The 57,270-nt window shown below is 66.0% G+C and carries 49 protein-coding genes and 1 tRNA gene (1 of these 50 only partly in view); 37 read left to right on the top strand and 13 right to left on the bottom strand.

Annotated elements, in window-relative coordinates:
• The 3 genes from G3574_RS26255 to G3574_RS26265 all read left to right on the top strand — a co-directional run.
• On the top strand, nt 1–336 hold a 336-nt coding region (locus G3574_RS26255), incomplete at its 5' end, for a PLP-dependent aminotransferase family protein (RefSeq protein WP_205609938.1).
• Complete coding sequence (selB, locus tag G3574_RS26260; protein ID WP_163968527.1) at nt 333–2,273, top strand: selenocysteine-specific translation elongation factor; 1,941 nt, start codon at nt 333–335, stop codon at nt 2,271–2,273. The genes G3574_RS26255 and selB, both read left to right, overlap by 4 nt.
• Nucleotides 2,262–2,355 (top strand) — tRNA-Sec (locus G3574_RS26265). The genes selB and G3574_RS26265 overlap by 12 nt, the downstream gene beginning before the upstream one ends.
• Nucleotides 2,356–2,407: 52 nt before the next feature.
• On the opposite strand, the gene G3574_RS26270 is transcribed toward G3574_RS26265, so the two are convergent.
• On the bottom strand, nt 2,408–2,905 hold the full coding sequence (locus tag G3574_RS26270; RefSeq protein WP_163968528.1) for a hypothetical protein: 498 nt from the start codon (nt 2,903–2,905) through the stop codon (nt 2,408–2,410).
• A 270-nt stretch (nt 2,906–3,175) separates the two neighbouring features.
• Here G3574_RS26270 and petA point away from each other — a divergent pair, with 270 nt between their 5' ends.
• From petA to G3574_RS26340, 14 genes are all read left to right on the top strand, one after another.
• Nucleotides 3,176–3,760: a ubiquinol-cytochrome c reductase iron-sulfur subunit gene (gene petA / locus G3574_RS26275; protein ID WP_163968529.1), complete on the top strand. Its 585-nt coding sequence runs from the start codon at nt 3,176–3,178 to the stop codon at nt 3,758–3,760.
• 112 nt (nt 3,761–3,872) lie between these two features.
• Nucleotides 3,873–4,907, top strand: a complete 1,035-nt coding sequence (locus G3574_RS26280) for an SDR family oxidoreductase (RefSeq protein ID WP_205609939.1) — start codon at nt 3,873–3,875, stop codon at nt 4,905–4,907.
• 22 nt (nt 4,908–4,929) lie between these two features.
• Nucleotides 4,930–6,717 (top strand): thiamine pyrophosphate-requiring protein, encoded by a 1,788-nt coding sequence (locus G3574_RS26285; RefSeq protein WP_163968531.1) that lies wholly within the window; start codon nt 4,930–4,932, stop codon nt 6,715–6,717.
• Nucleotides 6,717–7,733, top strand: a complete 1,017-nt coding sequence (locus G3574_RS26290) for a hypothetical protein (protein WP_163968532.1) — start codon at nt 6,717–6,719, stop codon at nt 7,731–7,733. The genes G3574_RS26285 and G3574_RS26290 overlap by 1 nt, the downstream gene beginning before the upstream one ends.
• The gene (locus tag G3574_RS26295; RefSeq protein WP_163968533.1) at nt 7,730–8,326 is read left to right on the top strand and encodes a gluconate 2-dehydrogenase subunit 3 family protein; all 597 of its coding nucleotides are present in this window, start codon (nt 7,730–7,732) and stop codon (nt 8,324–8,326) included. Before G3574_RS26290 ends, G3574_RS26295 begins: the two co-directional genes overlap by 4 nt.
• Nucleotides 8,323–9,957, top strand: a complete 1,635-nt coding sequence (locus G3574_RS26300; RefSeq protein WP_163968534.1) for a GMC family oxidoreductase — start codon at nt 8,323–8,325, stop codon at nt 9,955–9,957. Before G3574_RS26295 ends, G3574_RS26300 begins: the two co-directional genes overlap by 4 nt.
• Nucleotides 9,958–9,974: 17 nt before the next feature.
• Nucleotides 9,975–11,123, top strand: a complete 1,149-nt coding sequence (locus G3574_RS26305; protein WP_163968535.1) for an alpha-hydroxy acid oxidase — start codon at nt 9,975–9,977, stop codon at nt 11,121–11,123.
• A 122-nt stretch (nt 11,124–11,245) separates the two neighbouring features.
• The gene (locus tag G3574_RS26310) at nt 11,246–12,955 is read left to right on the top strand and encodes a DUF4214 domain-containing protein (RefSeq protein WP_163968536.1); all 1,710 of its coding nucleotides are present in this window, start codon (nt 11,246–11,248) and stop codon (nt 12,953–12,955) included.
• 253 nt (nt 12,956–13,208) lie between these two features.
• Nucleotides 13,209–13,607 (top strand): hypothetical protein, encoded by a 399-nt coding sequence (locus tag G3574_RS26315; protein WP_163968537.1) that lies wholly within the window; start codon nt 13,209–13,211, stop codon nt 13,605–13,607.
• Nucleotides 13,608–13,619: 12 nt separating this feature from the next.
• Nucleotides 13,620–14,945: a TolC family protein gene (locus G3574_RS26320; RefSeq protein ID WP_163968538.1), complete on the top strand. Its 1,326-nt coding sequence runs from the start codon at nt 13,620–13,622 to the stop codon at nt 14,943–14,945.
• Nucleotides 14,942–16,111, top strand: coding sequence for an efflux RND transporter periplasmic adaptor subunit (locus G3574_RS26325; protein WP_163968539.1), 1,170 nt, complete (start codon nt 14,942–14,944; stop codon nt 16,109–16,111). Before G3574_RS26320 ends, G3574_RS26325 begins: the two co-directional genes overlap by 4 nt.
• On the top strand, nt 16,101–19,190 hold the full coding sequence (locus G3574_RS26330) for an efflux RND transporter permease subunit (protein WP_163968540.1): 3,090 nt from the start codon (nt 16,101–16,103) through the stop codon (nt 19,188–19,190). Before G3574_RS26325 ends, G3574_RS26330 begins: the two co-directional genes overlap by 11 nt.
• A gap of 85 nt (nt 19,191–19,275) precedes the next feature.
• Nucleotides 19,276–19,944 (top strand): response regulator transcription factor, encoded by a 669-nt coding sequence (locus G3574_RS26335; protein ID WP_163968541.1) that lies wholly within the window; start codon nt 19,276–19,278, stop codon nt 19,942–19,944.
• Complete coding sequence (locus G3574_RS26340) at nt 19,941–21,335, top strand: sensor histidine kinase (RefSeq protein WP_163968542.1); 1,395 nt, start codon at nt 19,941–19,943, stop codon at nt 21,333–21,335. The genes G3574_RS26335 and G3574_RS26340 overlap by 4 nt, the downstream gene beginning before the upstream one ends.
• Nucleotides 21,336–21,337: 2 nt before the next feature.
• Here G3574_RS26340 and G3574_RS26345 read toward each other — a convergent pair whose 3' ends face one another.
• A complete protein-coding gene (locus tag G3574_RS26345; RefSeq protein WP_163968543.1) occupies nt 21,338–22,675 on the bottom strand; it encodes a carbohydrate porin in 1,338 nt (445 codons plus the stop codon).
• Between the two features lie 108 nt (nt 22,676–22,783).
• Here G3574_RS26345 and lhpH point away from each other — a divergent pair, with 108 nt between their 5' ends.
• The 3 genes from lhpH to G3574_RS26360 all read left to right on the top strand — a co-directional run bounded on the left by lhpH (nt 22,784) and on the right by G3574_RS26360 (nt 25,333).
• Nucleotides 22,784–23,794, top strand: a complete 1,011-nt coding sequence (gene lhpH, locus G3574_RS26350) for a trans-3-hydroxy-L-proline dehydratase (RefSeq protein WP_163968544.1) — start codon at nt 22,784–22,786, stop codon at nt 23,792–23,794.
• A 6-nt stretch (nt 23,795–23,800) separates the two neighbouring features.
• Nucleotides 23,801–24,727, top strand: coding sequence for a delta(1)-pyrroline-2-carboxylate reductase family protein (locus tag G3574_RS26355; RefSeq protein WP_163968545.1), 927 nt, complete (start codon nt 23,801–23,803; stop codon nt 24,725–24,727).
• Between the two features lie 120 nt (nt 24,728–24,847).
• A complete protein-coding gene (locus tag G3574_RS26360) occupies nt 24,848–25,333 on the top strand; it encodes a cupin domain-containing protein (protein ID WP_235953636.1) in 486 nt (161 codons plus the stop codon).
• Between the two features lie 235 nt (nt 25,334–25,568).
• Here the strand turns inward: G3574_RS26360 and G3574_RS26365 are convergent, their stop codons facing one another.
• Nucleotides 25,569–26,375: a TetR family transcriptional regulator gene (locus G3574_RS26365; RefSeq protein ID WP_163968547.1), complete on the bottom strand. Its 807-nt coding sequence runs from the start codon at nt 26,373–26,375 to the stop codon at nt 25,569–25,571.
• 317 nt (nt 26,376–26,692) lie between these two features.
• Between G3574_RS26365 and G3574_RS26370 the strand changes: the two genes are divergently transcribed.
• The 3 genes from G3574_RS26370 (at nt 26,693) to G3574_RS26380 (ending at nt 27,619) form a co-directional block, all read left to right on the top strand.
• Nucleotides 26,693–26,959, top strand: a complete 267-nt coding sequence (locus G3574_RS26370) for a hypothetical protein (RefSeq protein WP_163968548.1) — start codon at nt 26,693–26,695, stop codon at nt 26,957–26,959.
• Between the two features lie 61 nt (nt 26,960–27,020).
• Nucleotides 27,021–27,314: a hypothetical protein gene (locus G3574_RS26375; RefSeq protein ID WP_235953637.1), complete on the top strand. Its 294-nt coding sequence runs from the start codon at nt 27,021–27,023 to the stop codon at nt 27,312–27,314.
• Between the two features lie 29 nt (nt 27,315–27,343).
• Complete coding sequence (locus tag G3574_RS26380) at nt 27,344–27,619, top strand: hypothetical protein (RefSeq protein WP_163968550.1); 276 nt, start codon at nt 27,344–27,346, stop codon at nt 27,617–27,619.
• A gap of 61 nt (nt 27,620–27,680) precedes the next feature.
• On the opposite strand, the gene G3574_RS26385 is transcribed toward G3574_RS26380, so the two are convergent.
• Nucleotides 27,681–30,428 carry a bifunctional diguanylate cyclase/phosphodiesterase gene (locus G3574_RS26385; RefSeq protein WP_163968551.1) on the bottom strand — a complete coding sequence of 916 codons (2,748 nt, stop codon included), beginning with the start codon at nt 30,426–30,428 and terminating at the stop codon, nt 27,681–27,683.
• Nucleotides 30,429–30,624: 196 nt separating this feature from the next.
• Here G3574_RS26385 and G3574_RS26390 point away from each other — a divergent pair, with 196 nt between their 5' ends.
• The 3 genes from G3574_RS26390 (at nt 30,625) to G3574_RS26400 (ending at nt 34,515) form a co-directional block, all read left to right on the top strand.
• On the top strand, nt 30,625–32,271 hold the full coding sequence (locus G3574_RS26390) for a methyl-accepting chemotaxis protein (protein ID WP_163968552.1): 1,647 nt from the start codon (nt 30,625–30,627) through the stop codon (nt 32,269–32,271).
• Nucleotides 32,272–32,388: 117 nt separating this feature from the next.
• Entirely contained in the window at nt 32,389–33,000 is a 612-nt protein-coding gene (locus G3574_RS26395; protein WP_163968553.1) for a TetR/AcrR family transcriptional regulator, read from the top strand.
• Between the two features lie 15 nt (nt 33,001–33,015).
• Nucleotides 33,016–34,515 (top strand): sensor domain-containing diguanylate cyclase, encoded by a 1,500-nt coding sequence (locus tag G3574_RS26400; RefSeq protein WP_163968554.1) that lies wholly within the window; start codon nt 33,016–33,018, stop codon nt 34,513–34,515.
• Nucleotides 34,516–34,536: 21 nt separating this feature from the next.
• Here G3574_RS26400 and G3574_RS26405 read toward each other — a convergent pair whose 3' ends face one another.
• A complete protein-coding gene (locus tag G3574_RS26405; protein ID WP_163968555.1) occupies nt 34,537–36,081 on the bottom strand; it encodes a class I adenylate-forming enzyme family protein in 1,545 nt (514 codons plus the stop codon).
• Nucleotides 36,082–36,301: 220 nt separating this feature from the next.
• On the bottom strand, nt 36,302–36,679 hold the full coding sequence (locus G3574_RS26410) for a hypothetical protein (protein ID WP_163968556.1): 378 nt from the start codon (nt 36,677–36,679) through the stop codon (nt 36,302–36,304).
• Between the two features lie 173 nt (nt 36,680–36,852).
• Here G3574_RS26410 and G3574_RS26415 point away from each other — a divergent pair, with 173 nt between their 5' ends.
• On the top strand, nt 36,853–38,406 hold the full coding sequence (locus tag G3574_RS26415) for an aminotransferase-like domain-containing protein (protein WP_163968557.1): 1,554 nt from the start codon (nt 36,853–36,855) through the stop codon (nt 38,404–38,406).
• A 60-nt stretch (nt 38,407–38,466) separates the two neighbouring features.
• Here the strand turns inward: G3574_RS26415 and G3574_RS26420 are convergent, their stop codons facing one another.
• Entirely contained in the window at nt 38,467–38,832 is a 366-nt protein-coding gene (locus G3574_RS26420) for a VOC family protein (protein WP_163968558.1), read from the bottom strand.
• Between the two features lie 341 nt (nt 38,833–39,173).
• On the opposite strand from G3574_RS26420, the gene G3574_RS26425 reads away from it, so the two are divergent.
• On the top strand, nt 39,174–40,955 hold the full coding sequence (locus G3574_RS26425; protein WP_163968559.1) for a carboxylesterase/lipase family protein: 1,782 nt from the start codon (nt 39,174–39,176) through the stop codon (nt 40,953–40,955).
• Nucleotides 40,956–41,049: 94 nt separating this feature from the next.
• On the opposite strand, the gene G3574_RS26430 is transcribed toward G3574_RS26425, so the two are convergent.
• Complete coding sequence (locus G3574_RS26430; protein WP_163968560.1) at nt 41,050–42,537, bottom strand: leucyl aminopeptidase; 1,488 nt, start codon at nt 42,535–42,537, stop codon at nt 41,050–41,052.
• A 7-nt stretch (nt 42,538–42,544) separates the two neighbouring features.
• Nucleotides 42,545–44,017 carry a RimK family protein gene (locus G3574_RS26435; RefSeq protein ID WP_163968561.1) on the bottom strand — a complete coding sequence of 491 codons (1,473 nt, stop codon included), beginning with the start codon at nt 44,015–44,017 and terminating at the stop codon, nt 42,545–42,547.
• A 405-nt stretch (nt 44,018–44,422) separates the two neighbouring features.
• Here G3574_RS26435 and G3574_RS26440 point away from each other — a divergent pair, with 405 nt between their 5' ends.
• Genes G3574_RS26440 through G3574_RS26455 form a run of 4 tightly spaced genes read left to right on the top strand, consistent with a single transcriptional unit; the run spans nt 44,423 to nt 48,353 of the window.
• Nucleotides 44,423–45,313, top strand: a complete 891-nt coding sequence (locus G3574_RS26440) for a 4-hydroxyphenylpyruvate dioxygenase (protein ID WP_163968562.1) — start codon at nt 44,423–44,425, stop codon at nt 45,311–45,313.
• Nucleotides 45,310–46,215 (top strand): sugar phosphate isomerase/epimerase family protein, encoded by a 906-nt coding sequence (locus G3574_RS26445; RefSeq protein ID WP_163968563.1) that lies wholly within the window; start codon nt 45,310–45,312, stop codon nt 46,213–46,215. The genes G3574_RS26440 and G3574_RS26445 overlap by 4 nt, the downstream gene beginning before the upstream one ends.
• Before the next feature lie 45 nt (nt 46,216–46,260).
• Nucleotides 46,261–47,121 (top strand): shikimate dehydrogenase, encoded by an 861-nt coding sequence (locus tag G3574_RS26450; RefSeq protein WP_328804862.1) that lies wholly within the window; start codon nt 46,261–46,263, stop codon nt 47,119–47,121.
• Entirely contained in the window at nt 47,118–48,353 is a 1,236-nt protein-coding gene (locus G3574_RS26455) for an MFS transporter (protein ID WP_163968564.1), read from the top strand. The genes G3574_RS26450 and G3574_RS26455 overlap by 4 nt, the downstream gene beginning before the upstream one ends.
• A gap of 78 nt (nt 48,354–48,431) precedes the next feature.
• Here the strand turns inward: G3574_RS26455 and G3574_RS26460 are convergent, their stop codons facing one another.
• From G3574_RS26460 to G3574_RS26475, 4 genes are all read right to left on the bottom strand, one after another.
• Nucleotides 48,432–50,090 carry a hypothetical protein gene (locus G3574_RS26460; RefSeq protein ID WP_163968565.1) on the bottom strand — a complete coding sequence of 553 codons (1,659 nt, stop codon included), beginning with the start codon at nt 50,088–50,090 and terminating at the stop codon, nt 48,432–48,434.
• A 316-nt stretch (nt 50,091–50,406) separates the two neighbouring features.
• On the bottom strand, nt 50,407–50,748 hold the full coding sequence (locus G3574_RS26465) for a YnfA family protein (protein ID WP_163968566.1): 342 nt from the start codon (nt 50,746–50,748) through the stop codon (nt 50,407–50,409).
• A gap of 2 nt (nt 50,749–50,750) precedes the next feature.
• The gene (locus G3574_RS26470) at nt 50,751–51,275 is read right to left on the bottom strand and encodes a MerR family transcriptional regulator (RefSeq protein ID WP_205609940.1); all 525 of its coding nucleotides are present in this window, start codon (nt 51,273–51,275) and stop codon (nt 50,751–50,753) included.
• A gap of 580 nt (nt 51,276–51,855) precedes the next feature.
• Nucleotides 51,856–52,635, bottom strand: coding sequence for an IclR family transcriptional regulator domain-containing protein (locus G3574_RS26475; protein ID WP_163968568.1), 780 nt, complete (start codon nt 52,633–52,635; stop codon nt 51,856–51,858).
• Nucleotides 52,636–52,852: 217 nt separating this feature from the next.
• Here G3574_RS26475 and G3574_RS26480 point away from each other — a divergent pair, with 217 nt between their 5' ends.
• The 5 genes from G3574_RS26480 to G3574_RS26500 all read left to right on the top strand — a co-directional run.
• A complete protein-coding gene (locus G3574_RS26480) occupies nt 52,853–53,977 on the top strand; it encodes a porin (RefSeq protein ID WP_163968569.1) in 1,125 nt (374 codons plus the stop codon).
• Nucleotides 53,978–54,052: 75 nt separating this feature from the next.
• Entirely contained in the window at nt 54,053–54,892 is an 840-nt protein-coding gene (locus G3574_RS26485; protein ID WP_163968570.1) for a BKACE family enzyme, read from the top strand.
• 61 nt (nt 54,893–54,953) lie between these two features.
• Nucleotides 54,954–55,403 (top strand): type II 3-dehydroquinate dehydratase, encoded by a 450-nt coding sequence (aroQ, locus tag G3574_RS26490; protein ID WP_163968571.1) that lies wholly within the window; start codon nt 54,954–54,956, stop codon nt 55,401–55,403.
• Nucleotides 55,404–55,473: 70 nt separating this feature from the next.
• On the top strand, nt 55,474–56,883 hold the full coding sequence (locus tag G3574_RS26495) for an MFS transporter (RefSeq protein WP_163968572.1): 1,410 nt from the start codon (nt 55,474–55,476) through the stop codon (nt 56,881–56,883).
• Between the two features lie 190 nt (nt 56,884–57,073).
• Nucleotides 57,074–57,270: the beginning of a LysE family translocator gene (locus tag G3574_RS26500; RefSeq protein WP_163968573.1), read on the top strand. Its footprint extends 442 nt past the window's final position; the window shows 197 of its 639 coding nt (coding positions 1–197); its start codon is at nt 57,074–57,076; its stop codon lies beyond the right edge, outside the window.

Here is a 57,270-nt window from a genome sequence, read left to right on the forward strand (position 1 = left end):
GTGCTGGACATGCTGGGCGCGCCGCCGGAAGCGCTGGCCGCGCGGGCGCGCCGGCTTGCCCGGCGCCTGCGCGCCATTCCCGGCCTGCAGGTTCGCATCCGGCGCGGCGAGTCGCTCGCCGGCGGCGGATGCCTGCCGGAGGCGCGCCTGCCGACCAGCATCGTGCTGCTTGAGCATGCCGCCCTGTCCGCGGAGGACATCAGCCGGCGGCTGCGCACCCAAGACCCGGCGGTGGTCGGGAGGATGGTCGATCGCTGCGTGGCGCTCGACGTGCGCACCATCGCGGACGGCGAGGTCGGCATGGCGGCTGATACGATAGGCAGGGCGCTGGCATGAACGCACCCGCGCGCACCTTGCATGCGCACCGTCATCTCTCCCTCGGCGTGCTGGGGCACGTGGACCATGGCAAGACCAGCCTCGTGAAAGCCCTGACGGGCACGGACACCGACCGGCTTGAGGAAGAGAAGCGGCGCGGCATGTCGATCGTGCTCGGCTTCGCCTACCTGTCGCTGGCGAGCGCAATCATCGACATCATCGACGTGCCGGGCCACGAACAATTCGTGCGCACCATGGTTGCCGGCGCGACCGGCATCGACGCCGCGCTGCTCGTCGTGGACGCGCGGGAAGGCATCAAGCCCCAGACGATGGAACACCTGGCGATCGCCGGCCTGGTCGGCGTGCGGCGCGGCGTCGTTGCCGTCACCAAGGCCGATCTTGCCGATGACGCGCAGCGCCGGACCCTGCCGCAGCGGCTGCGCCCGTTCCTGGCGGGCGGACCGCTGGCTTCCGCGCCGGTCGTGTTCACCTCGACGGTCACCGGCGAAGGGCTGGACGCCTTGCGCGCGGCGCTCGAGGGCCTGGCCGGCGAACAGCCGCGTCCCGCGCCGGGGCCGAACTTCACCCTGCCGGTCGACCGGGTGTTCGCGCTGCCTGGCCATGGCACCGTCGTCACCGGCACGCTGCGCGGCGGATGCGTCCGCAGCGGCGACCATGTCGCGGTTTCGCCCGGCGGCGCCAGGGCGGTGATCCGGCAATTGCAGGTGCACAACCAGGTGGTCGAGGAAGCATGGCCGGGGCAGCGGGTCGGGATCAACCTGAGGCAGCTCGGCGCCGGCGACCTGCACAGGGGAGATCTGCTCGCGCCGCCCGGCCTGGTTCGCGTCACTTCCCTGATCGACGCGGAACTGCGCTTGCTGCCGGAACACCTGGAGCAGGCCGGGCGCCTGGCGGACGGACAGCGGCTGCGGCTATTGTTCGGCACGACGGACGTGTCCGCCCGCGTGCGCCTGCTCGATACCCGGCCGGAAACGACCGGCTTGCTGGTGCAGCTGCGCACCGAGCGCCCGGTCGCCGCAATGCCCGGCGATGCCTTCATCCTGCGCCGCGATTCGCCGCCGCAGACCTTGGGCGGCGGACGTTTCCTGGACACCGCCGCGCCGCGCCACCGTGCCGGCGACGACGCCGTCCTCGGCCGGCTGCGCATCCTTGCTTCGGGAGACTGGCGCCAGGTGATGGCCGAGCGGCTGCGCGCGGCGGGACCGGCCGGCCTGCCGCTGCAGGAACTGGCGCGCAGTCTCGGCTGCCACGCGGAGGATGTCCGGCGCGCGGCGGACGGATTCGCGCTGTGCGACGGCAAGGTGCTGCTGCTGCACGACCATGCGACGGCGATCCAGGAATCGCTGCTCGGTGCGCTCGGGCGTTTTCATCGCGAGCAGCCCTTGCGCAGCGGCGCGCCCTTGTCTTATTGCCGCTCAAGCCTGCCCGCCGCGCTAGCGGATACCATGTTCCGCAAGATCCTGAGCCTGATGCATGCCTCCGGCCGCGTCGTCTGCCAGCAGGGCACCGTCCGGCTAGCCGGGCACGATCCCCTTGCCGGCATGGAAGCGCGCGAGCGGGCGGAAGCCGAGGCGCTGGAAAGGCGCGTCCTGGAAGGCGGCATGACGCCGCCCGACCTTCCCTGCGCCGGGCAACGCGGCGAGGCGCTGCTGAGGTTGCTTGCCGAGCATGGCCGGCTGGTACTGCTGCCCGGCCAGCTTGCCGGCCAGCGCATCGTTTTCCACCGCGAGGCGATTGCGGAGGCGGAGCGCAAGCTGCGCGAAGCGTTTCCGGCGCCGGCGCGCTTCACCGTCTCGCAGGCGCGCGAGGTCCTCGGCTCAAGCCGGAAGTTCGTGGTGCCCCTGCTGGAACATTTCGATGCGCGGGGACGCACCCGCCGCCACGGCGACAACCGCGTCATGGCGGCATCGGAAGATCGTCAAAATGGAGGTGCATGAAGTCTGGTGGCTTCCCTGGTCTTCAAAACCAGCGGCCTGCTTCACGGCGGGCAGTGGGTTCGATTCCCATTCACCTCCGCCAGCACGTGCGGGACCGCCTTCGGGCCATCGGGGGCGGTCCCGTTTTTTACCGCTTATTTCGCTTGGCCGCTGTCGCTGCCGTGCTTCGCGTCGACGGAATGAGCGCTGCCCGGCGCATGGGAATTGCCGGGAACATGAGAGTCGGCACCAGAGTTGCCCGACGTGCCGGAACTACCCGAACTACCCGAGCTTCCGCTGCTCTGGCCGTGGCGCAAGGTCTGCTCATAGGCAAGCTGCTCGCGCTTCAACCTGGCGTTGAAATCGGCATTGGCTTGCTTGCGGCAAGCGGCCTGCGCACCGCCGGGATGCTTGTCGCATTGCACCAGCGCGGCATCACGTTCGTTCTCCAGCCGCTTCTTCTTCAGCTGAAGGTCTTCCTTGGCCTGCTTGGCGTAACTCTCGTGCATGTCCGCTCCGGGTGCGAGCCAGTCCGCCCCCTTGGCGCCGGCCGCTGATTTATCGGTTTGCGCTTGCGTACCGGCCGCATGCGCGGAGAGGCAAAGCGGCGCGGCACAGATTCCCGCCAGCAGCAGGCGATACAGCTTGTTCATGTCTTGCTCCTTTCATCGATGATGGAGACGAGGCATGGACCGCACGTCTCCGAACAAATCCAAAACATATTTGCCCGAATCATTCGACAGCGGCTTTGTCGCCGCGTTCTGTGCCACTGCGCGCGCATGATAAAAATTACGCATAGCAGGGTAAGACTTTCCAATCTCCTTCATCCTGCAAGACCGATAAGGCCGTATATGTTTAGCCAAATGTATTGGCACGCCTGATGCTTTTTTTACCGGGTAACCGTACCTTCAGCGAGGAGCGACATGGACATCCCTCTCGAAAGCCCTGAACGCAGAAAAATGCTGCAGGCCGCGCTCGGCGCGGCCGGAGGCATCGCCGCCGCCGGCATCGCGGTGCCTTTCGTGGAAAGCATGGAACCGAGCGAAGCGGCGCGCGCGGCCGGCGCGCCGGTCGAGGTGGACATCGGCGGCCTCGAACCGGGAAAGCTGATCACCGTGGAATGGCGCGGCAAGCCGGTATGGATCCTTCACCGCACCGATGCGATGCTGGCCTCTCTGAAGGATCACGATGCCCTGCTCGCCGATCCATCGTCCAGGCAATCGGAACAACCGCGCCAGGCCGCCAACCCGGCACGCTCGCTGAAGCCGCCTTTCCTGGTCCTGATCGGCATCTGCACCCACCTGGGCTGCGTGCCGACCTTCCGCCCCGAACCCGGATCGCCCGACCTCGGCGCCGCATGGCCGGGCGGGTTCTATTGCCCCTGCCACGGCTCGCGCTTCGATCTTGCCGGGCGGGTATTCAAGAACGTGCCCGCGCCGGCAAACCTGGTCGTGCCGGATTACCGCTACATCGGCGAGTCACGCCTGCTCATCGGCACGTCGGCCTGACCCCGGGCGGCGCTTGCCGCCGATACATTGGGCCAAATGCAGGTGAACTCGGCACCGGCACGGGCATCCAAGGGGATGCAGCAGGCCGATCGCCTTTCAGCATGGAGAAATGATGAAACGCAGGCAACGCGAGATCGTCGTCATCACCGGCGCCAGCGCCGGCATCGGCCGGGCCGCGGCCCGCGAATTCGCCAGCCATGGCGCAACGGTGGCCTTGCTGGCAAGGGACCAGGAAAGACTGGACGCCGCGCGCGCCGAGGTCGAACTTCTCGGCGGCAAGGCGCTCGCGATCCCGCTCGACATGGCCGATGCCGCGCAGGTGGAAGCCGCAGCGGCACGCATCGAGCATGAAATCGGCCCCATCGACATCTGGGTCAACAATGCGATGTCGACCATCCTCGCTCCGGTCGACAAGATCGACCCCGCCGACTTCCGCCGCGTCACCGATGTCACCTACCACGGCGTCGTGTGGGGCACCATGGCGGCGCTGAAGCGGATGCGCCCCCGGAACCGCGGCACTATCGTGCAGGTGGGTTCCGCCCTCGCCTACCGCTCGATTCCGCTGCAATCGCCGTACTGCGGCGCCAAGCACGCCATCAAGGGCTTCACCCAGTCCGTCCGCACGGAACTGCTCCACGAAAAGAGCAGGATCCACCTTGCGATCGTCGACATGCCGGGCGTGAATACGCCGCAGTTCGACTGGTGCAGGACCACGCTGGACCGCCATCCCAAGCCGATGGGCGCCTATTACCAGCCCGAGGTCGCCGCCCGGGCGGTCTATTGGGCGGCGCATTCGAGGCGCCCGGAAATCTATGTCGGCATGCCGGCCGCGGCCGCCATCATCGCCGAGAAGTTCGCGCCGCGCCTGCTCGACTGGTATCTCGCGCGCACCGGCTTTCGCGGCCAGGAGACGGGCGAAGCCATCGATGCGCCGCGGCCGGGCAACCTGTGGGCACCCGTGCCCGGCCCGTATGCGGCGCACGGCGCCTTCGACGGCGGCGCGCGCCGGCACAGCGCCCAGCTCTGGGCAAGCATGCATCGCGACTGGCTGCTCGCCGGCGGCCTTGCCCTCGGCATGGCACTGGGCCTGCGTTCCTGGCGCGGCCAGCGCGCCGCAGGAAACGGACGTTCCCACGCAACGAGATGATTCATAGGAAAGGAAGGCCATCATGAGCAAGACCGTCGGCGACTTCTTCGTCGAACGCCTGTATGACTGGGGCGTGCGCACCATCTTCGGCTATCCCGGCGATGGCATCAACGGCGTGCTCGGCGCATTGAACCGGACGGAGGGCAAGATCGGCTTCATCCAGGCCAGGCACGAGGAAATGGCCGCCTTCATGGCGTCCGCGCATGCCAAGTTCACCGGCGAGCTCGGCGTCTGCCTCTCGACCGGCGGCCCCGGCGCATCGCATCTCATCACCGGCCTCTACGATGCCAAAATGGACCACGTGCCGGTGCTTGCCATCGCCGGCCAGGCGCCGCGCACCGCGCGCGGTGCGCACTACCAGCAGGAACTCAACCTGGCGCAGATGTTCGCCGACGTCGCCGACTACGTGCAGGAAGCGGAAGCCCCGGCGCAGATCCGGCACATGGTCGATCGCGGCATACGCACCGCGATCGCGCGCAATGGCATCTCGGTGCTCATCCTGCCCGGCGACCTGCAGGAGATGCCATATGAAGACCCACCGCGCAAGCATGGCGCGGTATTCTCCGGCGTCGGCTACAGCCGGCCGCGGGTGCTGCCCTACCAGCAGGACCTGCAGCGCGCCGCCGATGTGCTGAATGCCGGCGAGAAGGTGGCGATCCTGGTCGGCGCCGGCGCGCTTGGCGCGACCGACGAGGTGATCGCCGTGGCCGACCGGCTGGGCGCGGGTGCCGCCAAGGCCTTGCTGGGCAAGGCCGCGCTGCCGGACGACCTGCCCTGGGTCACCGGGTCCATCGGCCTGCTCGGCACCAAGCCGAGCTACGACATGATGATGGAGTGCGACACGCTGCTCATGATCGGCACCGGCTTCCCCTATTCGGAATTCCTGCCCAAGGAAGGTAAGGCACGGGCAGTGCAGATCGACATCGATGCCAGCATGCTGAGCATCCGCTACCCCGCCGAAGTCAACCTGCATGGCGACGCCGGCCTGACCCTCGATGCGCTCCTGCCCTTGCTGCAGCAAAAGCCCTCAACCACTTGGCGCGAACGCATCGCGGGCAACATGAGCGACTGGTGGCATACCCTCGAGCATCGCGCCATGCAGCCGGCGAATCCGCTCAACCCGCAGCGCGTGGTCTGGGAATTGTCGCCGCGCCTGCCCGACCGGGCCATCGTGACCAGCGACTCGGGTTCCTGCGCCAACTGGTTCGCGCGCGACCTCAGGATCCGGCGCGGCCAGATGTGCTCGCTGTCAGGCGGGCTGGCCTCGATGGGCGCGGCCGTGCCGTATGCCATCGCCGCGAAGTTCGCGCATGCGGACCGGCCGGTGATCGCCCTCGTCGGCGACGGGGCGATGCAGATGAACAACATGTCGGAACTCATCACCGTGGCGAAATACTGGCAGCGATGGCCGAACCCGTCCTGGATCACCTGCGTGTTCAACAACGAAGACCTGAATCAGGTGACCTGGGAGCAGCGGGTGATGGAGGGCGACCCTCGCTTCGTAGCTACCCAGCAGATTCCGAACGTGCCCTATTACCGCTTCGCCGAGCTCATCGGCCTCAAGGGAATCTACTGCGACCATCCCGACAAGGTCGGCGCCGCCTGGGAAGAAGCGCTGCGCGCCGACCGGCCGGTCGTGCTCGAGTTCAAGACAGACCCGGAGGTGCCGCCCTTGCCCTCGCACATCAGCCTGCAGCAGGCCAGGAAGTTCGCCTCCACGATCATCGAAGGCGATCCGGACGAAGCGGGCATGCTCGCCGGCGCGGCGCGCCAGGTGCTTAGCAGCCTGCTTCCGGGAGACAAGAGCTGATGGACAGGTTTGCCGCCATGCCGGTACGCGAGCGAAAGACCGGAACCGCAAGCCTTGCCGCATCGGGACGCGGCGGAGCCGGCAGTTCCGTCGGCGCGCGGCTGCTGGGCATGGCGGTCGCCGCAATGGCCGGTGCCGCGGCCGTGCAGCGACCGGAACGCGCGGCGGCAGATCGGAACCTCGACCCGGACCGCACGGCGCCTCGCCTCCACGCCTGCGCCGCCCTGCTCTCGGCGTCGGTGCTGCTGGACAGCGCGCTGGAACATTACCGTGGGCAATTCGAAAACCCGGGCATGCTCGCGCCCCTGTTCACCGCATCCGCCGCCATGCTGGCGGGCTTGTCCGGAGCATCGTCCCCGGCCCGGCGCGCCGGCGGACGGCATGCCTATGCGGCCGCCCTCGCGGCGGGCGCCGCCGGCACCGCCTTCCATGCGTATAACATTCTTCGCCGCCCGGGCGGCCTGCGCTGGGGAAACCTGTTTTATGCCGCGCCCGTCGGCGCGCCCGCGGCGCTTTCGCTGGCCGGGCTGTTCGGACTGGCCGCGCGCCGCCTGCATGATGGCGCGCCAGGCCGGCGCCGCCTGCTCGGCATGCCAACGGGGCGGGCCTTGTCCGCGCTGACCTGCCTCGGGCTCGCGGGAACCAGCGGCGAGGCGGCGCTGCTGCATTTTCGCGGCGCCTTCCATCATCCCTGCATGTGGCTGCCCGTCACGGTGCCGCCGTCGGCGGCGGTCTTGCTGGGCGTGGCGGCAATGTCGCCCGCGGCGGAACAACCGGCCCGGCTCACGCGGCCAACCCGCGCGGCGCTTTGGCTGACCGCCTTGCTCGGCGTCGGCGGCGTCGGCTTCCACGCCCGCGGCGTCGGCCGGCAGATGGGCGGCTGGCGCAACTGGACCCAGAACGTCCTCGCCGGCCCGCCGCTCTCCGCGCCGCCCAGCCTGGCGGCGCTGGCCCTTGCCGGTTTCGTATCGCTTGCCCTGCTCCGTCCGCGCGGCGACCGGGAGGCGCGCCCATGACAGCTTCCTATCCCGGCTACGACGTCCTCGCGAAGTGGGACAGCCCTTCTTTCGACGACAAGACGCGAAAGGTGCTGGATGCCCGCCTGCGGACACCGCCGGCCCGCCGCTTCTTCAGCGAGGAGGAGTGGCGGCTCATGGAGGCGCTGGCGGACAGGCTGCTGCCCCAGCCCGACCGCGCCGATCCCGTTCCCATCGTAGCGATGCTGGACGAGCAGCTGTTCTTCGATCGCGGCGAAGGGTTCCGGCACGAGGACATGCCGCGCCAGCAGCAGGCGTGGCGTGCCGGGCTGGCGGCAATCGATGCCGAGGCCCGCTTGCGCTTCGGCGCGCCCTTCGCCGCGCTCGACCTTGCCCGGCAGGATGGCCTGCTGCAGGACATTGCCAACAACGCGGTCAATCACCGGCTGTGGGAAGCCATTCCGGCCGAGCGCTTCTTCATCCACTTCCTGCTCAAGGGCGCCGCCGGCGTGTATTACTCGCATCCGTCGGCCTGGAGCGAGATCGGCTTCGGCGGGCCGGCCAGTCCGCGCGGCTATGTGCGGCTGGGCTTCAACGGACGCGACCCATGGGACGCGCGGGAGGAGAAATGAGCCCGGACGAGCCACGCGCGAAGGAAGGGCGGGCGCCGGACATATTCACGCCGGGCGGCTGGATGCCGATGCGCTCCCATGCCGGCGATGACGCGGTGGATTTCGCTATCGTCGGCGCGGGCGCGGGCGGCGCGACGCTGGCATGCAAGCTCGCCGAGGCCGGCTTTTCGGTCGTGGTGTTCGACGCCGGCCCGTTCTGGCGTCCGCTCGACGACTTCGCCTCCGACGAACTCGAACAGCAAAAGCTCTACTGGACGGATGAACGCGTCATCGCCGGCGACGATCCGATCGCGCTCGGCGGCAACAATTCCGGGCGCGGGGTCGGCGGCTCCACCGTCCATTTCAGCATGGTATCGCTGCGCTTCCGTCCGGAATGGCTCCGCAGCCGCAGCGTGCTCGGCTATGGCTTTGACTGGCCCATCGATTACGACGACCTTGCGCCCTACTACGACGAGGTTGAAGAGGCGCTGAAGATCGCGGGACCGGTACGCTATCCCTGGGGACCGCCGCGAAAGCGCTATCCCTACCGCGAGCATGAACTCAATGCCGCCGGCCTGGTGCTGGCGCGCGGCGCGGAGAGGCTCGGCCTGCCCTGGGCCGCGGTGCCGCTGGCGACGGTCTCGGCGCCGCGCGGCAAGTCGCCTCCGTGCGTCTACCGCGGCTTCTGCAACTTCGGCTGCTCCACCAATGCCAAGCAGAGCGCGCTGGTGGTCTGGATACCGCGCGCCATCCGGGCGGGCGCCGAAATACGGGACATGGCCATGGCCGGCCGCATCGAGCTTGGCGCCGCGGGCAGGGTGACCGGCGTGCATTACCATCGCGAAGGGCAGTGGCGCTTCCAGCGTGCCCGCAACGTGGTGGTGGCGGGCTATGCCATCGAGACGCCGCGCCTGCTGCTGAACTCCGCCTGTTCCCGCTTTCCGCATGGCCTGGCCAACGGCTCCGGCCTGGTCGGCACGCATCTCACCACGCACTCCGGGCCCGGGGTCTGGGCCCGCTTCGACGAGGAGATCCGCTGGTACAAGGGTCCGCCCAACATGGTGCTGACCGAACACTGGAATTACGTCGACGAGGGCAAGGATTACCACGGCGGCTTCGCCTTCATGAGCCAGGGGCCGCTGCCGCGCGCCTGGGCGCAGATCGTTTCCACCTCGCGCAAGCTGTGGGGAGAAGCGCTGCGGCGCGAGATGGTGGCCTACAACCACATGGCCGGCGCGGTCGCGGTCGGCGAGACCGAGCCGCGCCCGGAAAACCGGGTGGAAGTCATCGACGAAAAGGACCAGTACGGCTTGCCGATTCCGCGTGTCGTGTTCTCGTACTCGGACAACGACCGGCGGCTGCAGCGCCATGCCACGCGCGTCATGGGCGAACTGATGGATGCCGCCGGCGGACGGGACCCCTGGACCAGCCAGGACACCAGCCACATCCTCGGCACCTGCCGCATGGGTAGCGACCCGGAGTCGAGCGTGGTGAATGCCGACGGCCGCAGCTGGGATGTTCCCAACCTCTGGATCTGCGACGGTTCGCTGTTCCCGACCTGCGGCGGCGTCAATCCTTCGCTGACCATCCAGGCGCTGGCCTGCCGCATCGGCGACCGCATCGCCGAGCTGGCCAGCCGCAACGAGCTTTGAACGATGGAGCGCCGCTCATGAAACCCGTCACCAGCATCTTCGACCTCGAAAACCTTGCCCGCGAACGCCTGCCGGCGGTGATCTTCGACTACGTCCATGGCGGGGCCGAACAGGAAATCACGGTGCAGCGCAACCTCGACGACATGAAGGCCCTCGCGCTGCGGCAGCACGACCTGCGCGACGTCTCGGAACGCACCCTTGCCGTGACCATGGCCGGGGACGCGGCACGGATTCCGCTGGCCATCGCGCCGACCGGACTGGCCGGCCTGACCTGGGCCAACGGCGAGTGCGAGGAAGCGAAGGCGGCGGCCGACTTCGGCGTGCCCTATTGCCTGTCCACCATGTCGATCTGCACGATAGAAGACGTGGCGGCGGCCACCGGCAAGCCGTTCTGGTTCCAGCTCTACCTGATGAAGCAGCGCGAGGTGAACGAAAGCCTCATCCGGCGCGCCCGCGATGCCGGCTGCTCGGCGCTGGTGCTGACCCTCGACCTGCATGTGCAGGGCAAGCGCTGGGCCGACGCGAAGAACGGCCTGTCGATCCCGCCGAGGCTGACGCTGTCCAACGGCATGGACATCGTGAAGCATCCGCGCTGGCTGCTCGGCATGGCGCGCAGCAAGCGCCGCACCTTCGGCAACCTGGAGGGCGAGGTGAAGAAGGCAAGGAACGTCTCCGCGCTGTCGGAATGGGTGGAGTCGCAATTCGACCCGTCGTTCGACCTCGATACCGTCAAGTGGGTGCGCAAGCTGTGGGACCGCAAGCTCATCCTGAAAGGCATCATGCATCCCGATGATGCCAGGCTCGCGCTCGACGTCGGCGCCGATGCCATCATCGTTTCCAACCACGGCGGCCGCCAGCTTGACGGCGCGCCGTCGTCCATTTCGGTGCTGCCCGGCATCGCCGATGCGGTGGGCGGGCGCATCGAGGTTTTCTTCGACGGCGGCATCCGTACCGGCGCCGACATCATCAAGGCCCTCGGGCGCGGCGCGCGTGCCTGCCTGAGCGGCCGCGCCTGCCTGTACGGACTCGCGGCGAACGGCCGCGAGGGCGTGGCCTGCGCCCTTAAGTTGCTCGAAGAAGAACTCAACGATTGCATGGCGCTGACCGGGATTACCGACCTGGGGCAGGTCGAGCCCGGGGTGGTGACGGCGCAGCCGAGTCTGTGAGATGACGTTGGCCTGATGCCGGGAAACTGGATTGAGAACCCTCAATTTTTAACTATTGGTTAAGAACTTCGACCGCAATCCGCCCGTCTAGCCTTGGCCCCCTTCTCCTTAGAGGTTGCGCCATGAAGACCCTGATCGCCGTCATCATGCTGGTCATTGCGCTCGTCGGTTGCGGAGGTGGGGCCGATTCCAGTGTGGCAGGATCCGGCGGGGGCACCTCCCCGGCCAGCCCCGCCGCCGCGGCAAGTACCCTGATGCCTACCGTGTGGCTGGCGGACGGAACGCCAACGACGTCGTGCGCGCTGGAACCCCTCTGCTCCGGCGTTCTTCCGGTTGCGGGAAAGCGCAACGATTACCGCATCACCCGCAATCTCGACCTGTTCATCCTCACCGATGCCAGCGGCAATTCGCAGGTCCTCTCTCCGTTCATCCACGCCTTGCGTTTCCAGGATGCCATGGTTTCCCTGCAAACCAACGACATCGCGGCGCAAGCCTACCGGCTTTATCAGGCGGCATTCAATCGCAAACCGGACCTGCCCGGCCTGGGATTCTGGATCGACCTCATGTCGCATGGAATGAGCCTGCTCGACGTGGCCAACGCCTTTTATCACTCGCCGGAATTCATCTCGATCTATGGCGCCAATCCTTCCAATGCGGCCTTCGTCAATGCCTTGTACCGCAATGCGCTGCAGCGTCCCGCCGAGCCGGCGGGATTCAACTATTGGGTGGGGCTGCTCGACGGCCGCGTGCTGACCCCGGCCGCCGTCCTGGTGCAGTTCAGCGAAAGCCTGGAAAACCAGGCGCGGGTGCTCAACGACATCCAGTTCGGCATCACCTACATTCCACCCAGCATGATTCCGCCGCCGCCAGGCACCTTCCTGGCCAAGGTCTCCATTGCACGGCCTGAAGGCTGGCCCATCTCCGGTGTCGTCCACCTGGAGGTCAAGGGTTCCGCAATGTCCAACGTCGAGCTGCTGCCGGCCACCGGCTATGCGCCGCGCTACGGAGTCTTTGCCGTGTCGCCCGACGGCACGGTGGCGTCGCTCGACTTTGATACGCGGTTCCTCCCGAATGGACCGATTGCCTTGCGCATCAGCGCATTCAGCCGCCCGCCCGGGGACCCTGCCGCAATCGAGATCATTGCCATGCCGACCCGGACATGGACGATCCAGAATACGCCCGATCCCGCTCCTGCCGTCTTCCAGGCAAGCCTGGCGAACGCGCCGCAGGATGGCGCGATCCTGAGCGGGGTGGTGCGGATGGAGGTACGCGGCAATGCCATGGAAAACGTGGAGCTGCTGCCTGCCAGCGGCTATACCCCGCGCCTGGGCGTCTTCCAGGTTTCCCCGGACAAGACCTATGCCTGGCTCGATTTCAACACCGCCAACCTGCCCGACGGCCTGCTGACCGCGCGCATCAGTGCCTTCAATGTGCCCGGCGGCGCGCCGAACGCCATCGAATCGGTCGTAATGCCGGCAAGGACGTGGCAGCTGCGAAACGGCACCGGGGGAACCGGCCCGGGAATCGGATTCAGTGCCGTGGTCACGGCGGCGCCCCAGGACAATGCCCCCGTGCGCGGCATCGTCCGGCTCGAGGTACGCGGCACGGGCATGGAGAACGTGGAGCTGCTGCCGGCGGGCAGCTATGCGCCGCGGCTGGGCGTGTTCAACATCTCGGCGGACAAGACCTATGCCTGGATGGATTTCAATGCGGCGGCACTGCCTTCCGGTCCGATCGACGTGCGCATCAGCGCGTTCAACCGGCCCGCCGGTCAGCCTGGCGCCACAGAAATCGTGGCCATGCCGTCGCGGCGCTGGCTGCTGAATCAATAGCCGACGGTTCGGTCCCGGGCGCCTTCGTGATTTTTCCTCTTTCTCGTCGGCCCTCCTTCATTGACTGAACTCTCGCCGTGCAAAGCTCCCTCCCTTTCAAGGGGAGGGCTGGGGTGGGGATGGGGTTCGGTCGCAATCAAAGAACAGTCTTAGTTCGCTGGCTTCCACCAGCCGTCAGCTTTTTGTCAGCTTCCTGTCAAGGTAGAGACAGCCCCGCCCACTAGACTCCCGGAGGTTTGAACGGGAGAAAAGCATGAACCAGGATCGGGCCGGCGGCGCGAAAAGACATGGTGTACTGCGAGGCCTGGTTCCGATGCTTGCCTGTGTCGTGGTCGCTTGCGGCACGACGGCTTGCTCCGGACTCCATGAGACCTTCATCGCCAACAAGCCTTACACGACGACCGCCGCGGTCGAGGGCGACTATGTCGCACCCGGGCAGGAAGACACCATTCCCGCCTGCATCCGGGCCATTCCCGCGCAGGAGAGATCCGCGAAGCGCTTCCTGAGGCTTTCCATCTTCTCGCTGAGGAACCGCAAATTCAAGTTTGCGGAGGTGCCGGCGGACAGTCCCCTTCAGCACGGCGACATCGTCAGGATAGAGGCGCACGATTGTTCGGCGGGCGAGTTGTCCGTCATCCAGGGCCGGCTCTGAGCGTGCCTGAACATGAGCCTGACGTTCTTCATGCGCCTGCACAAGCGCCCACCCTTCACGTGCCTCCTGCTTTGCGCCGTCATGCTGTTGTGCCAGCCGGGGACGGCAGCGGAACCGGCAAACCAGCGGACGCGCCCGATCACCCTTGCACAGTCCATCGCGCTGGCGCTGCAGCAGAACCATGACGTGCGCCTGGCGCTGGCGGCGTCCCGCGCCGCGCAAGCCAACCTGGACACCGCGAACACCGCGCCCAACCCGACCCTGACGGTGCAGTCGGCGGGCATCAATCCGCAACTCGGCATCGGCCCGGGCAGCCTGCGCGACAAGACCGTCGATACCAGCATCCGCATCGACCAGTTGATCGAGCGCGGAGGCAAGCGGGCGCTGCGCACCGAGAACGCGTCGCACTTGCAGCGGGCCGCGGACATTGATATCCAGGATGCGCGCCGGCAGCTGGCGATCTCGGTGTCGCAGGCCTACTACGACCTGCTCGCGGCGCAAGCGCGGCTGGGCATCCTGGAAGACAACCAGAACCTGTTCGACAAGTCGCTGGCCGCGGCCCGCCTGCGCAAGCGCGCCGGCGACCTTGCGGGAGCCGACCTCGACCGTCTCCTGGCGGATGCGCTGCGGGCCGCCAATGACCGGCGCCAGGCACAGGCCGACGCGATGCGTGCCAGCCTCGCGCTCGCCAGGCTGCTCGGCATGCCTGCCGGCGACGGCATGCTGCAGGCAACGGATGAGTGGCCGGCACCCATCGAACCGCAAATGCCGGCGCAACTCGAGGCCAGCCTCGCGGCGCGCCCCGACGTGCGCGCCGCGCAGGCGCGCGTGGATGCTGCCGAGGCGGCACGCAAGCTTGCCCTCGCGTCCCGCACCCGCGACGTCACGGTCGGCGTTCAATACGACCACTACCCTTCAAGCAATGCCAATACCCAGGGCGGCGGCAACAGCTGGGCGGTGGGCGTGCAGATCCCCCTGTTCGTGCGCAACCATTTCGAAGGCGAGATCCGGGCTGCCGACGCCGCGCTGGAGAGCGCCCGCCTCACCCATGAAAAGATCCTCGCCGCTGCACGCAACGAAGCATTGGGCGCATGGCAGGACGTCGGCGCGGCCGGCGACAAGATCCGGCGCATCGATGCCGACCTGCTCGCGGCAGCGCGCCGCGCTTCGGACGCCGCCGAATTCGCGTTCAAGAACGGCGCCATCCCGGTGATGGACCTGCTGGACGCGCAACGCACTTACCGAAGCATCCAGCTCGACGCCATCAACGCGCGCGCCGACCATGCGAAGGCGCTGGCTGCCTGGAATGCCCTGATTTCGCCGGAAGACAAACCATGAAGTTCGCACCAAGATACTTGCTCGTCGCCGGCCTGGCGCTGGCCGCGGCCGCCCTTGCCGCTTATGAAATGCGGGAGGCGTCGGGCCCCGCCGCCAAGGCCGAGGTCACGACGACCCGCGGCGACGCGGCGCGCGAACCGGGCACGGTGCGTTATGCAGCCAATGCGCCGCAACTGTCCTTCCTGAGCGTCGTCCCGGCGGCGGAAGCGCCGATTCCCGTTGTGGAGCCGGTGAATGGCAAGGTCAGCTACGACGAGAACCGGACGGCGCGGATCAGCTCCGCCGTGGCGGGCCGCGTGGTGCGCATCCGCGCCGAGACCGGCGACCGCATGGCCGCGGGCGACGTGCTGCTGGAAATCGATGCCCCCGACTATGCCGCCGCGGATGCCGACTTCCAGAAGGCGCGGGCGGATGAAGTGCGCAAGAAGCTGGCCTACGAACGCGCCCATTCGCTGTACGAGCACGAGGTCATCGCGCGCAAGGATGTCGAATCCGCCGATGCCGACTACCGCCAGGCAGAAGCCGAATCGCGGCGCGCCAGCCTGCGCCTGCGCAACCTCCACGGCGCCGGCAAGCCCGATGCCAGCGGACGGCTCCTGCTGCGGTCCCCGATCGCGGGCATCGTCGCGGATCGCCAGGTGAATCCCGGGCTGGAAGTGCGGCCTGACTTGCCGAATCCGCTCTACGTGATCACTGACCCGTCACGGCTCTGGGTGCTTGCCGACGTGCCCGAGCGCAGCCTCGCGCACGTCCACGCCGGCCAGGGGGTTAGCATCGAAACGGACGCTTACCCCGGGCGCCGCTTCGAGGCGACCGTCGACAGGCTGGGCCTCAGCCTCGATCCGGCGACCCGGCGCATGCAGGTCCGCTGCAGCGTCGCCAATCCCGAAGGCTTGCTGAAGCCGGAAATGTTCGCGCGGGTCGTGTTCCTCGGGGACGGCGGCAAGAAAGGCTTGCGCGTGCCCAATACCGCGCTGGTCGCGGAGGGCATCCACAGCTTCGTGTTCATCGAGACCGCCCCTGGCGTCTTCCAGAAGCGCAAGGTGCATCTCGCGGTCAGGGGCAGCGAAAACAGCTTCATCGACGAGGGCCTGGCCAAGAGCGAACGCGTCGTGACGGAAGGCGCCCTGCTGCTCAATGCCGAGGCGGACGTCCATGCTCAATAAGCTGATCGATTTCGTCCTCACGCAGCGGGTGTTCGTCCTGGTGCTGACGTTCGCGCTGGTGGTCTTCGGCTATCGTTCGCTGACCAACCTGCCGATCGAAGCCTTCCCCGACGTGCAGGACGTGCAGGTGCAGATCGTCACCCAGTTTCCCGGACAGGCGCCGGAAGAGGTGGAACGCATCGTCACGTTGCCGATCGAGCGGGAAATGAGCGGCGTTCCGCGCCAGACCCAGCTGCGCTCGGCGACCATCACCGGCCTGTCGGTCGTGACCCTGACCTTCGAGGATGGCACCGACGATTACTTCGCGCGCCAGCAGGTGCTGGAAAAGCTGCAGGGCGTCACCCTCCCGAACGGCGTGCAGCCGGCGCTCGCTCCGCTGACCACGGCGGTCGGCGAGGTGTTCCGCTATATCGTCGAGGCGCCGGCGGACATGGACGAAAACGAACTCCGCAGCCTGCAGGACTGGGTGATCCGCCCCGGCCTGCGCACCGTTCCCGGCGTTGCCGACGTGGTCAGCTTCGGCGGCACGATCAAGGAATACCAGGTACAGGTCGACCCCTACCTGCTCAAGCGCTATGGCGTCACGCTCGACCAGGTGAACCAGGCGCTGGCCAACAACAGCGCGAACGTCGGCGGCGGTTCGGTCCGGCGCGGCGATGAAGCGCTCGTCATCCGCGGCATCGGCATCTTCGCCAACCTGCAGGACATCGGCAGGGTGGTCGTTGCCGCCAAGGGAGGAAAGACCGTGCTGGTGGCCGACGTGGCCGACGTGAGCATCGGCAGCCGGCCGCGCTCGGGCATCGTGGCCTTCGACGACCACGACAGCGTGGTGGAAGGAATCGTCCAGATGGTGAAAGGCGGCAATGCCGCCAAGGTGGTGGCCGCCGTCAAGCACCGTGTCGCCGCCATCAACGACAAGCTGCCGAAGGGCGTGCGCATCCGGACCATCTACGACCGCACCCAGCTGATCAACCATACGGTGCACACCGTTGCCGAAAACCTGCTGGTCGGGGCCGCGCTCGTGATCGCCATCCTCGTCATCTTCCTGCAGGACTGGCGGGCCGCCCTGATCGTGGCCGTCGTCATTCCGCTGTCGCTGCTGTTCGCGTTCATCATGCTCGACGCAAGGAACATCCCGGCCAACCTGATTTCGCTGGGAGCGGTCGATTTCGGCATCATCGTCGACGGCGCGGTGGTCCTGGTCGAAGCGCTGATGGTGCGGCTGGCGCTGCGGCCCTTCCATGCCGATGCGCCGGCGACCGATGCGGGATGGCGGCGCGGCGTGCTGCGCGGCACCGTGGCGGAAATGGGGCATCCCATCCTGTTCGCCAAGGCGATCATCATTACCGCCTTCCTGCCGATCTTTACTTTCCAGCGCGTCGAGGGAAAGATATTCTCGCCGGTCGCGCTGACGCTCAGCTTCGCCATCCTCGGCGCGGTCATCCTGACCATGACGCTCGTGCCGACCCTGCTGGCATTCACCATGCGCCGCCACACCATGGCGGAAAGGCACATCGCCTGGATGAGCCGCCTGCAGGAATGGTACAAGGCGGCGCTGATCCGCGCGGGCGCGCACCGCGCCATGATCGGCGGACTCTCCGTGGCGGCCCTGGCCATCTCGCTGGCGTGCGCGCCCCTGCTCGGCAGCGAATTCCTTCCCAAGCTGGATGAAGGGAATATCTGGCTGACCATCACCCTGCCCACCTCCAGCTCGCTGGAAAGCACCAAGGACGTCGAGCGCGAGGTGCGCGGCATCCTGCGGGGCTATAACGAGGTGTCGGATGTCATTTCCCATGTCGGCAGGCCGGATGACGGCACCGACCCGAAGGGACCGAACAACATCGAAATCCTGGCCGACCTCAAGCCGCATGACAAATGGCGCTTCGGCAGCAAGGAAGAACTCGTCACCGACATGACGCGCCGCATCCATGCCATCCCCGGCGTGCCGACCAACTTTTCCCAGGTGATCCAGGACAACGTCGAGGAAGCCTTGTCCGGGGTCAAGGGGGAAATCGCGGTCAAGGTCTTCGGTCCCGATCTCCAGGTATTGACCCGGAAGAGCGAACAGATCGCGGACATCCTCAACGGCATCGCGGGCGCGGCGGACGTGGCCGCCATTCGCATCGGCGGACAGACGGAGCTCGACATCGTGATCGACCGGGAGCGCATCGCCCGCCTGGGAATCAACATCGCCGACGTGAACGCGGCGATGCAGACCGCGCTCGCCGGCACGACCGTCAACGCGTTCTATGAAACCGACCGGCGCTACGACCTGACCCTGAGGATGAAGGAGCCGTACCGGAAATCGGTCGACGGCATCGCCGCGATCCAGGTGAGCCTGCCCGGCGGCGCCGGCACGGTCGGCCTGGGCGACATTGCCCGCATCGAGATACGGCAAGGCGCGGCGCGCATCAGCCGCGAGGCCGGCGGACGCAACGCCTCCGTCAAGGCGAACCTGCTGGGCAGGGACCAGGGCAGCTTCGTCGACGAAGCGCAGCGCAAGGTGGCCGAGCAGGTCAGCCTCCCGCCTGGCTACGACATGACCTGGGGCGGGCAGTTCGAAAACCAGCAGCGCGCGGTCAAGCGCCTGCAGGTGATCGTTCCGGTCACCGCGCTCCTGATCTTTTCCTTGCTGTTCTGGACATTCCGGTCCGTGCGCAAGGCCTCGCTCGTGCTCCTGATCGTGCCCTTCGCCATGATCGGCGGCATCGCCGGACTCGCGCTGGCGGGACTGCATTTCTCGGTCTCCGCCGCGGTCGGCTTCATCGCCGTGGCGGGCATCTCGGTGCAGAACGGCGTGATCATGGTCGAGCAGATCGTCGAGATCGCGAGGAACGAGGCTGTGCCCTTCCAGGCCGCCGTGGCAGGCGCGGTGGCGAGGCTGCGGCCCATCCTGATGACCGCGCTGATGGCGGGCCTCGGCCTGCTGCCCGCCGCGCTGTCGCACGGCATCGGCTCGGAAACGCAGCGCCCGTTCGCGGTCGTGATCGTCGGCGGCATCATTTCCGCCACCTTCTTCACGCTTCTCCTGCTGCCGCTTGCCTATCCGGTCTTCTCGGGGCAACCGGAGCAGGAATAGCGTGCTAACCTCGAGTCTCGGATATCAACGCAGCCGGGCATGACGGGCTGCGGGCAACGGAAGGAAAGTAGGAAGGAGCGACAGGATGCATGTGCTGCTGGTGGAAGACGATGCCGTTCTCGCCGACGGCATCGCGCGCAACCTCGAGGGCTACGGCATGGTGGTCGACGTGTTGAACAATGGCACCGAGGCCGATGACATGCTGCAACGCGTCGAGGTGGCGGTGATGGTGCTCGACATCGGCATCCCGGGGATAGACGGCTTCGAGGTCGTGCGCCGGCTCCGCGCCCGGGGAAACCAGCTTCCCGTGCTGCTGCTGACCGCGCGCGATGCCGTGCAGGACCGCGTGCACGGCCTGGAGATCGGCGCGGACGATTACCTCGTCAAGCCGTTCGCCGCGTCGGAACTGGTCGCGCGCATCAAGGCGCTGGCAAGGCGCGCCGCGCCGCGGCGCGAGGTGCTCGAGATTGCCGCCCTCACGCTCGACAATTTTTCCAAGCGCGCCAGCATCCAAGGCAAGGCCATCGAATTGTCGTCGAGGGAATGGTCGGTGCTGCAATACCTGATGCAGCAGGCGGGCCGGGTCGTATCCCGGCAGCAAATCATCGACGCCATTCTTCCCTGGGGAGAAGAGCTGACCCTCAATGCCGTCGAGGTGTACGTTTCCCGAGTCAGAAGCAAGATCGCCGGTTCGGGCGTGAGCCTGAGAACCATACGCGGCTTCGGCTACCTCCTGGAGAAGGAACCCGGATGACGACCAGCGTGCGCGTCCGGCTGCTCAAGTGGCTCATCACGCCGCTGCTGGTCGTCAATCTGCTGGGCGCCGGCCTGACTTACTGGCTGGCCTGGATTCCCGCGGAAATCGCCTTCGACCAATCCCTCGCCGACGCTGCCTGGGCGATACTGCCGCGCCTGCGCAACGTCAACCGCCAGGTGAACATCGACCTGCCCCGCGAGGCGGAACAGGTGTTGCGCGTGGACCATTTCGACCTCGTGTACTTTTGCGTCCGCGACGACCAGGGCCGCGTGATCGCGGGAGACGCTGACTTTCCCGCCGGCCGGTTTCCCGCCGACGCGAACCAGCCGCTGCTCTACGATGGCGTCATGCGCGGCGAACCGGTGCGCTTCGTCGAAATGAAGGCGGACCTCGACGGCGTGCCCGCATGGATCGGCATCGCCGAGACCTTGCGCAAGCGCCATTCCATCCAGAGCCGGATCCTGTTCAGCCTGCTGGTGCTGGAACTGATCCTCACCGGCCTGGCGATCGTGATCGCGTGGGTTGCGGTGTCCCGCGGACTGCGGCCGATCTCGGCATTGAAGGCAGAACTCGACAAGCGGCATTTCGAGGACCTGTCGCCGCTCCACGACAATGACGTGCCGGACGAGCTCAAGCCGATGGCAGGCGCGCTGAACGCCTTGCTCGACCGGGCCGCCGACGGCACGCGCGCGCAGCAGGATTTCCTGGCCAACGTGGCCCACCAGCTGCGCACGCCGCTGGCCGGCCTGCGCGCGCAGCTCGAATGGGTGGGTAACAAGTTCAGCGCCGAGCCGGCGCTGGTGCGGTCGGTGGCCATGATGATGTCGTCCGTCGAACGCCTGACCCGCCAGGGAAACCAGCTCCTGGCGCTGGCCCGCGCGGAGCCCAGCCGGTTCGAGAAAAAGCGCCGGGAGCCGGTGCGGCTCGACGAAGTGGTCAGCCAGACCGTCCAGCATTTCGTCGCCGAGGCGGACAAGAAAGACATCGACCTGGGCTTCGAGCTGCAAGCCGCGACCGTGCTCGGCGACCGCTTCCTGCTGCATGACCTGGTCGACAACCTCGTGGACAATGCCATCCGCTATGCGCCGCGGGGCGGCCAGGTGACGCTGCGCCTGTCGGATGCGGGTAAGCAGGTCTGCCTCGAAGTGGAAGACAACGGCCCCGGCATTCCCGGCACGGAACAGGAGAAGATCTTCAACCGCTTCTACCGCATCGATTCGAAGGTCTCGGGCAGCGGCCTCGGCCTGGCCATCGTGCGGGACATTGCCCGCGACCACGATGCCGACATCGCGCTCGCGTCGCCGGGGACGGGACAGGGGACGGTGTTCAAGGTCCTGTTCCCGCCGGCGGCAAGCCAGGAGAGCCGGAAACCCGTCCCGGAGGCGTGAGCTCAGAAGTCCGCGTGCAGGCGCAAGGCATAGACCGTTACCGGCCCGCGGTCGTGGTTGTAGGCGGGATTGACGATGCGTTGCGCGTCGAACGAGATCGCCAGCGCCTTGCCGACCCGGGCGGCGTAGTAGATCTCGCCGATTTTCTCGGGCGCGTAGGACAGGCGGCCATCGCCGATCAGGATGCCCAGGCCGCCCTGGCCGAAGTACTGCCGGGCATCCGGAGAAAGTCCGTTGACCGCCACGGCAGCGCCCAGCGTATCGCCTTCCCTGCCCCAGCGGCTGCCCTTGACGGCTAGGCCGGCCGATGCCGAGCGGTTGATTTCCGTGAATTCGTAGGCTTCCTTGCTGCCGTCGTTGCCGCTGAGCCGCAGGAAAGACCCGATGCCGCCACCCATATCCTGCTCGACGTTGAGCGACCAGCCCGCCCTTGACTGCCTCCTCCGCACCGCGGCGGTATCCGGCACCGTCCCGTCGCGCAAGGATTGCGCGACCGCCTCGTCGTAGCGGCCCATCTTCCCGCGATTGGCGAAGACCAGCAGCTTGATCTTGCCGGGGCGTCCCTGCCACTGGTGGCGCCTTTCCGCTTCCGCGACGACCATGTGCTGGCTGAAGTCGAATCCCGTGACCTTGCCGTTCGGCACGCCGGACAACTGGAACAGCCCGGCCCGCCCGGACCACACGTCCTGGTTCCATTCGACGGCGCCGCCATAGGTGAAGCCCCAGGCATCAGCGGCGTAGTCGAAGGCGCCGGCGTCGATCACCGACCAGTTCAGGAAGTCGCCGCGCGGGTCATGCGCATAGGTGTTGGCGTCGAAGATGTCGGTCACCGAAAACTTGCCGACGGTAATGATGATGTTGTTGGCAGTCCGCGAGCCCGCCATCTGGTTGGCGACTCCCTCGACTTCTTCTTCCTGCCCGCCCAGCGGCACTACCTGCCGGAGGAAGGCGCGCGGCAGGCGCAGGTAGGGCGCGTTCTGCCCTACCTTGTACGCCTCGCCGCTGGGAAAGCCCGCGACGCCGAGCGTATTGCTGAGGCCGAATCCCTGGTCGATCTCGGGGTTGATCCAGATCTCCGCATTGCGCCACGGGCGCACGCCGAGCATGAGCGTCAGGTCGGTGGTCTCCTGCTGGCGTTCCGACGGCGCCAGGCTGTTATCGCCGCTGTATGGCGCCCGGAAGGCGGAATGCTTCTGGACCACCGTGGTCCACTGGCCATGGATCGCCCAGGGCGATACGCCGGCGGAGGAAGCTTCGTCGGCCAGCACGCGGCCCGGCAACGACAGGATGAACAGCAGGGCGGCACCGCCTGACGCCATGGCATGGAGTCGTCGGATCATGGATATTTCCTTTCGGGTCAATCCCGCGGATTATATTCGCCAATCTGCCGGCAGCGGCTTCGATATACTGGCGGCGAACCGACGACTCAGCAACGACACGACCACGCCATGCTCAATCTCCATCGCACGATACAGACCATCGACGCCCACACCGGCGGCGAACCCTTGCGCATCCTGGCAGCCGGCATGCCGCCGGTGCCGGGCAACGACATCCTCGAGAAACGATCCTGGCTGCGGCAGAACCGCGACGACCTGCGCAAGTTCCTGATGAACGAACCGCGCGGCCATGCCGACATGTATGGCGCCTACCTGCTGCCGCCCACCACGCCGCAGGCCGACTTCGGCGTGATCTTCATCCACAACGAAGGCTACAGCGACATGTGCGGCCACGGCATCATCGCCCTGGGCAAGGTGCTGGTGGAAATGGGATACGTGGAGCGCAAGATCCCCGTCACGCGCATCGGCTTCGATGCGCCGGCCGGCTTCATCGAGGCCCATGTCGAATGGGATGGCCGGCGCGCGGGCAACGTGACCTTCCGGAACGTTCCCGCCTTCATCTACCGTCGCGACGTCGAGGTGGAAACGCCGGGCTTCGGCCGCATCACTGGAGACATCGTCTTCGGCGGCGCCTTCTACTACTACATCGACGGCAGGCAGGCGAACCTCGAGATCCGCCCGGAATCCGTGCGATCGCTGATCCAGCTGGGCGCCGAAACCAAGGCCGCGGTCAGCGCGGCGGTCAAGATCCAGCATCCTCTGGAACCGGGACTGGACACGCTGTACGGCACGATCATCGATGGCGCGCCCAACCGGAGCGGCGTGGATCAATCCAACGTCTGCATCTTCGCCGACCGCGAGGTGGACCGCTCCCCGACCGGCACCGGCACGTCGGGACGGGCCGCGCAGCTTTACCTGCGCGGCCGCCTGCCGATGCTCCAGCCTTATGTGAACGGCAGCATCGTCGGCAGCAGCTTCGGCGTCAAGGTGGTGGGCGAGGTCAAGGTCGGCGAGTTCGACGGCGCCATCACCGAGGTCACGGGCACGGCGCACATCAGCGGCTTCAACCAATGGGTCCTCGAGGATGGCGACCCCTTCCCCACAGGCTTTTTCTTCAGGTAAGCAAGCATGCAGATTCTCGATTCTTCCCGCACCGCGGCCGCCCTACCCTATTCCCGCCTGGTGCCGGCCGTCGCCCGGGCCGCCGTCGAACTGGCCAACGGCACGATCACCGCGCCCGACCGGCAGGTGGTGACGATCGATCCGGCGAGCGTGCTGCTCAGCATGCCCGCCATCGGCAGCGACATCAGCGTCACCAAGCTCATCACCGTGCATGCCGGCAACGCCCGGCACGGCCTTCCCGCGATCCAGGGCGAAGTCGTCGTCTTCGAGACCGCGACCGGCCGCCGGCTGGCCCTGCTCGACGGCCCGACGGTGACCGCGAGACGAACCGCCGCGGTGACGCTGCTGGGCATCGATACCCTCGCGCCGCGCAAGCCTGCCTCGGCGCTCATCATCGGCACCGGCACCCAGGCCGCCGCCCATGCCGACGCGCTGATCGATTACTTCGGCGTACGCGAGTTCCACATCGCGGCCAGGACGCAGGACAGCGCCGCCAGGTTCGGCGAGACGCTGGCATCGCGGCGGGACGGAGCCAACCTGCGGATCACCGCGCATGCCGCGGCGGCCATCCAGCAGGACCCGCCGCCGACGGACGTGATCATCGCGCTGACGACTTCCTCCGTGCCGGTCATTCCCGCCGCCATCGCGCCCGGGACGCTTGCCATCGGCGTCGGCGCATTCAAGCCGAACATGGCGGAGTTTCCGCCGGCGCTGCTGCACGGGCGGCAGATCATCGTCGATGACCTCGACGGGGCCAGGCATGAGGCCGGTGACCTGATCCAGGCCGGCGTCGACTGGGACAAGGTCGCGCGGCTTGCAGACGTGCTGTCCGGAAAAGTGTCGTGTGCGCCGGCCGTGCCGGTGTTCAAGACTGTGGGCCAGGCCGCCTGGGACCTGGCCGCCGCGCGGGTGGCCATCGCCTCGATGGCATAGCCTGCCCTTGCCCGCAACTCGCCGCGAAGCAGCAAGACCGGGATGCCGGCATAATGGCCATGCCGCTTACCGGTTTGGCGGGCTTCGTTGATCAACGGCAGAAGATGAATGGAGGAAAGCATGGACGACAAGAAAGACGCGGAGCCGGCGAAGAACTGGCGCGAAGAAGGCGTTCGGGTGGTACACGGCGACCAGCTCGACGCGAACACGGCGCAGACGCCCGGCATGCATCGCGCCGCGGCCATCAATCATGCGCGGGTCGGCGCGCAGAAACTCTGGGCGGGCACGGTCACCATCCACCCGAAGGCGAAAACCGGCGCGCATCACCACGGCGCACTCGAGAGCGTAATCTACGTCGTGCGCGGCAAGGCACGCATGCGCTGGGGCGACCAGCTCGAATTCACCGCCGAAGCCGGGCCGGGCGACTTCATCTACGTGCCGCCTTACGTGCCGCACCAGGAGATCAATGCCAGCGACTCGGAACCGCTCGAATGCGTGCTGGTCCGCAGCGACAACGAAGCGGTGGTGATCAACCTCGACATCAACGCGGTGGAAAAACCCGCGGAGGTGCATTGGGTTGATCCGATTCACAAGCATCCGCATTGAGGGGTGGGGTTCGGTTGCGCACGCCGTTATTGGCGCCTGCTCTTTTAACCGCGCAGGCCCTAAACTTCGCCCAAATCTTTGCAACGTGACTGGTGTGCTGGAGCAACCCGACAAGCTCCCTCCCTTTCAAGGGGAGGGCTGGGGTGGGGATGGGGGTCGGTCGCGAGCAAAGAACGCCATTCGATTCGCCAGCGAGGTTAACGCTGTTCTTTGATCACACCGGAAACCCATCCCCCTAATTCAAATACGCCCCCGCATACCCCCGGTAAGGATTGCCATAAACCCGCCGCCCAAGCGCATGATGACTCTCCATGAACGAGGAAATCATCTCAGCCGATGCGCCCTTGAGCATTTCCTTGACCTGCCCGCCCGGCTCCATGCTCCGGTACCGCACCGGCCTGCCCGCGCGCGCGGCGCCTTCCGGCAGGTCGGGCACCATCAGGGTCGGATCGAGGAATAGCGCAGCGCCTTCCAGCGCGTCGTAACGCTCCCGCACCAGCCGGGCCGCGTCGAGGATCGACGACACCACCACACCGAACGGCCGGCTGCTCATCTTCGCCTGCCACGACGCGCGCAGGAAAAGCAGCTCGTCCGGGTCCACGCCCGGACACTCGCCCTGGTAGGCCGATGTCAGGCAGTGGTCCGCCGCGGCAAGCAGGCGCTGCGTGTCATCGGGCTCGAGGCCGAGCAGATGAAGCAACTGTCCCAGCGAAGATCCGCGCAGGAAATCATGCGGCCTGCAATCGAAGCCCGCATCGCCCGGGTGATGGTGATCGATGCGGAGCACGGGGGCATGGCGCGCGACCGCGCATTCCACGAACACCACCGGCTGGCGCGGCAGGATGAGCTGGTTGCGCCACCTTCCTTGCACCATCTGCAACGCCGAGTCGGCATCGTAGGCGCTTGACGAATTGCATTTTTGCCCGCCCGTCGCGGCCCATGCGACGGCATAGCGATGCACGCCGAGCACGCGTGCGATTTCGCGCATTTCGGGGTCAAGGGCGCCGAGGATGAAAAGCGTGTGGGGGTCCGGCTTGTTCATGAAGCTTGGATGAGGAATGGAGTGGGGCATGCCTTTGTCGCCACAAGAATAGCATTCGCTTCACTCTCGTCCAATGGTGTTCGCAACCATCGCACACCACGCCGGCCGCGTGTTGGGCGAAGCCCGACATCGGCGGGGCGCTGCATTGCCGCTCCTGCATTGCCAGGCTTGCCATCAACCGCTTTTCCCCTTTTATTTCAATGGCTTATCTTCGCCTCCCGGCACGCGGCCGCGCCTGGCACGGTCCTCGCAATATACCGATCAAGCGCAACACAAGGCGCCCACCACCCCAACCACCATCACTCTGGAGTAACACCATGACTGCACTGACCATCAAGGACATCACCACCGCTGCCACCCTCGACGCCAAGGAAATGACCGCCGTGCGCGGCGGCATGGGCTTCCCCGCTTCCTGGGGTCCGCAATTCAGCTTCACCAAGAACGAATTCAACTTCACCGCCGACCAGCAACTGGGCCAGTCGCAGAACACCCTGGTCAACAACGGCAACAACGCCGCCTTCGTCTCGGGCATCACGTCCAACGTGCATCCGACCCAGAACGGCTCGAACAACATCAGCCTCTGATCGTCAGACCAAACCCAACATCGACCACCGCCTTATCCATACCCTTTACCGGAGAATGACCATGACTTCCCTCGCCATCAAAGACATCGCTACCGCCACCGACCTCGACAGCGCCGACATGACCACCGTGCGCGGCGGCACCTGCTCCTACCCCATGCCTTCGCTGCCTTCCTGCTACGGCATGCCGTCGCTGAGCGCCAAGTCCAGCGACTTCAACTTCAACGCCACCCAGAGCCTGGGCCAGTCGCAGAACACCGAAGTCAATAACGGCAACAACGTCGCCTTCGCCTGCGGCATCACCAGCAACGTCAACCCTACGCAGTGCGGCAGCAACAACATCAGCATCGGCCACTAAGCCAGTCGTTTCTTCACCAGGAGAACAGCATGTCGAACCTGCAAATGAAGGACCTGGCCAGCGTCGAGGAACTCGATGGCCGTGCCATGGCGGAAGTGCGCGGCGGCAACGACGCCGCGGCCGCCTGGCTCAAGCAGATGGGGCCGGTGGCCAACGTGAACGTGGGCGTGAACCAGAACATCACGCAACTGCAGAACGTCGAGGTCAATGCCCTGAACAACGTGGGTGTGATCGGTGCCGGCTTCGTGGCGCCGAACCTGACGGTCAGCCCCTCGCAGTGGGCCGCCGCCAACCTCGCCCTGTAAGCACCTCAACCAGCGCAGCAAGCAGTACAGCGAACCGCGGCCGCCAGGCCGCGGTTCGCCGTCATGCGATCCGGTACAGGCCGCGCCGTTCGCCGCGGGCACTCTCGGAAGCGGCGCGCCGGATGGTGTCGGCGGCATCGGCAGCCGGCAAGGGACGGGCAACGAGATAGCCTTGCAGCTCATCGCAGCGCAGATCGCGCAGGATGGCGGCCTGGGGCACCGTTTCCACGCCCTCGGCGACCACCCGCATGTCAAGCGCATGGGCCATCGAGACGATCGCGCGGAACAGCACCTGGCTCTCCGGGCGATGGTCGAGATCGGCAGTGAATACGCGATCCACCTTGAGCACGTCGACGTCGAGGCGCTGCAACTGCGAGAGGGAAGAATAGCCGGTGCCGAAGTCGTCGACAGCGATGCGGATGCCGAGCGCGCGGATGGCGGCGAGGCGCTCGCGGATCAGGTCGAGGTCGCCAAGCATCGCGGACTCGGTGATCTCGATCTCGATCAGCTCCGCCGGAATGCCGGCGACGGAGACCGCGCGCGCGAGATGATCATGCACGTCGCCATGCCGGAACTGCATCGCCGACACGTTCACCGACACCGGCACCACGTCCAGGCCCGCCGCGCGCCACAGCGCGAGCTGGCGGCACGCGCGATCGATCACGAGCGCGCCGAGGGCAATGATCTGCCCGGTGTTTTCCGCGACCGGAATGAACTCGCCCGGCGGCACCATGCCGCGCCTCGGATGGCGCCAGCGCACCAGGGCTTCCAGGCTCAACAGCCGGCCGCTGCAGGCATCGACGCGCGGCTGGTAATGCAGCTCGAACTCGTCCCGCTCGATGGCCTCGGCCAGCTCGCGCTCGGTGGCGATACGCTGGCGCAGCACCTCGTGGAATTCGGGCTGGTAGAAAGCGTGGCTGCCCCGCCGCTCGCCCTTGGCGGCATACATCGCGATGTCCGCATGCTTGAGCAGGGTCTCGGCATCGCCGCCATCGCGCGGATACAGCGCGATGCCGATCGTGGCCCCGACCTCCATCATCGACTCGCCCGCGGGGAAGGGATGCGACATAGCCTGGCGTATCCGGTCGGCGACGCGCAGCGCGTCGTCCTGTCCCGCGATCCGGTGCAGGACCAAGGTGAATTCATCGCCGCCGAGGCGGGCGACGTGGTCGTCCGGACGCAGCGCCTGGCGCAGGCGGCACGCGGCTTCCTGCAGGACCGCGTCGCCGGTCGAGTGGCCGAGCGTGTCGTTGACGTTCTTGAACTTGTCGAGGTCGATGAACAGCAGCGCCAGCGCATCGCCGCGCTGGCCGGCGTCCGCCAGCGTGGCGTCTAGCCGGCGGATGAACCAGGACCGGTTCGGCAGGCCGGTCAGCTCGTCGGTATTGGCGAGCCGGATGAGTTCGCTCTCCTGCGCCTTGGCATCGGAAATGTCGCGCAGCGTGACGGCAAGCTCGCCGCCGGAACGGACCACCTTGCGGCGGACCCAGCGCGGCACGTCGGCGCCGAGCGGATGGAAACGGTCTTCCTCGCGGAAGGACCCGCGCTCCATGGCGTGGCAGTAGCTGTCGAGCAGCTGCCCGAAATCATCGGGCCGGTAGTTCTGCGAGATCGTCTGGCCGAGTAGCGTCGACTTGTCCTTGCCGAACAGCGCCGCGCCCCGTTCATTGCAGTCCAGCACGCGGAAGTCGACGATGCGGCCGCCGCGCCGCAGCGGATGGAGCATGTAGAAGCCTTCCTCTCCCGCTTCGGTCGCGAGGCGATAGGCGGCCTGGACGCTGACCGCGCGGCGCCGGCGCCGGTCGGCCACGCGGCCGGCCCACCACAGCAGCGCGGACAGGAGAACCAGTGCCGCCTCGCCGGCGAGGCGCATCTGGCGCCACGCGGCCCAGCGCTGCTCCAGCGGCGCGCGCCTTTCGTTTTCCCAGACGCCCGCCATGACCGTCAGCGGATACGCGGGCAGCGTGCGCCAGGCGACGAAGCGCCGGTCGCCATCGGCGAACCAGTCCGGCCCGAGCAGGCGTTCGCCATTCGCCGCGAAACCGTCCGGCATGCCGGCGCCGTCGAAGCGCGGCACGCGCGCCAGCAGCGCGGCGTCGGGCAGCGCATCCTGCGACCCGGCGCGCGAGGCGCGCAGCATGCCGTCGTCGCCGGCGACGGCGAGCAAGCCGCGCGCGCCCAGCGTGCCTGCATCGTAGTAGCCCGAGAAGTAGCCGGAAGCGACCGTCACGACGACCACGCCATCGAAGTCGTCGTCGGGACCGTCGAGCCGGCGGGTGAAGCGGATCACGGGCCGGCCCGCATCGGCGTCGTGTTCCAGCGGCGAGATGCGAAGCGCCGACGAAATGTTGGCGCGGTGCCAGGCGAAATACGGCCGCGCCGCATGCGAGGCGTTCGCCGGCACGGCCGCGCTGGAATCGACCGGCGTGCCGCGCGCATCGACGATCGCCACGTCGACGTATTGCGGCGAGCCGAAGATGCCGCGCGCGGCCAGCTCGCGCAGCCGCAGGCGGCCCTGTTCGCTGCCGTATTTGAGCTGAAGGGTGAGCTGGTCTATCTGGTCGATCGATCTCGACAGGAACTGGGCATACCCCGCGGCGATCGACTGGGCATCGGCCGACATTCCCTGTTGGAAGGCCCGCTGCTCCCTGCCGATCTCGCGGTCCACCGCAAGCCAGACGAGCAGGCCGGCAGCGAGCGGCAGGCAGGGCCACAGGAAGAGCGTGGAAGCACGCGCCAGCGCGGCGCGCGACGAAGCCAGGGCGGAACCCAGGCGGCGCAACGGGGAAGTCCGGAGAATTGGAGCCATGCGGAAGACAGTGGGCTGATTAGCATTTCTTGTTGGTAACAAATGCTGCATGACGCATGTGACATCCTGATGACGATGTCACGCGGCACCTGCCCGGCCGCCTCATGACGCGCCGGTACGGCTGGTCACAATGTCATTTCCTTGTAGCAATGCCTTTGTAAGCTGCGAGGCCATCGTCCATGCCTGAACATCATCCATGCCCTTCTTCCGCGCTCGTATCGGTACCCGCCTGCTGCTGGCTTTCGCCCTCATCCTGGCTTTCATGGCCTTCTCCACCGCCCTGTCCATCTGGCGCCTGCATGCGGTCGACGACATGGCGCGCCGGCTGGCCGAGGACACGCTCGCACGGCAGCGCCTGGTGGCCGACTGGCAGAACGCGGTCGACCTGAACGCCACGCGCGCGGCCGCCATCGCCAGGAGCGACAGCCTGGAAGTCGGCGAGTATTTCGAGAAGCACCTGGCCGAAGGCGATCGCCGCATCGCCGCGCTGTCGGCCATGCTGCGCCGCCATGCGCTCGATGCGCAGGAAGCCGCCCTCGTGAAGGACATCGACATGGCCGCGCAGGCCTGGCTGGGCATCCGGACGGAAGTGTTCCGCCTCAAGTCGATCGGCCGCACGATGGACGTGGAGCAGCTCGCCGGCACGAAGATGGAGGACGCCCTCGTCAAGTGGCAGGACGCGCTGCGCCGCCTCGCCGAAATCCAGCAAAGCCGCGCGCGCGACACGGCGCGGCAGGCAAGCGAGGTCATGAACCTCAGCGTGACGCTGCTCATCGCCGCGGGATTGGGATCGATCGTCGCCGGCGGCCTGCTGGCCTGGCAACTGTCGCGCAGCATCGTTCGCCCGGTCCGCGAGGCGGCCGCCCTGGCGGCGCGCGTCGCGGATGGCGACCTGACCGCGGAACTGAGCGAGCCCGGCCGCGACGAGGTAGGCGACCTGCTGCGCGCGCTGCAGCGGATGAACCGCGGCCTGGCCGGCATGGCGGGTGAAATCCAGTCGGGCGTGGCCGGCATCGACACGACGGTCGCCGCGATCTCGCAAGACAATGCCGACCTCTCCGCCCGCACCGCCGAGCAGGCGAACGCCCTCGGCGCAATCGCCCGCGCCATGGAATCGCTGACGGTAACCGTGCGCGCGAACGCGGACGACACCGGGCGCGCCGATGCGCTCACCGCTTCCGCGGTCGATGTGGCGCAACGCGGCGGCGACGTCGTCGCCCGGGTCGTCCAGACCATGGGCACCATCAATGATTCATCGAAACGGATCGCGGACATCATCGGCGTCATCGACGGCATCGCCTTCCAGACCAACATCCTGGCGCTCAACGCCTCGGTGGAAGCGGCACGCGCCGGCGAGCAGGGCCGGGGCTTCGCCGTCGTCGCGGCCGAGGTGCGGACGCTGGCCCAGCGTTCGGCGAGCGCGGCGAAGGAAATCCGCGCGCTGATTTCCGCGACCGTCAACGAGATCGGTTCGGGCGCGAGGCTCGTCGACACCGCCGGCGCCACCATGCAGCAGGTCGTTGCCGGCATCGGCGAGGTGAAAGGCATCGTCGGCCGCATCCGCACGGCCAGCGTGCAGCAGACCGATGAATTGCTGGGCATCGGCGCGGCCATCGACAGCATCGATGGCGTGACGCGGCAGAACGCGCGACTCGTGGAGCATGCAGTGGAGGCGGTGGAAGGCTTGACCTCGCAGGCCGAACGCGTGGCGACGGCGGTGGCGCGCTTCAAGCTTGCGGATGCTCCCGAAAGTTACATTCCCGAGCGAGCCCTCGTAATTTCGACGACGCAGCATCCTGGCGACACGCCCGCACTTTATAAGCCGTGGCCAATATCTGCGTAATGTAACTCGTGGCCTGTGACGCCGAAGCAGCATAACGACCGGCTTCGCCGGCAAATCCGGCAAATTATTTCTTGCATAGCGTTCCACCGGACTCTATCCTGATTCCAGGAGGAAACTATGCCGCGATCGTCAAAAGAAAAATTCGCTGAAAATCATGAGCTTATCGAGGCCACGGCCTCGCGGCTCTTTCGCGATCGGGGCAGCCGCAATGTCAGCCTGCGGGACGTGATGACCGAAGTGGGCATGACCCAGGGCGGCTTTTACCGGCATTACGCCAGCAAGGATGCACTCGAAGCCGCGGCCTGCGACTACGCTTTCCGGCAGACCGCCAAGGCAAGGGCGGGCTGGATCTCGCCGCTGACCGGCAAGCGCTCGCTGGACGCGTTCGTGGCGCGCTACTTGTCCGGGACGCACCGGGATTCCCCGGCGGCCGGTTGCCCGATCGCGGCGATCAGCACGGATGTGGCGCGCATGGAACCGGAATCGCCGCTGCGCGAACAGTTCGTCAGCGGCACCCGGGACGTCATCGCGGAACTGGCGGCAATGCCCGAACTTCAGCATGCCGCGGCGGACGACGGGCGGCGCGATGCCACCGCCATACTCTGCCTGCTTGCCGGAGCGCTCGTCATTTCCCGCGCCGCGGCAGGCGATCCGCTTTCCGACGACGTGCTGCAAGAAGCCGGAAGTTTCGTGAAAACCCTCCTTGCCGCGCCTGGGCCGCGCGACTAGCCCGGGCCCTTCCCCATGAACGCCAAGGTGAAGATCGTTTCCTGCGCCGTGCTGATCGTGCTGGTGGTCATCGTGGCCACGGCGGTCGACGTCTGGGCGGATTACCAGGAAACGATGCGCCAGCGGCAGACCGCGGTGATGGACCTGACCCGGGTGGCCGAAAGCCAGATCCGCGCGACGGTCAAGCAGGCCGAGAGCTTCCTGGACGAACTCGGCGACATGATCGTGCGCGAGGGCGGCGCCCGCCACATGGCGGAGCAGCGGCCGCTGAGGATCATGCGCGGCATCTGCAAGGGCGTCGGCGGCTGCAACTTCGTCAGCGTCATCAATGCCCAGGGCGTGTCGGTGGCCAACACGGCGGTCGACGGCGCGCCCCTCATCGATGTCTCCGACCGCGCGTATTTCCAGGCGCCGCAGAAGACGCGGGCGGTCTTCGTCGGCCCGGCGATCGTGGCGCGCCTGCCCGGCAATCCGGTCCAGTTCCACATCTCAAAGGCGGTCTACGACGCCGGCGGCGCCTTCCTCGGCGTGGTGAGCATGGGCATGAATACCGAGCACTTCACGGCCTTCTACCAGCTCATGGGCTTCGCGCTCGGCCCGACCATCACGGTCTTCAACCGCAACGGCGACGTGGTGGCGCGCCACCCCGACATCCGCGAACACATCGGCAAGAACTACGGAAACGGCCCCCTCTTCAGGGAGCAGCTTCCCAAGGCGAACAGCGGCGTCTACGATTCGGTGTCCATCCTCGACGGCAAGACCCGGCTCGCCGCCTACCGCGCCATTCCCGAGTATGACCTCGTGATCTTCGCCGGCGTCGACGAGGCGGTCGCCTACAAGGTCTGGCGCACCCGGACCGAACGCTCGATGGCCCTGGTGGCGTTTGCCCTGCTGGTCATCGCCGGCGCGCTTTTCTTCAGCTTCCGGTCGATCCGCCGGCAGCACATGCTGGAACTGAAGAACCGCGAGCTCGACCTGCTGACCAACATCGACGGCCTGACGGGCCTGGCCAACCGCCGCCGCTTCGACGACGTTCTCCACCGCGACTGGGCGCAGCACGCGCGGACCGGCTCGCCCTTGTCGCTGCTGATGATCGACATCGACCGCTTCAAGAGCTACAACGATTACAACGGCCACCAGGCGGGCGATGAATGCCTGCGCCAGGTCGGCCGGGCGTTGCAGTCGACGCTGCAGCGGGAAAGCGACCTGATCGCACGCTACGGCGGGGAAGAATTCGTCGCGGTCCTGCACTGCGACGACAAGGGCGCGGAAGTCGTCGCCCGCAAGATGCAGCTCGCGGTCGCCGCGCTCGCCTTGCCGCATGCCGGGTCGGACATCGGCACCGTAGTCACGATGAGCATCGGCATCGCCATGGCGAACGGCGCGGGCATGTCCGATTGCGAAGCCTGCATCGAAGCTGCCGACAAGGCGCTGTACCTCGCCAAGGAACGCGGCCGCAACCGCATCGAAGTGCGGCGGACGTCGCCCCAGCTTACCCTCGTGGCAGTCGACTGACGACCTGCCGGCGCCGCGCGGTCATGCCGGCGCGGAGGAATCGTCCAGCTGCGCGCGCAGGGTCGTCTTGACCACCTTGCCGTAATTGTTCTTCGGCAGGCGCTCGACGAAGACATAGCGCTTGGGACGCTTGAACCGGGCGATGCATCCGAGGCAATGCTGGTCGAGTGCTTCCGGCCGGGCCGGGTGATCCGGCTCCGGAACGACGAAGGCGACCACGATTTCTCCCCATTCCGGATCGGGCGCGCCGACCACCGCGACCTCCGCCACGCCCGGGGCATTCAGCAACGCTTCCTCGACCTCCCGCGGATAGATGTTCGAGCCGCCGCTGATGATCAGGTCCTTGCTCCGGTCCTTCAGCGTGAGGAAACCGTCCTCGTCGAGGAAGCCGAGGTCGCCGGTGAACAGCCAGCCGTCGCGGATGGCGGCGGCGGTCGCGGCCTCGTTCTGCCAGTAGCCCGCCATGACGCTGTCGCCCTTGACCAGGACCTCGCCCACCTCGCCAGCCGGCAACTCGCGGCCCTGCTCGTCACCAACGCGGATCCACACCGGCGTCTGCGCCCGTCCGACCGAGGCGAGCCGTTCCAGGAAGCGCGGATGCCCGGTGTCGGACAGCGCCTGGCGCGGCAGGACCGTGCCGGTCATCGGCGTTTCGCCTTGCCCGTAGATCTGTACGAAGCGCGGCCCCATGACGCGCAGCGCGCGCTGCATGTCGGCCACGTACATGGGCGCGCCGCCGTACACGATGGTCTTGAAAGCACGCGCCGCATCCGCCTCGGCCAGGCCGCCGTTCTCTGCATGATCGACCAGACGGTTGACGATGGTGGGCGCGGCGAACATCGACAGCGGCCCGACGCGCGCGCCGAGGGCGAACAGTTCCGCGGGATCGACCCCGCCCGACGCGGGCACCACATGGCGCGCGCCCGCCATGACATGGGGAATGGCATAGATGCCCGCGCCGTGGGACATCGGCGCCGCATAGGCGATCGCATCGCCGGGCGCCACGGCATCGACGTCCACGAAATATCCCATGCCCATGGTCATGAGGTTGCGCTGCGTGATCATGACGCCCTTCGGCCTGCCGGTTGTGCCGCTGGTGTAGAACAGCCAGGCCACGTCGTCGGGCGCGCGTTCCGCCACATCCACGTCGAAGGGCCGGGGATGCGGCGCCAGCCACTCGGAAGCCTGGGGCGAATCGACATCGATCTGGTGGGCCAGGCCGGCGAGAGGAGCGGGAGCGACGTCGGCCGTGACGAAGGCCCAGCGCGCGCCGGCGTTACCGATGATCCATTCGACTTCGCTGGGGTGCAGCTTGGCGTTGACCGGCACGATCACCAGCCCGGCCCACCACGCGGCCCACATCAGCTCGAGATAGCGCGGGTGGTTGCGCATGAACAGGATCACGCGGTCGCCGGGCGCGAGGCCGGCCTGCCGCAGGCGAAGCGCCAGGCCGGCGCTGCGCGCGGCCCACTGGCCGTAGGTGGCGTGGAGCGCATCGCCGTGGAGGATGGCGGCGCGGCCGGGGTCGTGGCGCGCCTGGCGCACGAGGAGATGGGCTAGGGACATGGCAGGAGTCTGATTGTCGTTGTCGTTGTCGTGGGGAAAGCGGACCTGGCTGGCGGGTCGCGGCTTTCCATGCTGGGTCGAGGGTACCTGCAATGGGGGATTGGGGCAAGGTGCTGTCTGCTCGCTGCGAGCGGGGCGTGTTATTGCAATGTTCCGTCATCAGTGACCAATGCTGTCGTCCGCGCACGTCTCCCTGACCACCTCTCCTTGCCCGCCTCCGTCATCCCCGTGTAGGCGGGGATCCCATTGCGGGTTTTTCCTGACGACCAAAATGGGATTGCCGCCTGCGAAAAAATACCGGCGCGCACCCTGCCCAAACCCGCACCACCAGCCGCGCCAGCCAGGACACTTCCGTCGTCAGCCTCTCCTCAATCGCGACCACCCCGCCCCGCGGCGCATGCAGGCGATACCATCCCGCGCCATCGACCAGATGGGCCTCGCCTTCCTGCAAGCGCAGCCGGCACTGCCCCGCGCCGTCGGGCAGCCGTTCGACCACGACGCCCCCTTCCCTGGCCCAGATCAGGCTTCCGCGCTCCAGATACCCAGCCTGCGGCTGTTCCGGCCGGATCTTCATGACATGACGCGATACTTCTGGCATGGCTGGCTCCCTTGAATGACGATGGCATTCATCGTAGCCAGCGGCGAGGCGCTGCCACAGGCACAGCCCGGCGCACGATCCGGCATGACAGGGCGGCGGTCGGGCATCTGTTATGGTCCTGCCGGCGCGAATCTATATCTGTTCAAGCCGGAACGGATGGGCGATGATGCGGCATGGACAATCCGCCCCTGTACCGCCAGCTCGCCGATCATTACCGCGCCGCGATCACCGCCGGAACGATCGCGCAAGGGCAGCGCGTGCCATCGGTGCGCGCGATCATGCGCCAGCACGGCGTCAGCCTGTCCACCGCCCTGCAGGCCTGCCGCCAGCTCGAGCAGGAGGGCTGGCTCGAAGCGCGGCCGCGTTCCGGCTATTTCGCCAGCTCGCCGCGCCGCTCGACGGTATTGCGCCTGCCCGAACCGGATACCGGCTCGACGCCGGACCCCGCCCAGTATGTCGGCATCCATGCCCGCGTCTCGGACTACATCGCGCGCGGACGGGCTTATCCGATCAAGACCAACTTCTCCGGCGCGCGGGCCGCGCCTTCGCTCTATCCGGCGGAGGAACTGCGCAAGGCTGGCGTGCGCGCGTTGCGCCGCGACGCCCACGTGCTGGTGCGGGCGGCGCCGGCGGGCGGCAACCGCCACTTCCGCGCGGTGCTCGCCAAGCGCGCCCTGGAGAACGGCCTGGTCATATCGCCGGAAGAGATCACCGTGACGCATGGCTGCATCGAAGCGCTCAACCTCGCGCTGCGCGCGGTCACGCAGCCGGGCGACACGGTGGCCGTCGAATCGCCGACCTTCTACGGCCTGCTGCAGATCCTGGAAAGCCTGGGCCTGCGCGCCCTCGAAATCCCCACCAGCGCCACCACCGGCCTGTCGATCGAAGCGCTCGAGCTGGCGGTGCGGGCCTACGGCAACATCAAGGCGGTGGTGGTGGTGCCGCACCTGCAGAATCCGACCGGCTCCATCATGCCCGACGCGCACAAGCAACGCCTCGTGCGGCTGTGCGAACAGCAGGCCATTCCCCTGATCGAAGACGACACCTACTCCGCGCTGGCCGATGGCGAAAACCCGTCGACCAGCCTGAAGGCATGGGACCGCAGCGGCAACGTCATCCATTGCGCCTCGCTGCACAAGACGCTGGCGCCGGGCATGCGCATGGGGTGGATGGTCGCCGGGCGATGGCAGGCCCGGGTGGCGATGCTCAAGTATGCGCAGACGCGCGACAATCCGGACTGGCCCCAGGCCACCCTGGCGGAGTTCCTGGAATCGAGCGCCTATGACCGCCATCTGCGTCGTCTGCGCGTGGCATTGCGCCGGCAGCGCGAGCGCATGGCCGAAGCGATCGCGACGCATTTTCCGCTCGGCACGAGGATGTCGATTCCGGACAGCGGCGTGACCTTGTGGGTAGCCTTGCCCGAGCAAGCCTCGTCGAGCGAAGTCTTTGACGCGGCGCTCCTGCGCGGCATCCTGTTCGCGCCGGGAAGCGTGTTCTCCAATTCGGACCGCTTCGAGCACTGCATGCGGATCAACTGCGGCGAGCCATGGAGCGAACAGCTCGACGATGCGGTACGCACCCTGGGCGAGCTCGTGCGCGACGCGGGCAACGCCGGCAGGAGAAAGCCGGGAGCCTTGCGGCCGGCCCTCATGCCCGCCCCCGTTCCCGCGCCGGCAACCTTGGGGGCAACGGCAACGTGGTTCGACGCCATCGGCGACGACTGCTGAGTTTACTTCAACGCGTGAAGCGGTCCGCTTCCTTGCTAGTCCTGCGTCGATCAGCCCCGATTACCGGACGCTGCCGGCATCGAAATGCGGATTCTCGATGATGCCGAATCGGTTTCCGAATGGATCGACCACCGATCCCACCTTGATGCCGCCACCCACCTCGGTGACCGGATCGAGCGGACTGGCCCCAAGCTCCACGAGCCTGGCGAAAGCCTGCGAAGCATCCGCGACGCCCCATAGCGGCTGCGGTCCCGCCACGCCGGACTGGCTATCGGGAATCAATCCAAGCTCGAATCCGCCGACGTTGAACCCGACATAGAAAGGCTCATCGAAGTAAGGCGCCGAATCAAGCACCTGGCCGTACCACGCTTTCGCGGCGGACAAGTCGTTGACCGGATAAATTGCGGTGCGCAATCCGAGGATCATGGTATCTCCAGGCTAATCAGTGGCGGAAATCGCCGGCCACATTATGACCCGAATGGCTCAATGATTATTGTTCGGTCCATGTCGCGTATTGACCTGGAAATTCAGGCATCGACCCGTTGCGGGAAATGCCTGGCTTCTTGGGATGCGTGGAAGAAAAAATCCCTTCGCCGCAACACGCTCGGACCGGTGATGCGCCACGTTTCATTACGACAGGAAACATGTTTGCGCGGGCCTTTAACCGTTGGTTAGTAACTTGATATAACTCTACATCAGTGCGCGCGAAGCATGATCTTCTCTCAGGCGGGCGTCACTGCCCGCACACCACCTATAAGGAGACATGCATGCTCGACAAGGCCCCCCGGGCGACGGCCATTGCCCTATCGCTCTTCTTCCTCGCGGCGCAGGCAGCCAACGCCGACAACAATGCATCCAGCCGTGACGATCACTGGCCGCACCAGACGTTGCGCAGCACCGAATTCGGCCAGGTCAACGGGAAGGAAGACGACGCGTCCCACACGCTTTCCTGGAAAGGCATTCCCTATGCCAAGCCGCCCGTGGGCGACCTGCGCTGGCGCGCGCCCGTCGATCCCGACAAGTGGAGCGGCGTGCGCAGCACGCAGCAGTTCGCCAATGCCTGTTCCCAGTACGGCCGCATCTACGGCCCCGGCGCCAACAACCGGTATGACGCGACGATCGGCACCACGCTGAACCAGGCGGTCGGCAATGAAGATTGCCTCTACCTGAACATCTGGCGTCCGGCAAACGGCAAGACCGACCTGCCGGTGATCGTGTTCTTCCACGGCGGCAGCAACGTTTCCGGCTATACCGCCGACCCGGTCTACGACGGCGCGACCCTCGCGCGCACGACCAACTCGATCGTGGTCACGCCCAACTTCCGCCTCGGCATCCTCGGCTTCATGGACCTGCCGGCGCTGAAGGCCGGCGCCGATGCCGACACCGCCTCGGGCAACTTTGCCATCCTCGACAGCATCCGCTCGCTTGAATTCGTCCAGCGCAACATCGCCAATTTCGGCGGCGATCCGTCCAACGTGACGATCATGGGACAGTCGGCCGGCGCGATCAACGTCTATGCCTTGCTCACCTCGCCCAAGGTGACGGCCGCGCAAAGCAAGCTGTTCCACCGCGCCGTACCCCTGAGCGGCGGACTGTCGCTCGCCGTCGACCTGCCGGCCGGAGCCATTCCGACCATGTCGCCGGAAACCACGTATGCCAGCCAGGGCCGCGCGCTCGTGGCCAACCTGATGCTCGATGACGGCAGCGCCGCCAACGCCACGGAAGCGCAAGCCAAGGCCAGCCAGATGACGGATGCGCAGACCGCCGCCTACCTGCGCTCGAAGACGCCTTCGCAATTGTTCACGACGCTGCTCACCAGGCTGTCCCTCCTCGGCCTCTCCGGCTCCGGCCCGATTCCCGAAGGACATACCGTGGCGCTGGATCCGGTGAAGTCCATCACGCAAGGCCAGTATCTCAAGGTCCCCGTGCTGGCCGGAAACACCCGCGACGAAGGCAAGCTCTTCCCCTCGTTCCTGCCGCTGGTGGGCGGCAGCGGCAGCGCGCGCAAGGTGACCGATGCGCAGCTCTTCGCGACCCAGTTTGCCTATAACGCGAATGCGCCGGCACAGATCACCATCGACCAGTGGATCACGCCGGGCTACCTTCCGGTCGATGCCCCGGTGACCGGCTTCACCGCGCGCGCCGAGACCTTCAACCGCATCTTCTTCCTCGCGAGCCGGGACAACATCCTCAACGCGCTGAAATCGGTGCAGCCGAGCGTCTGGTATTACCGCTTCGACTGGGACAAGGAACCGGCGCCATGGAACGACATCTACGGCGCGGCCCACCTGTTCGACCTGCCCTTCGTGTTCGGCAATTTCGGACCGTCGCTGATGGGCACCATCCTCAGCACCAACGCCAACGAAGCGGGACGCCTCGACCTGTCGAACGCAATGATGAAGACCATCGGCGCATTCGCGAAGAAGGGCGACCCGAACAACGACGCGCTCGACGCCTACTGGCCGACCTGGCCGAAGGGGTTGATCTTCAACGCCACCAATACCGCGAAGAAGATCGAGGTGCAGACGATCACGCCTGCCATGCCTTGATGCCTTTGACCTGAGGCCGCGGGGGCGTTGCGCCGGTTGCAAGGCGCAACGCCCCCGCATCGTTTCTTTCCGTTCCCTTCAGTCCGCTCCGCCTTCATCGCCTGGAGCGATCCACGAGGAAATGCGCAAGAAGAGGCACCGGTCTGCCGGTAGCGCCCTTGCCCTCCCCGGTCCTCGACGCCGTCCCCGCGATGTCGAGGTGTACCCACGGATAAGGACTGGTGAACCGCGACAGGAAGCACGCGGCAGTGATCGCGCAGTCGCCGCGCGGGCCGACATTCGCGAAATCCGCGATGTCCGATTTGAACATGTCCTGATATTCGCGCCATAGCGGCATGTGCCAGGCGCGGTCCCAGGCACGATCGCCGGCCGCGATCACCTCGCGCGCAAGCGCGTCGTCGCCGGAGAATACGCCGGAGGCGATCTCGCCCAGTGCGACCACGACCGCGCCCGTGAGCGTCGCGACATCCACCAGGACCGCAGGCTTGTACCTCTCCGCGTAGGTAAGCGCGTCCGCGAGAACAAGGCGGCCCTCGGAGTCGGTATCGAGTATCTCCACGGTCTGGCCTGACATCGTCGTCACGACATCGCCCGGCTTCACGGCATTCCCATCGGGCATGTTTTCCGCCGCCGGAATGATGGCGACCACGTTCAGCGGCAGCTTCATCAGCGCTGCCGCGCGCATCGCGCCGAACACGCTCGCCGCGCCGCACATGTCGAACTTCATCTCATCCATGTCCGAGGCGGACTTGATGTTGACGCCGCCCGTATCGAAGGTGATCCCCTTTCCGACGAGGACGACCGGCTGCGCGTCACGTGCACCGCCACGGTATTCCATCACGATGAGCCTGGGCGGCTGGCGGCTGCCCCTCGCGACCGCGAGGATCGTGTTCATGCCGAGCTCCTCGAGTTTTTTCTCGTCGAGGATGGTCACCACGAAGCCGTGGAGGCGGCCGAGCTCTTCTGCCTGCCCGGCCAGGTAGACCGGAGTGCACATATTGCCGGGCAGGTTGCCGAGGTCCTTGGCGAGCATGACGCCCGCGGCAATGGCGACTGCCTGGTCGATAGCCGCTCCGGCCGCGACCGCTTCCGACGGGTCCGCGACGTGCAGGGCCACGATCCCGAGAGGACGCTTCGGTTTCGGCGCGGTCTTTAGCTTGTCGAAGCGATACATGGCGTCCGCCACGGCAAGCACCGCCTGCTCGATCTTCCATGTGCCATCGCGGCCGTTCACCGGAAGCTCGTTGAAGCAGAATACCGCCTCGCCGGCGCCCGTCGTGCACAGCATCCTCGTCGCCGCGCAGAGCGCCGCGTGAAAGCTGCTCTCGACGAAATCCTGCTCCGCGCCCAGGCCGACGAGAAGCACGCGCTCGGAAGCGACGTTCGACATGCCGGAAAGAAGCAGCGTCGTGCCGAGTTCGCCGTCGAGGTCGCCACGCTTCAGGGCTTCATCGAGGGCGTGGCCTGATGCGCTGTCGAGCGCCATCGCAGCCGGCGTAAGCTTGCCGCCCTCGTACACGCCGGCCACGATGCAACCCGTGTGCTCCTGTTCGAGCCTTCCGCTCTTTACAACGAAGTTCATGATGCGATCAGGGCGCCTGATGTTGAGCAACGCCGGCCCGGGTCTCCGCGATACGGCGGGCAAACACACCCAGGATCTCCCGGTAGAGCCCCTCGCCCAGCACCTGGTCCTCGTTGCCAGCGTCGATGTTCGGATTGATGTTCACTTCGATCAGGTAGATGCGGTCCCCGACCTGCTTGAGATCGGCACCGTAGAGCCCGCGGCCGATCAGGTTGGCGGCCCGTACCGCCGTGCTGATCACCTGCCCGGGCACCTCGCCGATCGTGGTCGCTTCGGTCTTGCCTTCGACTGGCTGCTCCTCGCCTTCCAGTTTGATGATTTTCCAGTGGCCAGGCGCCATGAAGTATTTGGCGGCAAAAAGCGGTCGCCGGTCGTAAACCCCGACGCGCCAGTCGAAGTCGCTCGGCAGCCATTCCTGGGCGATGAGGAGCTCCGATTGGCTGAAGAAGCGCTCCGTTTCCTTGCGCAGATTCTCTTCGGACTCGATCTTTACGACGTCCAGCCCGAAGCCGCTGTCCGGCAGCTTGAGCACGCACGGCAATCCCAGCGTCGGGATGATTTCCTGCACGTTGTTGCGGTGGACGATGAGCGTGCGCGGCGTGGCGATGCCATGCCGGTTCAGCAGCTCCTGCATGAACACCTTGTTCCCGCATTTGAGGACAGACTCCGGGTCGTCCACGACGGGCATGCCAAGCGACTCCGCCTTGCGCAGGAACTCGTAGATGATGGCTTCGCCAGGACTCGAGCGGTTGAAGAGGGCGTCGAATTCGTCGAGGCGATCCAGCGCATCGGGGCCGATGAGCTCGGCATCCAGTCCGACGAGCGGCGCCGCTTTCAGGAATCGCTGCAGCGCTTCCTCGTTGGACGGCTTGTGCACTTCGTCGGGATCCCAGAGGACGGCCAGTCGCGGCCTGCCCGCTTCGGCGCCGCGCCGCCTGGGAGCCGGGCTGTCGCAGATGAACGATTGCACTGCCTCCAGCAGGAGTGCGCGATCCTGCAGCGGAATATCGGCAAGGCCGATGGCACGCAGGGAATCGAGTCGCCAGCTTCCTTCCGAGTGGACGAACAGCACGCGCAGCAGCGGCGCACGCACCCTCGCGAACAGTTTTTCGGCGAGGGCTTCGTGGCTCGGATGCCTTCCGAAGTAAATATCGAGTTGAAAACGCTCGCTGTCGTTGTGATGCAGCGTCTCCTGCACCAACGGCTGGAACTCGGCCGCGAGCGCTCGCAGGAAACCTTCGGACCTGAGGTTTTCGATGGTCTTTACATCCGCGACGGGGCGTTGACCACGGGCCTCGGCGAGGAGCGACACATAGTATCCGCGTCCCTGGTAGCGGCCGGTGCGGCACAGGTTCAGCACTTGCACGGCGCCCGCGCTGCCGTTCTCAGGTTCGGCGAGGTAGCGGCGCGCCGTGACGGCGGTAGCTCCCGCGATTTCGAACCACTCATGACGATGATCAGTGACGATGAACGTTTTCATTCAAGGACGGCCTCGGCGTGCTTGATGCGCGGATCCCTTCCTGGCAGGGATCATGTGCGTTCCATGTACGCTTCGTATTGGGAAAGGTACTTAGTGGAGTTCGCCGAATGGCGTTTAGTTCCGGTTAACATTTCCCGCAATGCATTGCATCGTGGAATGTCGCGGCCGGGCATGGTCTTCGGAAGCAGGGTGGATGCGCGGACCTTGGCGCGAGGCGTGCCGGACGCTTGACCTACCGTCTTTTCCGGTCGCCCTTACCCTTGCACCCCGCGATGACAAAACAAAACCGCCATTTCCAACGCTTATCGCCCTCGATGCGCGATAAGCGCCCAAGCAGGCGATTACCGCTCTTCTAAGCCGCACAACCCCTCGCTATACTGGTTCGCACAACGAAGGAGGAGCACCATGTCCCTGCACGAGACGACACCAGAGCCCACCAATCCGCTGGGCATCGCCGGCGTGGAATTCATCGAGTATTCGACGACCGAGCCGCTGGCGCTCGGCGCCCTCCTGGAACGGTTCGGCTTCGTGCTGGTGGCGCGCCACCGGTCGCGCGAAGTGGTGCTGTACCGCCAGGGGTCCATGAATGTCGTGGTGAACGCCGATCCCTCGGTGGCCGTGACGACGTCGCTCGACAAGCGCACCGTCACCTTGTCCGCCATCGCCTTCCGCGTGCGCGACGCCGGCCTCGCGTATCACTACGCGGTCGAGCGCGGCGCCTGGCCGATTCCCACCCGCGCATCCGCCATGGAGCTCAACATTCCCGGCGTGCATGGCGCGGGCGATTCGATCGTGTATTTCGTGGATCGCTACCAGGACTTCTCGATCTACGACGTGGATTTCCGTCCCGTGCCGCATGCCGACATGCAGCCGCCCGCGCTGGCCGGCTTGCACTTCTTCGGCGTGGTGCAGGCGGTGATGCGGGGCCGCAGCCTGGAGTGGGCGGACTTCTACGCCCAGCTCATGGGCTTCACGGAACTGCCCAACGGCACCTACTTCGGCGTCGTGCCAAAGGGCATCCTCCTGCAAAGCCCCTGCCGGACGTTTTATCTGCAGCTCATCGAACCGATCTCGGATGCGGAAGAAATGCATTGGGAAGAAGACCTGATCCGCGTTGGATTGGGTACGCCGGACGTACCCGCCGCGGTGCAGGCCCTGCAGAAGCGCGGCGTGGTGTTCATCGACCGCGATCCGGTACAGCCGACCGAGAAAGGCGCATTGACGCAACTGTTCAAGGGCGGCGTCAGTTTCGAACTGGTGCGCAGCACCGAAAGCCATGACAAGGAGACGCGATGAATCCGAGCAATTTCGGCATGGACACGATCACCCTCGCCGGTCCTCTCGAAGCGAAGCTGCGGGCTTCCCGCGCGGCGGGCCTGACGCAGATCATGCTGTGGGCGCGCGACCTGGCGGGCCATCCGGAAGGCATCGACGCCGCGGTCAGGCTGGTCCGCGAGAGCGGCCTGCGTGTGACGGGCATCCAGGTGATGCGCGACTACGAAGGCCTGTCCGGCACCCTGCATCACTACAAGGTGGACATCGCGCGCAGCATGCTGGAAATCTGCCATGCGGTCGGCGCGCCGCTGCTGATGGTGTGCTCGTCCACGTCGCGCCATGCCAGCGCCGACCACGGCAAGATCGCGGGCGACCTGGCCAAGCTCGCCAACCTCGCGGTGCCGATGGGCGTACGCATCGGCTATGAAGCCTTGTCCTGGGGACGGCACGTCAACGATTACCTCAGCTCCTGGGAAATCGTGGACGAGGCCAACCATGCCAACCTGGGGGTCGTGATCGACTCGTACCACATCCTGGCGAACGGCTCCGCGCTCGACGCGCTCGATGGCATTCCCTCGCACAAGATCGCCCTGGTGCAGTTGTCCGACTTCATGTGGCGCGAACTGCGTTCGCCGGAAGAGCGCCTCGAAACGGCGCGGCACCTGCGGGTGTTTCCCGGCGAGGGAGAACACTCCGCCGAGTTGTCGGAACTGCTGCGCCGCCTCTACCGCGGCGGCTACCGCGGCGACTACAGCTTCGAAGTCTTCAATGACGATTATCTGCAGATGCCGCCGGAGGCGGTGGCGAAACGCGCGCTGCAGTCGGCGAAATGGGTGACCGACCAGGTCTTGCGCAGGAGCCTGCGCGTGCGCGAAGGCGCGCTCTTCAACGCGGTGGAAACCCACCTCGTCCCCGCGCCCTGATACCCGGGGCTCACTGCCTCTTCAAAACACTTTCAAGGAATCATCGTGGCTGACAAAAAGCTGCTGCTTGGCCTCATCGGCGCAGGCATCCAGGCATCGCTGTCTCCGGCGCTGCACGAGCAGGAGGCGCGCCAGCATGGACTGCGCCTGCATTACCAGATCATCGACCTCGACAAGGCGGGCGTCGGCACCGAAGCCCTGCCCGGCTTGCTGAAGGCCGCGCGCATCATGGGATTCGCCGGCCTGAACATCACCTATCCCTGCAAGCAGGCCGTCATTCCGCTGCTCGACGAACTCTCCGACGAAGCGCGCGCCGTCAATGCCGTCAACACCGTCGTCATCCGCGACGGCCGCCTCATCGGCCACAACACCGATGGCTCGGGCTGGACCTGGGGCTTCCGGCGGGCCTTGCCCGACGCGGCGCTCGACCGGGTGGTGCTGCTCGGCGCGGGCGGCGCTGGCGCGGCGATCGCCGACGCGGCGCTGCGCATGGGCACGAACGAACTGGTCATCGTCGATCGCGAGGCCGAGCGCGCGGAGGCGCTCGCGGTCAGCCTCAACAAGCTGGGCCACAAGGGACGGGCGAAGGCCGGCAGCGACATCGCGCAAGCCTTGTCCGGCGCCAGCGGCCTGATCCATGCCACGCCAACCGGCATGGACAAGTTGCCGGGACTTCCCTTGCCGGCCTCGCTGCTGCGGCCGCCGCTGTGGGTCTCGGAGGTCGTGTATTTCCCGCTGCAAACCGCCCTGCTGAAGGCCGCGCGCGATGCCGGCTGCGCGGTAGCCGATGGCGGCGGCATGGCGGTCGGCCAGGCGGTCGGCGCATTTCGGCTCTTCACCGGCCTGGAGCCTGACGTCACGCGCATGGACAGCCACCTGCGGGCGCTCGTTCGCGACGGCCGATGAAGCCGGCGCGGCACGCGGTGCCGCCATCAGCTGCCGCGCCGGGCGGCGCGCTGCAAGGCATCCTGCCGGCGATCGCCCTGGTGCTCCTGTTCGCCTGCCAGCCGATCGCCACCGATCTCTACCTGCCAGCGCTGCCGCGTCTGGCGCAGGAATTCGAGGTCACGGCAAGCCGGGTGCAGACTACGTTCACGGTCTACCTGTTCGGCTTCGCATTGGCGCACCTGGCGCTCGGATGGCTGCCCGACCGGCTTGGCCAGCGCAAGGTCCTGCTGCATGCGCTGGCCTTGTATGCCCTCGCCAGCGCGGTAAGCGCGACGTCCGGCCAGCTCTCCATCCTGCTGGCCTGTCGCACGGTGCAAGGCGTGGCCACCGCGCTCAGCGTAATTTGCGCGCGTTCCGTGATCCGGATGTTCTTCACGCCCGACCAGGGGCCGGGCATCATGGCCAAGAGCCTGACGGGCATGGCATTGATCGCGATGGCGAGCCCGCTGATCGGCGGCGTGATCGTCACCAGCCTCGGCTGGGGCGCAACCTTCCTGGCGCAGTCCTGCTTCGGCGTGCTTGCCTGGCTGACGGTTTACCTGTCGATCCAGGGCACCGGCCCGAGGCCCGCCGCCAAGGCGGGCGTGCCGGCGTCGGCCATCCTGCGCAACCGGCAATTCCTGTTTTCCTCGCTGCTCGCCGGCGCGAGTTTTTCCAGCGTGCTGTGCTTCCTGCTGTTGTCGCCGTTCATCTTCATCCGCCAGTTCCATCTGTCGGCCTGGGCGTATGGCTGGATTCCGGCCTGCTGCTCGCTGTTCTTCTTCCTCGGCACGGTACTGTGCCGGCGGCGCCTGCACCGCTATCCGCTGGAACGCGTGATCAAGGCCGGCGCATGGCTGACGGTGGCGGGCGCGACCTGCCACGCCGCATTCTGGCTTGCCGGGTGGAGCAATCCCTGGACCATCCTGTTCGCGCAATGCCTCTTCATGCTCGGACATGGCACCCACCAGCCATGCGGCCAGGCAGGGGCCGTCCTGCCCTTCCGCGAGAACGCCGGCCGTGCCGCCGGGTTTTCCGGCTTCGTGATCACGACGTCGGCCTTCCTGGCGACACAGGCCGCGGCATCGAGCGCCTTCGCCTCCATTTCCACGCTGGTGCTCGCCACCTGTATCGGCGCGGGCATCGTCGCCTCGCTTGCGTGGTACGCCTTGCCGCGCGCCATCATGGCGTCGGGGCGCGGCAAGGATTGACCGGCGACGAACAATCAACGCCATTGTCGATGAACAACCAGGACAATCAAGACGCGAAGCGGTAATCGAACCCTGACTTTACCTGCTTTGTGCAACAACGCCTTGCTGGCATGTAGCCGGCGGCAGTGGAATTTTAAAAACGTAGCTGCCTCCCGTTAACGGGGTCTTGGTCGTGGTCGAGACGCAGTCGCAGTTATCCGGATCGCAGCCGGCATGGTTATTGTCAAACCCCGATGCCCCCCAAAGGTTAGCCGTGGTGTTTCCGATAGTCGGTGTGACGGTGACCTGAATGTCGAACGTCGACTTGCCCACGCGCGTATCCGGGCCTGCCTGCCACAAAGCGGTATGAACTGCATCGGTGAATGCGCCGACTGGTCTTTGGCCTTGTTGTGGATTGGTACCCGTGTTGTCCCCGAGCTGGGCTCGGCACACATCTTTCGCCGTCTGTACGTGACTGGTGCAATTGCCGCCGGCATCCGGTTCCTCGCCCCCGGTACAGTATCTGTAAGTCCACATTGCACCTTGATTGGTGGTTTGGCTAAGTTCGAGTTCGACAGGGGCGACGGTGGTCTGTGTCGTATTGTTCCACGTCACGCCCGTGGAAAGGCCTGCACCCGGCCCCATTCCGTTCACGATCACCATCCCCCCTAGAGTGAAACTGAAGCCGGATGTATACGTTGTCGCCTGCCCCTGCTGCGCAGGAGGTTTTGCGTTGGTCTGCGCAATGCTGCCGCCATTGAGCGGCACCATCTCGACGCTGTACTGAAGCGGATAGTTGATGTAACGGCAGATGTCGGCATTGTTCGACCACGAAGAAGGTGAGCTGCAGTAGTTCCGTTGAGGATCGTCCTGCCAATTCACGACCACATATTCATCTCTGTCCTGGTCAAGGTACATGGATGTCGAGCCCAGCTCGGTCGCGGCGCTCTGGAATTTGGCGTTGGTCGCGGTCCAGTCAGCCAGTGCCGTCACCATGTAATAGTCCGAGGTGAGGCCCGTTCTGACGTCCATAGCGCAACTATGCAGCGCGTAGACGTTGACAGTGGTGTTGTACACGCCGGAAGCACTATTTTGCTGAAAAGTCGTTGTCTGCACGGGAGTCGTTTTCCAGTCGACATTTTGGTTTGTTCCCTGCAGCGCCCGGCTGCTCGTCGCCGGCAGGCGCGACAATTCGGCCACGGTGAGCTCCACGGCCTTCTTGTGGGCTTGTTTGTTGTCCTGCAGACCCGTGGGATCGGGTTCGCCCTTCGCGGTCCGCAGGGGACTGAGGTTCACCTGCGAAAGCAGTGTCGTGACGGGAATGCGGTTCTCCTGGCGAACGGAATAAGCCAGTACTCCTCCAGCATCCTTTGAATCGTAGGTAATGCCTGCACCGATGATTCCGTGCAAGGCTGCGATATCCTCCATCGTGGCGTCAAGCAGCACGATGGCATGCCCGGCGCGGTAGGTCGCTTTAAGTTCGTCGTTGTGGCTTTGCGGCAGGGTCGACATCATCCTGCCTTGAAGCACGATCGGCGAGTCCTGCCGCAAGGTAAATGGAACCATCTTCACCTGTTGCGTTATGTCGGCTGCGATGATGCTGTCAATCAAACCGAGTTGCCGGACCTGCGGATTGGAACTTGCCTGGGGCGGTTGGTCGTTGTTGCTGCCCCCGCACATCACGAGGATGGCAGCCGCAACAAGGGCAGCAAGGATGCGGCCCGCCGTTTTGTATTGAACCGTGCGTCGGTTTGCCAAGGGTGCCTCCGGTACATTGAATGGCCCGTATCTTCCATGCGAGTCGCCGGGGCGCCCCCAACAGGCAATCGCCAGCATGTTGATTGCAGGGGAAAACCAAATTGCACAAAGGAGATGACGCAAGGAGTCTTCTGTCGGAAGTCGACGGCATCACCGCTGAAAAGAGCAGCGCGGGTTGGTTACCGATGCCAGCCGGGCAGAAGCATTCAATCTAGTGCGGGCTGCGTGCGCAACCAAGGAAACGGCAGAACAATCCTTAATGCGACTGATATTTCACAAAGTTCTTGGGTCGGTTGCATTCGGTGCCACGCAACTATCAAACAGGCCTTTGACCCAGTGCGATGACACCAGCGCCACAGAGGGCAAGACCGACCCCGGCCGCGTCAGTCCAGCTTGGAGAAACGCCATCGACCAGCCATAGCCAGCCGAGGGCCGTTGCAATGTAGATGGCGCCATACGTTGCATATACGCGCCCGCTTGCCGCCGGGTGCAAGGTCAGCAGCCAGACGAAGATCACCAAGCTGAGCGCCGCCGGCAGCAGCAACCAGATGCCTCCCTTGCCCGTCAGCCAGAGCAGCGGCAAATAACATCCAACCAGCTCAGCAATCGCTGTAGCGAAGAACAATCCGAACGTCCGCGCAACTCCTGTCCATTCCATGCCTATGTCCGCCTGATCTGTTTGAAGGCGGCGGATTCCACAGGCTTTGATCGTTTCTCCGGTTTCGCCGGTGCCGCGCCGCATCCTTGACCGGCGGCCAGCCCGGCAGGGGCCGCAGCGGACAGATCTTCAATGATGTTGCAATCCCTGGTAACGCCCTGGCAGCAGGCCTCATCGCAGCTGGCGACGAATGCCATCAGGCTTGCTTCAAGCTGCCGCATTTCCTCGAGCCTGGCGCGCACGGTGTCGAGATGCGTTTGTGCCAGATTCCTCACCTCGATGCACGAGCGGTCTCCGTCTTCGAAAAGCTTGACCATTTCGCGTACCTGTTCGATGGGAAAGCCGAAGTCCCGGCAACGCTTGATGAAGGACAGCCGCTTCAAGTCTGCATCCCGGTAATAGCGCCGGCCGTTCGCCGAACGCTGAGCCAGAGGTAACAAGCCAATTTCCTCGTAGTAACGAATGGTCGGCACGTTGGTATTCGTCTGTGTCGCCAGTGCGCCGATGCTTAAGCCGGATTGCAGCATGTGGATATCCATCAAAAACCCCTTGCTCCTAAAGTTACTTGAGGATGTACCTTTATTGCAAGCACAACTTCGCTGCTTCTTCTCAAGGAAAATCATGGACGGGAAACAAATGAAGGGTGGTTCAACGGCTGTAAAGGCAGGAGCCGCAGGAGCGGTGGGCGTCGCGTTGGCGGCGTGTGCGCCATGTTGCGCTCCTTTGCTCGCGCCACTGGTGGCATGGTTCGGCTTGTCCGGTCTTGGCATGGCGGCGACCGGCCGGTATGTGGAGATCGCAGCCGGCTCAGCGTTGGTACTTGGCGGACTATTATTGCTTCGCCGTCGCAAAGCAAGAACCCGGGCGGCCGCATGTCCCGCGAATGGCGCATGTGGCTGCAGCGGAAGTTCCGGGACTTGATTCTTCCATCCCACCACATGCCGAGGATCGGCGATTGGCGGATGCTTGATATCTCCAAGTCTAGGCAGCTTCTTGCGCGGAGCGGAAATCCGGTCTCCTCGAGCCCATCAACTTCAGCGTCATCAATGGTTGTTTGGAAGCACATTGCTGCCAATGCGCCGCCGACTTGCCCAGGCGCATGCGTACTCAAATCCACATCATGACGGTGTTGGCGGTCGATTGCAGCAGCGGCACGCAGCGCGCGACCGCCTCGGCGCGCGACGACCCGGAAACGCTCATCGACACGCTGAGCGCTCCCAGCACCACGCCGTGCCGGTTCTTCACCGGCACGGAGATGCCGCGCAAGCCGATCTCGAACTGGTTTTCCGTCACGGCGAATCCCTGGTTGCGGATGGTCATCAGCTCCTGGAGCAGCTCATCCTTGCTGGTGACGGTCATGTGCGTGTAGGGCACCAGCTCCATGGTCTCCAGCATGGCGTGCAGCACCTCGTCGGGCAGCGCAGCCAGCAGTACCCTTCCGGCGGTCGACGTGAAGGCCGGAAGGCGCGTGCCCGGCTCGAAGCCCGTGGTGAGCAGGCGCGGCGTATTGACACGGCTGACATACACCACTTCATTGCCGTCCAGCACCGAGAAGTTGGTCGACTCCTGCAGTTGCTGAGTGAGACGCTGCAGGAAAGGCTGGATGGAGCGCGGCAGCTTGGCTGATTCGAGGTAGGAGCGCCCGAGGTTAAGCACCTTGGGCGTGAGCCAGAACACCTTGCCGTCGGTTGCGGCCATGTCCGCGTGCACGAGCGTGAGCAGGTAGCGCCTGGCGGCGGTGCGGCTCAGGCCGAGGGTGCGCGCCACGTCGCTGGGCGTCAGGCGCGGCGCGTCCTGGGTGAAAGCCATGATGACTTCCATCCCCTTCAGCAAGCCTTCGATGATGTCTCGCTTCTGCACTTCCATGTCCAGCGGCTTGGGATCCATCGCAGATTTTCCTCAAAAACGGCGATATGCGTTCGCACTGCGCGATTAGCGGCCAATAGAGCGAATAGCGCACTTTTTCTTCAATTTGGGCTTGAATATACTGCATTCACATCAAGCGCGCATCCCGCCCGATTCTTGAAAACCCGCGATGGAACAAGGGCAAACCGGGGAAGCGAACAAGAAAAAATTTTCCACCTTCCAACTTGGAGAGAAGACAATGAAGCTCCGGAACGCCGTGTTCCTCGGCCTTGCCACCGCTGCATCCGCCGGCCTGGTCCACGCACAAACCAACGTCTCCCTGTACGGCGACATCGACGAATACATCGGATACATCCGCAGCAGCACCGGCCAGCACGTGGTCGGCCTGAACGACGGCGCGATCTTGCGCAGCCGCCTCGGTTTCCGCGGTGTGGAAGAACTGGGCGGCGGCCTGCAGGCGAAATTCCAGCTCGAGCAGGGCCTGAACGCGGACACCGGCACCTTCGCCGATTCCACCCGCCTGTTCGACCGCCAGGCCTGGCTGGGCATCGGCAATTCGACGGTCGGCGAGTTCCGCTTCGGCCGCCAGAACACGGCCATCTTCTTCATCGGCGGCGCGATCGACTACACAGAACGCACCACCTTCGGCTCCATCATCAACACCTTCGGCGTGCCCTCGCGCTACGACAACGACATCTCCTGGAAATCGCCGCGCTGGGCGGGCGTGCAGGTGGAACTGCACTACGCGCTCAACGAGACGCCGAACGCGCAGGGACGCGGCGTGGCGCAGCTCGGCGTGGACTATGCCAACGGCCCCTACCGCGTCGGCTACGCCGGCCTGTCGGCACGCCCGCAGCCCACCGCCACCATCGACGAGCGCGTGGTCTATCACAACGTGTATGCCAACTACGACTACGGCAAGGGCAAGGTGTATCTCGCCGCCGTGCGCAGCAACAACGTGACGGCATCGGCGGCCGGCAATGATGCGGCGGCCATCCTGAACAACGTGTCAAACCCCGCCAACACCTTCGCCGGCACGGACCCGAACGTGCGCCGCTTCTACAACATCTGGCAGGTGTCCGCCGATTACCGCGTCAGCCCGCAACTGCGCGTGGGCGCGCTGTACGGCGGCATGCGCGACACCACCGGCAACGGCGCGGGCGCGCGCGGCGGCAACGTCGGCGCGTACTACGACCTGTCGAAGCGCACCACCTTCTACGGCTTCGCAAACTACATGAAGAACGAAGCCAATGCCGGATTCCGCTTCAGCGGTTCGGCCGGTCCGTCTGCCAACCTGGCCGGCGGCGACATCAATGGCCAGAGCCTGACCGGCCTGCAGTTCGGCGTACTGCATCGCTTCTGATGCCCGCCCGGAGGCATGCCGCAAGGCGGCGCGCCTCCCGCCATTGCCCTTGCATTCATCCTTGCCGGAGTCATCATGAAGCCAGTCGTCATCGCGGTCGCCATCACCGGATCGGTGCCGCGCAAGAAGGACAACCCCGCCCTGCCGGTCACCGTTGCCGAGCAGATCGAGTCGACGCATGCCGCCTATGAAGCGGGAGCGACCCTGGTGCACGTGCACGTCAGGAACGACGATGAAACCCCGTCTTCCGAGGCGAACCGTTTCGGCGAGGTGCTGGAAGGCATCCGCCGCCATTGCCCCGGCATGATCGTGCAATTCTCCACCGGCGGCCGGGGCCGCGACCAGAATGCCCGCGGCGGCGCGCTGGGCCTGCGCCCCGACATGGCGTCGCTGGCGACGGGCACGGTGAACTTCCCCAGCATCATCTACGAGAACGCGCCCGCGCTGGTGGAGCAGCTTGCCGCCGCGATGAAGGAACACCACATCCTGCCGGAGATCGAGATCTTCGATCTTTCCCACCTGTACGCCATGCAGCGCCTGATCGGGATGGGCCTCATCAACGACCGCCCCCACGTGCAGTTCGTCATGGGCATCAAGAACGCCTTGCCCGCCGACGAATACGTGCTGGATTGCCTGCTGTCGACGCTCAAGCGCCTGGCGCCGAACGCCACCTGGACCGCGGCCGGAATCGGCGCGACCCAGAGCCAGGTCATCGAATGGGTATTGAAGCGCGGCGGCGACGCGGTGCGGACCGGCATGGAAGACAACATCCGCATCGACCGCGACCGGCTCGCATCGGGAAACGCCGAACTCGTGCAGGTCGCCGCCGCCTTGTGCGACAGGCACGGCGCCCGCCCCGCCACGCCGGAAGAGGCGCGCCGCGCGCTGGGCCTGCCGCTGGCGATGCCTGCCTGACTTCCAGCCGTTAGAGCCTCTAGAGCCTTCCCAGCCCTCCATGCCCATCCAGGAACAACCGATGAAGATCCTCATGCTGCACGGCATCAACCACAACATGTTCGGCAAGCGCGACCCGAAGCAGTACGGCACGGTCACGCTCGACGACATCAATGCGCAGCTGGCCAGCCTTGCCGGCGAACTCGAGGCGCAGATAGCCCATTTTCAGACCAACAGCGAGCAAGAGATGTGCGAACGCATCCACCAGGCCTACGCCGACGGCGTGGATGCGGTGCTCATCAATGCCGGCGCATGGACCCACTACAGCTACGGCATCCGCGACGCCCTGGCGATCCTGACGGTGCCCGTCGTCGAGATCCACATGTCGAACATCCATGCGCGCGAAGCCTTCCGCCACCATTCCGTCTTCGCCGACATCGTGAAGGGGCAGATCTGCGGCTTCGGCGTCGACAGCTACCTGCTCGGCCTGCGCGCGGCGGTTTCCGCGGCCAGGGCCACGGCGGACACCTGACACCACCAACGGGCCGCCGGAAAAATCCGGCGGCCCGCCCACCAGTTCTTGAGCATAGAAGGAGACATTCATGCACAGCGCCACCGAACATCAACCCCACGACACGAGCCAGACCAGGAAGGCCACGGCAAGCGGCTGGATCGGCTCCGTCCTGGAGTACTACGACTTCTTCATCTACGCCACTGCGGCGTCGCTGATCTTCCCGCAAATCTTTTTCCCGAAAGGCGATCCCAAGACCGCCATCATCGCTTCGCTCGCCACCTACGGCGTGGGCTACGTCGCCCGCCCGATCGGCGCCTTCGTCCTCGGCCACTGGGGCGACACCCGCGGTCGCAAGAACGTGCTCATCACCTGCATGTTCCTGATGGGCATATCGACCATGGGCGTCGGCCTGCTGCCCACCTATGACCAGGTCGGCGTGATGGCGCCGGTGCTGCTGGTGATTCTGCGCCTGATCCAGGGCTTCGCGGTGGCCGGCGAAATCTCCGGCGCCAGCTCGATGATCCTCGAACACGCGCCGTTCGGCCGGCGCGGCTTCTACTCCAGCTTCACGCTGCAGGGCGTGCAGTTCGGGCAGATCCTCGCCGCCGCGATCTTCCTGCCGCTGGCGCACTACATGCCCGAGGATGCCTTCAATTCCTGGGGCTGGCGCATTCCCTTCCTGCTGAGCTTCGCCGTCATCATCGTCGGCTACGTCATCCGCCGAGAAGTCGAGGAAACCCCGGTGTTCCGGAAGGAAGCCGTCGCGGGCGAACGTCCCACGTCGCCGGTCATCGACGCGGTCAAGGAAGACTGGCGCGACATGCTGCGCGTGGTCTGCATGGCGCTCATGAACGTGATTCCGGTGGTGACCTCGATCTTCGGCGCCGCCTACGCGGTGCAGCCCGGCTACGGCATCGGCTTCTCCAAGGACGTCTACCTCTGGATTCCGGTGCTCGGCAACATCCTGGCCGTGCTGGTGATCCCGTATGTCGGCAAGCTCTCCGACAAGATCGGCCGCAAGCCGCCCATCATCATCGGCTCCGTCATGGCGGGCCTGCTGTCCTTCGCCTACCTGTATGCCATCAGCATCAAGAACGTGCCGCTGGCCATCACCATGTCGCTGCTGATGTGGGGCGTGGTATACCAGGGCTACAACGCGGTGTTCCCCAGCTTTTATCCGGAACTGTTCCGTGCCCGCAACCGCGTGTCGGCAATGGCGATCTCGCAGAACCTCGGCACGCTCGTGACCGCCATGCTGCCCGCCGTGTTCGCCGCCGCCGCTCCTCCGGGCGCGCCGGACATTCCCCTGATGGTCGGCAGCATCACCCTGGCGGTCACGGTCATCGCCGCACTCGCCGCACTCAGCGCACGCGAAACCTTCCGTATCCGCACCCAGGACCTCGGCAAGCGTGATGCCCTGCCGGTGCCGAAGGCCGAGTACGACCGCATCCGCGAACAAGGCAACCGCAACGCGAAGTCGGCCCGGGTCTCCGCCTGAACCTTCGCCTGGGTCTTTACCAGAGACCCAGTCCGGCGCGGATGGGCAAGGCAGCCCATCCGCGTTCGACCGGAATCCGGCCGCACGGGCATTTCCGCTCGTACTGGCCCGGTCGCTTTTCCCGCGACTGTCTCTTGCCAGGAAGGCTGGCACCGCGTAGCTTCAATGCGTCGTCATCCGCGGACCAGCCATGATTTCCTTCACCACCCTCTGCCTCTTCCTCATTGCCGTGCTCGCCCTGCAACTGTCGCCCGGGCCGAACATGGCGTTCGTCGTTTCCCATGCCGCCGCGCATGGCACCCGCGCCGGCATGGCCGCCGGCGCCGGCATCGCCGCCGCCGACCTGCTGCATACGCTCTTCACCGTCACCGGCATCTCCGCGCTGGT

Origin of the sequence: Noviherbaspirillum galbum (assembly GCF_010974945.1) — a bacterium.
GTDB lineage: Bacteria > Pseudomonadota > Gammaproteobacteria > Burkholderiales > Burkholderiaceae_D > Noviherbaspirillum > Noviherbaspirillum galbum.

Coding starts and splice junctions, on each gene's coding strand:
- selB (WP_163968527.1), top strand. CDS start 333: ATGAACGCACCCGCGCGCACCTTGCATGCGCACCGTCATCTCTCCCTC.
- G3574_RS26270 (WP_163968528.1), bottom strand. CDS start 2,905: ATGAACAAGCTGTATCGCCTGCTGCTGGCGGGAATCTGTGCCGCGCCG.
- petA (WP_163968529.1), top strand. CDS start 3,176: ATGGACATCCCTCTCGAAAGCCCTGAACGCAGAAAAATGCTGCAGGCC.
- G3574_RS26280 (WP_205609939.1), top strand. CDS start 3,873: ATGAAACGCAGGCAACGCGAGATCGTCGTCATCACCGGCGCCAGCGCC.
- G3574_RS26285 (WP_163968531.1), top strand. CDS start 4,930: ATGAGCAAGACCGTCGGCGACTTCTTCGTCGAACGCCTGTATGACTGG.
- G3574_RS26290 (WP_163968532.1), top strand. CDS start 6,717: ATGGACAGGTTTGCCGCCATGCCGGTACGCGAGCGAAAGACCGGAACC.
- G3574_RS26295 (WP_163968533.1), top strand. CDS start 7,730: ATGACAGCTTCCTATCCCGGCTACGACGTCCTCGCGAAGTGGGACAGC.
- G3574_RS26300 (WP_163968534.1), top strand. CDS start 8,323: ATGAGCCCGGACGAGCCACGCGCGAAGGAAGGGCGGGCGCCGGACATA.
- G3574_RS26305 (WP_163968535.1), top strand. CDS start 9,975: ATGAAACCCGTCACCAGCATCTTCGACCTCGAAAACCTTGCCCGCGAA.
- G3574_RS26310 (WP_163968536.1), top strand. CDS start 11,246: ATGAAGACCCTGATCGCCGTCATCATGCTGGTCATTGCGCTCGTCGGT.
- G3574_RS26315 (WP_163968537.1), top strand. CDS start 13,209: ATGAACCAGGATCGGGCCGGCGGCGCGAAAAGACATGGTGTACTGCGA.
- G3574_RS26320 (WP_163968538.1), top strand. CDS start 13,620: ATGAGCCTGACGTTCTTCATGCGCCTGCACAAGCGCCCACCCTTCACG.
- G3574_RS26325 (WP_163968539.1), top strand. CDS start 14,942: ATGAAGTTCGCACCAAGATACTTGCTCGTCGCCGGCCTGGCGCTGGCC.
- G3574_RS26330 (WP_163968540.1), top strand. CDS start 16,101: ATGCTCAATAAGCTGATCGATTTCGTCCTCACGCAGCGGGTGTTCGTC.
- G3574_RS26335 (WP_163968541.1), top strand. CDS start 19,276: ATGCATGTGCTGCTGGTGGAAGACGATGCCGTTCTCGCCGACGGCATC.
- G3574_RS26340 (WP_163968542.1), top strand. CDS start 19,941: ATGACGACCAGCGTGCGCGTCCGGCTGCTCAAGTGGCTCATCACGCCG.
- G3574_RS26345 (WP_163968543.1), bottom strand. CDS start 22,675: ATGATCCGACGACTCCATGCCATGGCGTCAGGCGGTGCCGCCCTGCTG.
- lhpH (WP_163968544.1), top strand. CDS start 22,784: ATGCTCAATCTCCATCGCACGATACAGACCATCGACGCCCACACCGGC.
- G3574_RS26355 (WP_163968545.1), top strand. CDS start 23,801: ATGCAGATTCTCGATTCTTCCCGCACCGCGGCCGCCCTACCCTATTCC.
- G3574_RS26360 (WP_235953636.1), top strand. CDS start 24,848: ATGGACGACAAGAAAGACGCGGAGCCGGCGAAGAACTGGCGCGAAGAA.
- G3574_RS26365 (WP_163968547.1), bottom strand. CDS start 26,375: ATGAACAAGCCGGACCCCCACACGCTTTTCATCCTCGGCGCCCTTGAC.
- G3574_RS26370 (WP_163968548.1), top strand. CDS start 26,693: ATGACTGCACTGACCATCAAGGACATCACCACCGCTGCCACCCTCGAC.
- G3574_RS26375 (WP_235953637.1), top strand. CDS start 27,021: ATGACTTCCCTCGCCATCAAAGACATCGCTACCGCCACCGACCTCGAC.
- G3574_RS26380 (WP_163968550.1), top strand. CDS start 27,344: ATGTCGAACCTGCAAATGAAGGACCTGGCCAGCGTCGAGGAACTCGAT.
- G3574_RS26385 (WP_163968551.1), bottom strand. CDS start 30,428: ATGGCTCCAATTCTCCGGACTTCCCCGTTGCGCCGCCTGGGTTCCGCC.
- G3574_RS26390 (WP_163968552.1), top strand. CDS start 30,625: ATGCCCTTCTTCCGCGCTCGTATCGGTACCCGCCTGCTGCTGGCTTTC.
- G3574_RS26395 (WP_163968553.1), top strand. CDS start 32,389: ATGCCGCGATCGTCAAAAGAAAAATTCGCTGAAAATCATGAGCTTATC.
- G3574_RS26400 (WP_163968554.1), top strand. CDS start 33,016: ATGAACGCCAAGGTGAAGATCGTTTCCTGCGCCGTGCTGATCGTGCTG.
- G3574_RS26405 (WP_163968555.1), bottom strand. CDS start 36,081: ATGTCCCTAGCCCATCTCCTCGTGCGCCAGGCGCGCCACGACCCCGGC.
- G3574_RS26410 (WP_163968556.1), bottom strand. CDS start 36,679: ATGCCAGAAGTATCGCGTCATGTCATGAAGATCCGGCCGGAACAGCCG.
- G3574_RS26415 (WP_163968557.1), top strand. CDS start 36,853: ATGGACAATCCGCCCCTGTACCGCCAGCTCGCCGATCATTACCGCGCC.
- G3574_RS26420 (WP_163968558.1), bottom strand. CDS start 38,832: ATGATCCTCGGATTGCGCACCGCAATTTATCCGGTCAACGACTTGTCC.
- G3574_RS26425 (WP_163968559.1), top strand. CDS start 39,174: ATGCTCGACAAGGCCCCCCGGGCGACGGCCATTGCCCTATCGCTCTTC.
- G3574_RS26430 (WP_163968560.1), bottom strand. CDS start 42,537: ATGAACTTCGTTGTAAAGAGCGGAAGGCTCGAACAGGAGCACACGGGT.
- G3574_RS26435 (WP_163968561.1), bottom strand. CDS start 44,017: ATGAAAACGTTCATCGTCACTGATCATCGTCATGAGTGGTTCGAAATC.
- G3574_RS26440 (WP_163968562.1), top strand. CDS start 44,423: ATGTCCCTGCACGAGACGACACCAGAGCCCACCAATCCGCTGGGCATC.
- G3574_RS26445 (WP_163968563.1), top strand. CDS start 45,310: ATGAATCCGAGCAATTTCGGCATGGACACGATCACCCTCGCCGGTCCT.
- G3574_RS26455 (WP_163968564.1), top strand. CDS start 47,118: ATGAAGCCGGCGCGGCACGCGGTGCCGCCATCAGCTGCCGCGCCGGGC.
- G3574_RS26465 (WP_163968566.1), bottom strand. CDS start 50,748: ATGGAATGGACAGGAGTTGCGCGGACGTTCGGATTGTTCTTCGCTACA.
- G3574_RS26470 (WP_205609940.1), bottom strand. CDS start 51,275: ATGCTGCAATCCGGCTTAAGCATCGGCGCACTGGCGACACAGACGAAT.
- G3574_RS26475 (WP_163968568.1), bottom strand. CDS start 52,635: ATGGATCCCAAGCCGCTGGACATGGAAGTGCAGAAGCGAGACATCATC.
- G3574_RS26480 (WP_163968569.1), top strand. CDS start 52,853: ATGAAGCTCCGGAACGCCGTGTTCCTCGGCCTTGCCACCGCTGCATCC.
- G3574_RS26485 (WP_163968570.1), top strand. CDS start 54,053: ATGAAGCCAGTCGTCATCGCGGTCGCCATCACCGGATCGGTGCCGCGC.
- aroQ (WP_163968571.1), top strand. CDS start 54,954: ATGAAGATCCTCATGCTGCACGGCATCAACCACAACATGTTCGGCAAG.
- G3574_RS26495 (WP_163968572.1), top strand. CDS start 55,474: ATGCACAGCGCCACCGAACATCAACCCCACGACACGAGCCAGACCAGG.